The sequence below is a fragment of the Burkholderia sp. APQ4-4ca genome (assembly GCF_057837105.1).
In genome coordinates this window covers 48,791-103,261 of the sequence record NZ_JBYQCG010000224.1, presented here as the reverse complement: position 1 = coordinate 103,261, position 54,471 = coordinate 48,791, and the positions used below count along the sequence as shown (strand labels likewise).

General features: G+C 69.1%; 54 protein-coding genes and 1 pseudogene (1 of these 55 running past the window's edge). 24 read left to right on the top strand and 31 right to left on the bottom strand.

Features of this window, described 5'->3' with window-relative positions; genetic code table 11:
- The 4 genes in view from AC3IFE_RS25565 to AC3IFE_RS25550 are tightly spaced (at most 55 nt apart) and all read left to right on the top strand, a layout consistent with a single transcriptional unit that may run on beyond the window.
- Positions 1-847, top strand: partial view of a carbohydrate ABC transporter permease gene (locus tag AC3IFE_RS25565; protein ID WP_089468319.1) — the 3' portion only. 107 nt of this gene lie to the left of the window's left edge; only the last 847 of its 954 coding nucleotides appear in the window; the start codon falls outside the window, past its left edge; its stop codon occupies positions 845-847.
- The gene (locus AC3IFE_RS25560) at positions 844-1,695 is read left to right on the top strand and encodes a carbohydrate ABC transporter permease (protein WP_489192787.1); all 852 of its coding nucleotides are present in this window, start codon (positions 844-846) and stop codon (positions 1,693-1,695) included. Before AC3IFE_RS25565 ends, AC3IFE_RS25560 begins: the two co-directional genes overlap by 4 nt.
- Positions 1,692-2,420: an HAD family hydrolase gene (locus AC3IFE_RS25555; protein WP_301738746.1), complete on the top strand. Its 729-nt coding sequence runs from the start codon at positions 1,692-1,694 to the stop codon at positions 2,418-2,420. Before AC3IFE_RS25560 ends, AC3IFE_RS25555 begins: the two co-directional genes overlap by 4 nt.
- Positions 2,421-2,475: 55 nt before the next feature.
- Positions 2,476-3,585, top strand: a complete 1,110-nt coding sequence (locus tag AC3IFE_RS25550; RefSeq protein WP_089435544.1) for an ABC transporter ATP-binding protein — start codon at positions 2,476-2,478, stop codon at positions 3,583-3,585.
- An 84-nt stretch (positions 3,586-3,669) separates the two neighbouring features.
- Here AC3IFE_RS25550 and AC3IFE_RS25545 read toward each other — a convergent pair whose 3' ends face one another.
- The 7 genes and pseudogenes from AC3IFE_RS25545 to kynB form a co-directional block, all read right to left on the bottom strand.
- Complete coding sequence (locus tag AC3IFE_RS25545) at positions 3,670-4,626, bottom strand: sugar-binding transcriptional regulator (protein WP_034174431.1); 957 nt, start codon at positions 4,624-4,626, stop codon at positions 3,670-3,672.
- 121 nt (positions 4,627-4,747) lie between these two features.
- On the bottom strand, positions 4,748-6,229 hold the full coding sequence (xylB, locus tag AC3IFE_RS25540) for a xylulokinase (RefSeq protein WP_301738744.1): 1,482 nt from the start codon (positions 6,227-6,229) through the stop codon (positions 4,748-4,750).
- Between the two features lie 105 nt (positions 6,230-6,334).
- A complete protein-coding gene (dalD, locus tag AC3IFE_RS25535) occupies positions 6,335-7,729 on the bottom strand; it encodes a D-arabinitol 4-dehydrogenase (RefSeq protein WP_489192783.1) in 1,395 nt (464 codons plus the stop codon).
- Positions 7,730-7,909: 180 nt separating this feature from the next.
- Positions 7,910-8,005 (bottom strand): annotated as a pseudogene (locus AC3IFE_RS25530) (LysR family transcriptional regulator); the annotation flags it as partial.
- A gap of 165 nt (positions 8,006-8,170) precedes the next feature.
- Positions 8,171-9,106 (bottom strand): tryptophan 2,3-dioxygenase, encoded by a 936-nt coding sequence (gene kynA / locus AC3IFE_RS25525; RefSeq protein WP_089468313.1) that lies wholly within the window; start codon positions 9,104-9,106, stop codon positions 8,171-8,173.
- A gap of 97 nt (positions 9,107-9,203) precedes the next feature.
- Complete coding sequence (gene kynU, locus AC3IFE_RS25520; protein ID WP_489192781.1) at positions 9,204-10,457, bottom strand: kynureninase; 1,254 nt, start codon at positions 10,455-10,457, stop codon at positions 9,204-9,206.
- A 27-nt stretch (positions 10,458-10,484) separates the two neighbouring features.
- On the bottom strand, positions 10,485-11,126 hold the full coding sequence (kynB, locus tag AC3IFE_RS25515) for an arylformamidase (protein WP_089468312.1): 642 nt from the start codon (positions 11,124-11,126) through the stop codon (positions 10,485-10,487).
- A 130-nt stretch (positions 11,127-11,256) separates the two neighbouring features.
- On the opposite strand from kynB, the gene AC3IFE_RS25510 reads away from it, so the two are divergent.
- Positions 11,257-11,757, top strand: a complete 501-nt coding sequence (locus tag AC3IFE_RS25510; protein WP_006477992.1) for an Lrp/AsnC family transcriptional regulator — start codon at positions 11,257-11,259, stop codon at positions 11,755-11,757.
- On the opposite strand, the gene AC3IFE_RS25505 is transcribed toward AC3IFE_RS25510, so the two are convergent.
- The 3 genes from AC3IFE_RS25505 to AC3IFE_RS25495 all read right to left on the bottom strand — a co-directional run bounded on the left by AC3IFE_RS25505 (position 11,744) and on the right by AC3IFE_RS25495 (position 14,601).
- The gene (locus tag AC3IFE_RS25505) at positions 11,744-12,256 is read right to left on the bottom strand and encodes a flavin reductase family protein (RefSeq protein WP_489192778.1); all 513 of its coding nucleotides are present in this window, start codon (positions 12,254-12,256) and stop codon (positions 11,744-11,746) included. The genes AC3IFE_RS25510 and AC3IFE_RS25505 overlap by 14 nt on opposite strands.
- 276 nt (positions 12,257-12,532) lie before the next feature.
- Complete coding sequence (locus tag AC3IFE_RS25500; protein WP_089468310.1) at positions 12,533-13,198, bottom strand: hypothetical protein; 666 nt, start codon at positions 13,196-13,198, stop codon at positions 12,533-12,535.
- The gene (locus AC3IFE_RS25495; RefSeq protein WP_489192775.1) at positions 13,195-14,601 is read right to left on the bottom strand and encodes a selenium-binding protein SBP56-related protein; all 1,407 of its coding nucleotides are present in this window, start codon (positions 14,599-14,601) and stop codon (positions 13,195-13,197) included. The genes AC3IFE_RS25500 and AC3IFE_RS25495 overlap by 4 nt, the downstream gene beginning before the upstream one ends.
- 590 nt (positions 14,602-15,191) lie before the next feature.
- Here AC3IFE_RS25495 and msrA point away from each other — a divergent pair.
- Positions 15,192-15,752, top strand: coding sequence for a peptide-methionine (S)-S-oxide reductase MsrA (gene msrA, locus AC3IFE_RS25490; protein ID WP_489192773.1), 561 nt, complete (start codon positions 15,192-15,194; stop codon positions 15,750-15,752).
- A 22-nt stretch (positions 15,753-15,774) separates the two neighbouring features.
- Here msrA and AC3IFE_RS25485 read toward each other — a convergent pair whose 3' ends face one another.
- The 3 genes from AC3IFE_RS25485 to pdxH all read right to left on the bottom strand — a co-directional run bounded on the left by AC3IFE_RS25485 (position 15,775) and on the right by pdxH (position 19,077).
- Positions 15,775-17,067: a DUF72 domain-containing protein gene (locus AC3IFE_RS25485; RefSeq protein ID WP_489192771.1), complete on the bottom strand. Its 1,293-nt coding sequence runs from the start codon at positions 17,065-17,067 to the stop codon at positions 15,775-15,777.
- A 23-nt stretch (positions 17,068-17,090) separates the two neighbouring features.
- Positions 17,091-18,311 carry an SAM-dependent methyltransferase gene (locus AC3IFE_RS25480; protein WP_089468306.1) on the bottom strand — a complete coding sequence of 407 codons (1,221 nt, stop codon included), beginning with the start codon at positions 18,309-18,311 and terminating at the stop codon, positions 17,091-17,093.
- 121 nt (positions 18,312-18,432) lie between these two features.
- Complete coding sequence (pdxH, locus tag AC3IFE_RS25475; RefSeq protein ID WP_489192768.1) at positions 18,433-19,077, bottom strand: pyridoxamine 5'-phosphate oxidase; 645 nt, start codon at positions 19,075-19,077, stop codon at positions 18,433-18,435.
- Positions 19,078-19,206: 129 nt separating this feature from the next.
- Between pdxH and AC3IFE_RS25470 the strand changes: the two genes are divergently transcribed.
- The gene (locus AC3IFE_RS25470) at positions 19,207-20,064 is read left to right on the top strand and encodes a tRNA threonylcarbamoyladenosine dehydratase (RefSeq protein WP_050017033.1); all 858 of its coding nucleotides are present in this window, start codon (positions 19,207-19,209) and stop codon (positions 20,062-20,064) included.
- Positions 20,065-20,237: 173 nt separating this feature from the next.
- On the opposite strand, the gene trxA is transcribed toward AC3IFE_RS25470, so the two are convergent.
- Complete coding sequence (gene trxA / locus AC3IFE_RS25465; RefSeq protein WP_050017034.1) at positions 20,238-21,086, bottom strand: thioredoxin; 849 nt, start codon at positions 21,084-21,086, stop codon at positions 20,238-20,240.
- Between the two features lie 52 nt (positions 21,087-21,138).
- Complete coding sequence (locus tag AC3IFE_RS25460; protein ID WP_489192766.1) at positions 21,139-22,020, bottom strand: pirin family protein; 882 nt, start codon at positions 22,018-22,020, stop codon at positions 21,139-21,141.
- 265 nt (positions 22,021-22,285) lie between these two features.
- Between AC3IFE_RS25460 and AC3IFE_RS25455 the strand changes: the two genes are divergently transcribed.
- Positions 22,286-23,164: an EamA family transporter gene (locus AC3IFE_RS25455; protein WP_301738763.1), complete on the top strand. Its 879-nt coding sequence runs from the start codon at positions 22,286-22,288 to the stop codon at positions 23,162-23,164.
- 45 nt (positions 23,165-23,209) lie between these two features.
- On the opposite strand, the gene AC3IFE_RS25450 is transcribed toward AC3IFE_RS25455, so the two are convergent.
- Both AC3IFE_RS25450 and tsaE read right to left on the bottom strand, forming a co-directional pair.
- Positions 23,210-24,736: an N-acetylmuramoyl-L-alanine amidase gene (locus tag AC3IFE_RS25450; RefSeq protein WP_089468301.1), complete on the bottom strand. Its 1,527-nt coding sequence runs from the start codon at positions 24,734-24,736 to the stop codon at positions 23,210-23,212.
- Positions 24,718-25,269 carry a tRNA (adenosine(37)-N6)-threonylcarbamoyltransferase complex ATPase subunit type 1 TsaE gene (gene tsaE, locus AC3IFE_RS25445; RefSeq protein WP_489192763.1) on the bottom strand — a complete coding sequence of 184 codons (552 nt, stop codon included), beginning with the start codon at positions 25,267-25,269 and terminating at the stop codon, positions 24,718-24,720. Before tsaE ends, AC3IFE_RS25450 begins: the two co-directional genes overlap by 19 nt.
- Before the next feature lie 17 nt (positions 25,270-25,286).
- Here tsaE and queG point away from each other — a divergent pair, with 17 nt between their 5' ends.
- The 3 genes from queG to xerD all read left to right on the top strand — a co-directional run bounded on the left by queG (position 25,287) and on the right by xerD (position 28,011).
- Complete coding sequence (gene queG / locus AC3IFE_RS25440; RefSeq protein WP_489192761.1) at positions 25,287-26,522, top strand: tRNA epoxyqueuosine(34) reductase QueG; 1,236 nt, start codon at positions 25,287-25,289, stop codon at positions 26,520-26,522.
- 65 nt (positions 26,523-26,587) lie between these two features.
- Positions 26,588-27,058: a methylated-DNA--[protein]-cysteine S-methyltransferase gene (locus AC3IFE_RS25435; protein WP_089468298.1), complete on the top strand. Its 471-nt coding sequence runs from the start codon at positions 26,588-26,590 to the stop codon at positions 27,056-27,058.
- The gene (gene xerD / locus AC3IFE_RS25430; RefSeq protein WP_489192758.1) at positions 27,055-28,011 is read left to right on the top strand and encodes a site-specific tyrosine recombinase XerD; all 957 of its coding nucleotides are present in this window, start codon (positions 27,055-27,057) and stop codon (positions 28,009-28,011) included. The genes AC3IFE_RS25435 and xerD overlap by 4 nt, the downstream gene beginning before the upstream one ends.
- A 75-nt stretch (positions 28,012-28,086) precedes the next feature.
- Here the strand turns inward: xerD and AC3IFE_RS25425 are convergent, their stop codons facing one another.
- Positions 28,087-29,649, bottom strand: a complete 1,563-nt coding sequence (locus AC3IFE_RS25425; protein WP_489192756.1) for a class I adenylate-forming enzyme family protein — start codon at positions 29,647-29,649, stop codon at positions 28,087-28,089.
- Between the two features lie 235 nt (positions 29,650-29,884).
- Here AC3IFE_RS25425 and ybaK point away from each other — a divergent pair, with 235 nt between their 5' ends.
- Positions 29,885-30,376: a Cys-tRNA(Pro) deacylase gene (gene ybaK, locus AC3IFE_RS25420; protein WP_089468295.1), complete on the top strand. Its 492-nt coding sequence runs from the start codon at positions 29,885-29,887 to the stop codon at positions 30,374-30,376.
- 116 nt (positions 30,377-30,492) lie between these two features.
- Positions 30,493-31,134: a glycerol-3-phosphate 1-O-acyltransferase PlsY gene (gene plsY, locus AC3IFE_RS25415; protein WP_489192754.1), complete on the top strand. Its 642-nt coding sequence runs from the start codon at positions 30,493-30,495 to the stop codon at positions 31,132-31,134.
- A gap of 79 nt (positions 31,135-31,213) precedes the next feature.
- On the opposite strand, the gene AC3IFE_RS25410 is transcribed toward plsY, so the two are convergent.
- A complete protein-coding gene (locus AC3IFE_RS25410; protein WP_006482217.1) occupies positions 31,214-31,699 on the bottom strand; it encodes a YajQ family cyclic di-GMP-binding protein in 486 nt (161 codons plus the stop codon).
- A 144-nt stretch (positions 31,700-31,843) separates the two neighbouring features.
- On the opposite strand from AC3IFE_RS25410, the gene murB reads away from it, so the two are divergent.
- The gene (murB, locus tag AC3IFE_RS25405) at positions 31,844-32,887 is read left to right on the top strand and encodes a UDP-N-acetylmuramate dehydrogenase (protein ID WP_489192751.1); all 1,044 of its coding nucleotides are present in this window, start codon (positions 31,844-31,846) and stop codon (positions 32,885-32,887) included.
- A 96-nt stretch (positions 32,888-32,983) separates the two neighbouring features.
- Here murB and argF read toward each other — a convergent pair whose 3' ends face one another.
- On the bottom strand, positions 32,984-33,913 hold the full coding sequence (gene argF, locus AC3IFE_RS25400; RefSeq protein WP_006482207.1) for an ornithine carbamoyltransferase: 930 nt from the start codon (positions 33,911-33,913) through the stop codon (positions 32,984-32,986).
- 412 nt (positions 33,914-34,325) lie between these two features.
- Here argF and AC3IFE_RS25395 point away from each other — a divergent pair, with 412 nt between their 5' ends.
- Positions 34,326-34,646 carry a DUF3579 domain-containing protein gene (locus AC3IFE_RS25395; protein ID WP_011546046.1) on the top strand — a complete coding sequence of 107 codons (321 nt, stop codon included), beginning with the start codon at positions 34,326-34,328 and terminating at the stop codon, positions 34,644-34,646.
- Positions 34,647-34,815: 169 nt separating this feature from the next.
- Here the strand turns inward: AC3IFE_RS25395 and rpsT are convergent, their stop codons facing one another.
- Entirely contained in the window at positions 34,816-35,088 is a 273-nt protein-coding gene (gene rpsT, locus AC3IFE_RS25390) for a 30S ribosomal protein S20 (RefSeq protein ID WP_006482211.1), read from the bottom strand.
- Positions 35,089-35,393: 305 nt separating this feature from the next.
- On the opposite strand from rpsT, the gene murJ reads away from it, so the two are divergent.
- Together murJ and AC3IFE_RS25380 are read left to right on the top strand one after the other, a co-directional pair.
- Positions 35,394-36,944, top strand: coding sequence for a murein biosynthesis integral membrane protein MurJ (murJ, locus tag AC3IFE_RS25385; RefSeq protein WP_059578388.1), 1,551 nt, complete (start codon positions 35,394-35,396; stop codon positions 36,942-36,944).
- Positions 36,945-36,952: 8 nt separating this feature from the next.
- Positions 36,953-37,795: a SirB1 family protein gene (locus tag AC3IFE_RS25380; RefSeq protein ID WP_011546044.1), complete on the top strand. Its 843-nt coding sequence runs from the start codon at positions 36,953-36,955 to the stop codon at positions 37,793-37,795.
- Positions 37,796-37,936: 141 nt separating this feature from the next.
- On the opposite strand, the gene adk is transcribed toward AC3IFE_RS25380, so the two are convergent.
- The 4 genes from adk to lpxK form a co-directional block, all read right to left on the bottom strand.
- Entirely contained in the window at positions 37,937-38,599 is a 663-nt protein-coding gene (gene adk / locus AC3IFE_RS25375) for an adenylate kinase (protein WP_006482212.1), read from the bottom strand.
- Positions 38,600-38,807: 208 nt separating this feature from the next.
- Positions 38,808-39,599 carry a 3-deoxy-manno-octulosonate cytidylyltransferase gene (gene kdsB, locus AC3IFE_RS25370; protein ID WP_489192747.1) on the bottom strand — a complete coding sequence of 264 codons (792 nt, stop codon included), beginning with the start codon at positions 39,597-39,599 and terminating at the stop codon, positions 38,808-38,810.
- Positions 39,600-39,731: 132 nt separating this feature from the next.
- Complete coding sequence (locus AC3IFE_RS25365) at positions 39,732-39,926, bottom strand: Trm112 family protein (RefSeq protein WP_006482216.1); 195 nt, start codon at positions 39,924-39,926, stop codon at positions 39,732-39,734.
- Positions 39,907-40,935, bottom strand: a complete 1,029-nt coding sequence (lpxK, locus tag AC3IFE_RS25360; RefSeq protein ID WP_489192744.1) for a tetraacyldisaccharide 4'-kinase — start codon at positions 40,933-40,935, stop codon at positions 39,907-39,909. Before lpxK ends, AC3IFE_RS25365 begins: the two co-directional genes overlap by 20 nt.
- A gap of 449 nt (positions 40,936-41,384) precedes the next feature.
- On the opposite strand from lpxK, the gene xseA reads away from it, so the two are divergent.
- Both xseA and sodB read left to right on the top strand, forming a co-directional pair.
- Complete coding sequence (gene xseA / locus AC3IFE_RS25355; RefSeq protein ID WP_489192742.1) at positions 41,385-42,767, top strand: exodeoxyribonuclease VII large subunit; 1,383 nt, start codon at positions 41,385-41,387, stop codon at positions 42,765-42,767.
- A 227-nt stretch (positions 42,768-42,994) separates the two neighbouring features.
- Positions 42,995-43,573 carry a superoxide dismutase [Fe] gene (gene sodB, locus AC3IFE_RS25350; RefSeq protein ID WP_489192740.1) on the top strand — a complete coding sequence of 193 codons (579 nt, stop codon included), beginning with the start codon at positions 42,995-42,997 and terminating at the stop codon, positions 43,571-43,573.
- Positions 43,574-43,675: 102 nt separating this feature from the next.
- On the opposite strand, the gene chrA is transcribed toward sodB, so the two are convergent.
- Both chrA and AC3IFE_RS25340 read right to left on the bottom strand, forming a co-directional pair.
- The gene (gene chrA, locus AC3IFE_RS25345; protein ID WP_489192738.1) at positions 43,676-44,887 is read right to left on the bottom strand and encodes a chromate efflux transporter; all 1,212 of its coding nucleotides are present in this window, start codon (positions 44,885-44,887) and stop codon (positions 43,676-43,678) included.
- Positions 44,888-44,993: 106 nt separating this feature from the next.
- A complete protein-coding gene (locus AC3IFE_RS25340) occupies positions 44,994-45,701 on the bottom strand; it encodes a Crp/Fnr family transcriptional regulator (protein ID WP_489192736.1) in 708 nt (235 codons plus the stop codon).
- A gap of 81 nt (positions 45,702-45,782) precedes the next feature.
- On the opposite strand from AC3IFE_RS25340, the gene AC3IFE_RS25335 reads away from it, so the two are divergent.
- Together AC3IFE_RS25335 and AC3IFE_RS25330 are read left to right on the top strand one after the other, a co-directional pair.
- On the top strand, positions 45,783-46,307 hold the full coding sequence (locus AC3IFE_RS25335) for an Mpo1 family 2-hydroxy fatty acid dioxygenase (RefSeq protein ID WP_489192734.1): 525 nt from the start codon (positions 45,783-45,785) through the stop codon (positions 46,305-46,307).
- 95 nt (positions 46,308-46,402) lie between these two features.
- Positions 46,403-47,008: a class I SAM-dependent methyltransferase gene (locus AC3IFE_RS25330; protein ID WP_089468284.1), complete on the top strand. Its 606-nt coding sequence runs from the start codon at positions 46,403-46,405 to the stop codon at positions 47,006-47,008.
- Between the two features lie 17 nt (positions 47,009-47,025).
- On the opposite strand, the gene AC3IFE_RS25325 is transcribed toward AC3IFE_RS25330, so the two are convergent.
- Positions 47,026-48,300: an EAL domain-containing protein gene (locus AC3IFE_RS25325; RefSeq protein ID WP_089468283.1), complete on the bottom strand. Its 1,275-nt coding sequence runs from the start codon at positions 48,298-48,300 to the stop codon at positions 47,026-47,028.
- A gap of 169 nt (positions 48,301-48,469) precedes the next feature.
- Entirely contained in the window at positions 48,470-49,906 is a 1,437-nt protein-coding gene (gene mdtD / locus AC3IFE_RS25320) for a multidrug transporter subunit MdtD (protein ID WP_089468282.1), read from the bottom strand.
- Positions 49,907-50,148: 242 nt separating this feature from the next.
- Between mdtD and AC3IFE_RS25315 the strand changes: the two genes are divergently transcribed.
- On the top strand, positions 50,149-50,472 hold the full coding sequence (locus tag AC3IFE_RS25315; RefSeq protein WP_089468281.1) for a DUF2917 domain-containing protein: 324 nt from the start codon (positions 50,149-50,151) through the stop codon (positions 50,470-50,472).
- Here AC3IFE_RS25315 and AC3IFE_RS25310 read toward each other — a convergent pair.
- Positions 50,445-51,677 (bottom strand): citrate/2-methylcitrate synthase, encoded by a 1,233-nt coding sequence (locus tag AC3IFE_RS25310; RefSeq protein WP_489192731.1) that lies wholly within the window; start codon positions 51,675-51,677, stop codon positions 50,445-50,447. The genes AC3IFE_RS25315 and AC3IFE_RS25310 overlap by 28 nt on opposite strands.
- Before the next feature lie 140 nt (positions 51,678-51,817).
- On the opposite strand from AC3IFE_RS25310, the gene AC3IFE_RS25305 reads away from it, so the two are divergent.
- Entirely contained in the window at positions 51,818-53,209 is a 1,392-nt protein-coding gene (locus AC3IFE_RS25305) for a CoA transferase (protein WP_301738722.1), read from the top strand.
- Positions 53,210-53,230: 21 nt separating this feature from the next.
- Here AC3IFE_RS25305 and AC3IFE_RS25300 read toward each other — a convergent pair whose 3' ends face one another.
- The gene (locus AC3IFE_RS25300; protein WP_006489667.1) at positions 53,231-53,977 is read right to left on the bottom strand and encodes a GntR family transcriptional regulator; all 747 of its coding nucleotides are present in this window, start codon (positions 53,975-53,977) and stop codon (positions 53,231-53,233) included.
- Positions 53,978-54,144: 167 nt separating this feature from the next.
- On the opposite strand from AC3IFE_RS25300, the gene AC3IFE_RS25295 reads away from it, so the two are divergent.
- The coding region (locus AC3IFE_RS25295) for an aldo/keto reductase (protein WP_489192728.1) at positions 54,145-54,471 on the top strand (327 nt) is incomplete at its 3' end.

Sequence of the window (54,471 nt, the reverse complement as noted above, 5' to 3'; positions counted from 1 at the left end):
CGTGTCGCCGTCCGTCGCGGTGCTGCTGCTGTGGATGTCGATTCCGCTCGCGATGACGATCTGGTATTCGTTCTCGCGCTACAACCTGCTGAACCCGGACGTGAAGGGCTTCGCCGGGCTCGACAACTACCGCTTCCTCGCGACCGATCCGTCGTTCCTGCCCGCGATCTGGCACACGCTCGTGCTGATCGGCGCGGTGCTCGCGATCACCGTGATCGGCGGCGTGCTGATGGCCGTGCTGTTCGACCGCAAGTTCTACGGGCAGGGCGTCGCGCGCCTGCTCGCGATCGCGCCGTTCTTCGTGATGCCGACGGTCTCCGCGCTGATCTGGAAGAACATGATCCTGCATCCGGTGTACGGGCTCGTCGCGAACGCGATGCGCGCGCTCGGGATGACGCCGATCGACTGGTTCGCCGATTACCCGTTGACCGCGGTGATCATCATCGTCGCGTGGCAGTGGCTGCCGTTCGCGTTCCTGATCCTGTTCACCGCGATCCAGTCGCTCGACCAGGAACAGAAGGAAGCCGCGCGCATCGACGGCGCCGGCCCGATCGCGATGTTCTTCTACATCACGCTGCCGCACCTGAAGCGTGCGATCGCCGTGGTCGTGATGATGGAGACGATCTTCCTGCTGTCGATCTTCGCGGAAATCTACACGACGACCGGCGGCGGCCCGGGCGACGCGACGACCAACCTGTCGTACCTGATCTACGCGCTCGGCCTGCAGCAGTTCGACGTCGGCCTTGCGTCCGCGGGCGGGATCATCGCCGTCGTGGTCGCGAACGTCGTGTCGTTCTTCCTCGTGCGGATGCTCGCGCGCAACCTGAAGGGGGAGTACGAGAAATGAGCGACCTCACTTTGGAAAACCGGCGCATACCGGCCGTATTCGACCTCGTGCGGCGTGCGCTGCCCGGCACGCTCGCGTGGCTGATCGCGTTGTTGCTGTTCTTCCCGATCTTCTGGATGGCGATCACCGCGTTCAAGACCGAGCAGCAGGCGTACGCGTCGTCGCTGTTCTTCATGCCGACGCTCGACAGCTTCCGCGAGGTGTTCGCACGCAGCAACTACTTCGCGTTCGCGTGGAATTCGGTGCTGATCTCGGCCGGCGTCACCGTGATCTCGCTGCTGTTCGCGGTGCCGGCCGCGTACGCGATGGCGTTCTTCCCGAACCATCGCACGCAGAAGGTGCTGCTGTGGATGCTGTCGACGAAGATGATGCCGTCGGTCGGCGTGCTCGTGCCGATCTACCTGCTGTGGAAGAACGCGGGGCTGCTCGACACGGTGACGGGGCTCGTGATCGTGTACACGCTGATCAACCTGCCGATCGCGGTGTGGATGACCTTCACGTATTTCAACGAGATCCCGAAGGACATCCTCGAGGCCGGGCGGATCGACGGCGCGTCGACGTGGCAGGAGATCGTCTACCTGCTGATGCCGATGGCGCTGCCGGGGCTCGCGTCCACCGCGCTGCTGCTTGTGATCCTGTCGTGGAACGAGGCGTTCTGGAGCATCAACCTGTCGAGTTCGAACGCCGCGCCGCTGACCGTGTTCATCGCGTCGTACTCGAGCCCCGAAGGGCTGTTCTGGGCGAAGCTGTCCGCGGCGTCGCTGCTCGCGGTCGCGCCGATCCTGATCGTCGGCTGGCTGTCGCAGAAGCAGTTGGTGCGCGGGCTCACGTTCGGGGCGGTTAAATGAGCGGCGCAGGCAAAGGCGCGGCGAGCAAGGCTGTGGCCGGTCACGGCGTGAACGTGCTGATCTGCGATTGCGACGGCGTGCTGATCGACAGCGAGGCCGTCGCCGCCGACGTGATCGTGCGCGAACTCGACGCGCGCTGGCCGGGCGTCGATGCGCGGCCGGCCGTGATGCCGTTGCTCGGGCTGCGCATCGAGCGCGTGCTGGCCGGCGCGTCCGAGGCGGTGGGTCGGGCGCTGACGAACGACGACGTCGACGCGATCCGCCGCGCGGTCGAGGCGGCGGCCGTGAAGGCGCCGATGGTCGAAGGCATCGACGCGGCGCTGGCCGCGATCGACTTGACGACGGCCTGCGCGAGCAACAGCTATCGCGCATACGTCGAAGCGGCGCTCGCGCGCACCGGCCTCGCGCGCTTCTTCGGCGACCGGCTGTTCTGCGCGGATTCGGTCGCGCGGCCGAAGCCGGCGCCGGACGTGTATCTGGCAGCCGCCCGCGCGCTCGGCGCGGTGCCCGCGCAATGCCTCGTGGTCGAGGACAGCGTGACCGGCATCACCGCCGCGGCCGCGGCCGGCATGACCGTGCTCGGCTTCATCGGCGGCGGGCATGCGTCGGCCGCCCAGATCGACGCGCTGCGCGGCATCGGCGCGCGTCACGTATTCGACGACATGCACGAGCTGCCCGGCTACGTCGCGCGCTGGCAGGCGACGGGCGAGGTGCTGCCGAACTAGCAACGATCCAGCGCTGCCGGCTTGGCGGCGCATCACGAACGAACGGAGACAGATCATGGCAAGCGTGCTCCTGCGCAACATCGCGAAGCGCTACGACGACACCGAAGTGCTGCGCAACGTGAACCTCGACATCGCCGACGGCGAATTCGTCGTGTTCGTCGGCCCGAGCGGCTGCGGCAAATCCACGCTGATGCGGATGATCGCCGGCCTGGAAGATATTTCGAACGGCGACCTGCTGATCGACGGCGCGAAGGTCAACGACGTGCCGAGCGCGAAGCGCGGCATCGCGATGGTGTTCCAGTCGTATGCGCTGTACCCGCACATGACGCTGTACGACAACATGGCGTTCGGCCTGAAGCTCGCCGGCGCGAAGAAGCCCGAGATCGACCAGGCCGTGAAGCAGGCCGCGAAGATTCTGCACATCGATCACCTGCTCGACCGCAAGCCGAAGCAGCTGTCGGGCGGCCAGCGGCAGCGCGTCGCGATCGGCCGCGCGATCACGCGCAAGCCGAAGGTGTTTCTGTTCGACGAACCGCTGTCGAACCTCGACGCCGCGCTGCGCGTGAAGATGCGGCTGGAATTCGCGCGGCTGCACGACGAGCTGAAGACGACGATGATCTACGTGACGCACGACCAGGTCGAGGCGATGACGCTCGCCGACAAGATCGTCGTGCTGTCGGGCGGCGCGGTGCAGCAGGTCGGCACGCCGAACGCGCTGTACCACGCGCCGGCGAACCAGTTCGTCGCGGGCTTCATCGGCTCGCCGAAGATGAACTTCCTGAAGGGCACGGTCGAATCGGCCGATGCGGGCGGCGTGCTCGTGCGCTTCGACAGCGGCGAGACGCAGCGTGTCGCGGTCGATGCGGCCGGGCTGCAGCGCGGCGCGGCGGTGACCGTCGGCGTGCGGCCCGAGCATCTGCTGGTCGATGCGGCGGCGCCGGGCGTCGCCGCGCGCACGATGGCCGTCGAGTCGCTGGGTGACGCCGCATATCTGTATGCGGAGTCGGCCGTCGCGCCGGACGGGTTGATCGCGCGGATTCCGCCGCTCGACACGTACCGCACCGGCGACACGCTGCGCGTGCATGCGCAGGCCGAGCACTGTCACCTGTTCGACGAAAACGGGCAGGCGTTTCGGCGGCTGAGCGTGCACGCGAAGGCGGCGTGACGCACGGCACGTGCGCGTGCGCTTGCACTGTTCAGCGGCGCAGGTGTTCGGCCACGCAGTCGGCGAACGCGCGCAGCGTCGGCGTCAGGCCGCCTTCGCGGCCAGCGCGGCGCGCGCGCACGCTTCGTCGGTGACGAGCCCCGACAGCCAGCCGCCGCGCAGCGCGGCAATCACCGCGTCGTGTTTCTTCGGGCCGCCGGCGAACGCGATCGTCGGCAGCTTCGGCGGCGTGGCGAGCGCGACGCTGGTCACGCGCGCGCTCGTCGACACGGTGATCTGCGTACCTTGCGCATCGATCGGCACGCCGAGCAATTCGGCCACCGCGCCGAGCGCGGTCATCTCGTCGCGCTCCTGTTCGGTGATGAAGCCGTCTTCGTAGAGCGGGCAGTGCGGGCCGATGTTGCCGATCCCGACGAACGCGACGTCGGCCTCGCCCGACAGCGCCTCGACGATCCGGTACAGCCGATGATTGCACCACTGCGCGCGCTCGGCGTCGCTGTCGGCGAACAGCGGCGCGGGCAGCAGGAAGTGCTTGCTGCCGGTTTTCTCGGAAATGTACTGCGCGACGTCGTAGCGGTTCGACGAACCGTCGGCCGCGATCGCGCCGACCATCGACACGAGCCGGTGCTGCGGCCGGTCGATCTGCGCGATCTGCGCGACCGCGGCCTTCAGCGTCCGGCCGCTGCTGACCGCGATCACCATCGGCCGCGTTTCGTTCAGGTAGCGCTCCATCACCTGCGCGCCGGCGACCGCGAGCTTGCGGTCGATCGCGTCGGGCGCATCGGCGTCGACCGGCACCACTTCGCACATCGCGAGGCCGTAGCGTTTCGACAGTTGCGCGCCGAGGTCGAGACAGTCGGCGAGCCGATGGTCGACGCGCACGCGGATCAGGTTCTTCTCGACCGCGAACGCGACGAGGCGCTGCGCGACGGGGCGCGACACCTGCAGCTTTTCGGCGATTTCGTTCTGCGTGTCGCCCGCGACGTAATAGAGCCACGCGGCGCGCGTGGCGAGATCGAGTTTTTCTGAGGACTTGGACACGATAGCGATTCGGTTCGGATGGGGGGCCGCTTCGCGGGCCGGCCGGCGGGCCGCATGACGGCATCCACTGTACCGCATGTCGCGCGGCTGGCCGGCGGCCCGGCCGCGCGACGGGGCGTGCCTACGCGAGCCGTGCGCGCGACGGTTCGTACAGCGGCCGCACGTGACGATACAGCGTGCGGAACGCATCGAGGCGTTCGCGCAGCCGCGCATGGCGGGCGGCGTCCGGCGCGTATTCGGCGCGCACCGGCGGCTTGGTCAGCACCGTATGCGGATCGCCGCCGACGGCGAGCCAGCCGAGCCGTGCCGCGCCGAGCGCCGCGCCCGTTTCGCCGCCGCCGATCTGCTGCGTGCGCACGTTCAGCGCGTCCGCGATTAATTGCGCCCAGAACGCGCTGCGCGCACCGCCGCCGATCAGCGACAACTGGTCGGTTTCCACGCCGGCCGCGTGCAGCGCATCGAGGCCGTCGGCGAGGCCGAGCGTCACGCCTTCGAGCACTGCGTAGCCGAGGTGCGCGCGCTCGGTCGCGTGCGTCATCCCGAAGAACGCGCCCTGCGCGTACGGATCGTTGTGCGGCGTGCGTTCGCCGGACAGATAGGGCAGGAATAGCGGGGCCGCCGCGAGCGCGTCGGGGTCGAGCGCCTCGACTTCGGCGAGCAGCGCGGGCTCGTCGGTGCCGGTCAGCTTGCAGACCCAGCGCAGGCAGCTCGCGGCCGACAGCACGACGCTCATCAGTTGCCAGCGATCGGGAATCGCATGGCAGAACGCGTGCACGGCCGACGCGGGATTCGGCATGAAGCGGTCGCCGACCACGCTCAGCACGCCCGACGTGCCGAGCGACACGAAGCCGTCGCCCGCGTGGATCGCGCCGATGCCGAGCGCGCTCGTCGCGTTGTCGCCGCCGCCGCCTGCCACCGGCACGGCCTCCGACAGCCCCAGCTCGCGCGCGACGTCCGCGCGCAGCGTGCCGGACGGCGCGTTGCCTTCGACGATGCGCGGCATCTGCTCGCGCGTCATCCCGCACGCGGCGAGCAGCGCATCGGACCAGTCGCGGCGCGCGACGTCGAGCCACAGCGTGCCGGCCGCGTCCGACGGGTCGGACACTTTCGCGCCGGTCAGCCGGAACCGCAGGTAGTCCTTCGGCATCAGCACGCACGCGGTGGCCGCGAACACGTCGGGTTCGTGCTTCGCGACCCACAGCAGTTTCGGCGCGGTGAAGCCGGGCATCGCGAGGTTGCCGGCCAGCGCGTGGAGATCGGGCGCGCGTTCGGTCAGCAGCGCGCATTCGTCGGCGCTGCGCATGTCGTTCCACAGGATCGCGGGGCGCAGCACGCGGTCGTCGCGGCCGAGCAGCACCGCGCCGTGCATCTGGCCCGACAGGCCGATGCCGCGCACCTGTGCGAACGCGTGGGGATGCCGTTCGCGCAATGCCGCGAGCGCGGCGAGCGTGCCTCGCCACCAGTCGTCCGGATGCTGCTCCGCCCAGCGCGGGTGCGGGCGCGATACGGTAAACGGCGAGCCCGCGGTGCCGACCACCGTGCCGTCCGGGGCCAGCAGCAGCACCTTCACTTCCGAGGTGCCGAGGTCGATGCCGAGATACATGAGCAATCCGTTCGGTCGGTGAGGAGCCGCTACTTTAGCCGTGCCGCACGGCCTGTGCCAAGCGGGTTCGCCCGGCAGCGCGGCCGGGCGCCGGCGCGCGCGTCGTCAACGCGCGGCGAGCCACGCGTCGACGCGCGCGAGCCCGGCGCGCAGCGCCTCGAACAGCGCCGCGTTGCCGGCGAGCGAGCCCCACAGGGCGCGGCTCGCGCACAGCGCGACGGCCGGATCGTCGGCGTCGACGATCGCGCGTGCGCTGCTTTCATCCATCACGCCGTCCTGGTACGCATACGGCAGCGTGCCGCGCGCCCAGCGTTCGAGAAAGCGCAGGAACAGCGCGGGCAGCACGGCGGTGGCGCCCGGTGCGGCGCCGCGCGCGAACGATTCGACGAGCGTCGGCGCGATGAAGCCGGGAATCTTCGAGAAGCCGTCGGCCGCGACGCGCTGGTTCGTGTCGAGCACGTACGGATTGCCGAAGCGCTCCAGCACGACGTCGCGGTAGCGCGCGAGATCGAGCGGGCTGGGGCTCAGGCACGGGATTACGTCCTGCGTCACGTAGTCGTGCGCGAAGCGGCGGATCGCCGCGTCGTGCGTGCCTTCGTGGATGTAGGTGTAGCCCGCGAGCGTGCCGGCCCACGCGATGCAGCTGTGCGTCGCGTTGAGGATGCGGATCTTCGCTTCCTCGTACGGATGCACGTCGTCGACGAGTTCCGCGCCGGCCAATTCCCAGTGCGGCCGGCCGGCCGCGAAGCGGTCCTCGATCACCCACTGGATGAACGATTCGCCCATCACCGGGCATGCGTCGTCGACGCCGGTGGCCGCGAGCACGCGCTCGCGCACGTCGGCAGTCGGGCGCGGCGTGATGCGGTCGACCATCGCGCTGGGCGTCGCGACGTGCGCATCGAACCACGCGAGGAGATCCGCTTCGCCGCGCCGTTCGAGGAATTCGCGCATCCCCGCGCGAAAGCGCGCGCCGTTGTTGCGCAGGTTGTCGCAGCTTTGCAGCGTGAGCGGGCCCGCGCCGCGCTTCACGCGTTCGGCGAGCAGCGCCGCGAGCGCGCCGTACAGCGTCGTGCGCGCGCCCTGCAGATCGGCGGCGAGATCGGCGTTCGCGACGTCGAGCCGATTGTGTTCGTCGAGGTAGTAGCCGCCTTCGGTGACGGTGAACGACACGATCCGGCACGCCGGATCGGCGCCCGCGTCGATCAGCGCGGCGAGGTCGATCGACCACGGCAGCACGCGGGTGATCGCGCGGATCGTCTCGTACGCGCGCTCGCCTTGCGGCGTGACGGTTTCGAGCGTGTACGCGCCGCGCTGCGCGGCGAGCGCGTCCATCGTCGCGCGCATGTCGTCGCGGATGTTGCCGACGGTCAGCGACCAGCGTTCGTCGGCCGGCACGGCCGCGTTCACGCGATGCAGATACCACGCCTGGTGCGCGCGGTGAAACGAGCCCGCGCCGATGTGCAGCAGCACGGGCGCGCGGGCGGAGGACGATTCGCTCATCCGGTGTCTCCTGTTCGTGCCTGTCTATCCTGTGGAATACGATCATTTGCTCTTTGTGTGAGCGAATGATCGTATTCGGACGCGCGAAAGTCAAGGCGGGGAGACCGCATTTCGATGGTGCGCTGCGGCGGCGTGCGAGGCACGGCCGGCGAGGGAGACCTGATCGGAAAAGGGCGTCAGCGCGTCGCGCGTCAGTGCGACGCGTTGTTCGAGCAGCTTGCCGGCCGGCCTCGGCAGAATCCCGTGGCGGCGCCGGAACGCGGTGAGCGTGCGCAGCGGATGGTGCGGCGCCGCAACGGCAGGACGCGGCGAACCGTTCCGGCGGCACGCTGCAAACGCGGCGATCTCGTTGGTGTCGGATCCGTGTTCGAACGCGCAGTCCCGCGCCAAGGAGAGGCACGCGCCCGCCCGTCGTCGTGACGGCGGGCGCGTGACGGTGCGTTACAGCGTGGTGCGCACGTGCCAGAGCTCGGGGAACAGCACGACGTCGAGCATCTTGCGCAGGTACGGCGCGCCGCTCGTGCCACCGGTGCCCTGCTTGAAGCCGATGATGCGTTCGACCGTCGTCACGTGACGGAAGCGCCACTGGCGGAACGCATCCTCGAGATCGACGAGTTCCTCGGCCATCTCGTACAGTTCCCAGTGCTGCTGCGGATGACGATAGACCTCGAGCCACGCGGCTTCGACCGTCTCGTCGTGCCGCATCGGCTGGGTCCAGTCGCGCTCGAGCCGCTCGGGCGCGATCGGGAACCCGCGCCGCGCGAGCAGGCGCACGACCTCGTCGTAGAACGACGGCGCCTCGAGCGTCGCGCGCACCTGTTCGAGGATGTCGGCCCGGTGCGCATGCGGCTGCAGCATCTGCGCGTTCTTGTTGCCGAGCAGGAATTCGAGCTGGCGATACTGGTACGACTGGAAGCCCGACGACTGGCCGAGATACGGCCGCATCGCCGAATACTCGGACGGCGTCATCGTCGACAGGACGTTCCACGCCTGCACCAGTTGCTCGAGGATGCGCGACACGCGCGCGAGCATCTTGAACGCGGGCGGCAGCGCGTCGGTGCGCACCGCATCGAGCGCGCCGCGCAGCTCGAACAGCGCGAGCTTCATCCACAGCTCGCTCGTCTGATGCTGGATGATGAACAGCATCTCGTTGTGATCGGGCGACAGCGGATGCTGCGCATCGAGGATCGAATTCAGCGACAGGTAGTCGCCGTAGCTCATCGACTTCGAGAAATCGAGCTGCGCGTCGTGCCAGCCGGCTTGCGTGTCGGCCTCGCCCGGCACGTGCGGCGCGTCGTGCGCGGCTTGCGCCGGTTGGGCGGCACGTGCGCCCGAGAACGGGCAGCCTGCCGGCGCGTCGCCGCCGGGCGGCTGCATATGACCAGAATTCACGACTATCTCCAGATTTGAATGGCGAACGCGTGGCGCGCTTCGCAACTGCGGCATGCAGCCGAGGTGCGCCACGCAAAACCGGTCAGGTCACCGCGCCGCGTTCGGCGAACTCGGGCGCCGTCCACGCGTCGGTGGCGAGGATGTCGCGCAGCGTCTCGACCGCATCCCATACGTCGGCGAAGCGCGTATAGAGCGGCGTGAAGCCGAAGCGCAGCACGTACGGCTCGCGGTAGTCGCCGATCACGCCGCGCGCGATCAGCGCCTGCATCACTTCGTAGCCGTGCGGATGCTCGAAGCTCGCCTGCGAGCCGCGCTGGTGATGCGCGCGCGGCGTGACGAGCTTCAGCGACAGGCCCGCGCAGCGTTCCTCGACGAGCGCGATGAACGCGTCGGTCAGCGCGAGCGACTTGCGGCGGATCGTCTGCATGTCGGTCTGCAGGAACACGTCGAGCCCGCATTCGACCATCGACATCGACACGATCGGCTGCGTGCCGCATAGGAAGCGCGCGATGCCCGGGTCGGGCGCGAAGTCCGGCTGCATCGCGAACGGCGCGCGGTGGCCCCACCAGCCCGACAGCGGCTGCGAGAAATGCGCGAGATGGCGCTGCGGCACCCACACGAACGCGGGCGAGCCGGGGCCGCCGTTCAGGTACTTGTACGTGCAGCCGACCGCGCCGTCCGCGCGCGCGCCGTTCAGGTCGACCGGCACCGCGCCGGCCGAGTGCGCGAGATCCCACAGCATCAGCGCGCCCGCGTCGTGCACGAGCTGCGTGACGGCCGGCATGTCGTGCATGTAGCCGGTGCGGTAGTTCACGTGCGTGATCATCGCGACGGCCGTGTCCGCGCCGAGCGCGCCGGGCAGGTCGGCCGGATCGTCGATCAGGCGCAGTTCGTAGCCGCTGCCGAGCTGCTCGATCAGCCCCTGCGCGATGTACAGGTCGGTCGGGAAGTTCGAGCGTTCCGACACGATCACGCGGCGTTCGGGCGCGCGCTCGGCCTGGTGGCGCAGCATCGCGGACAGCAGCTTGAACAGGTTGATCGAGATGGTGTCGGTCACGACCGTTTCGCCGGGCGCGCCGCCGATCAGCGTCGCGAGCTTGTCGCCGAGCCGGCGCGGCAGCGCGAACCAGCCGGCCGTGTTCCAGCTGCGGATCAGGCCGTCGCCCCATTCGGCGCCGATCACCTGTTGCGCGCGGGCGGCCGACGCGCGCGGCTGCGCGCCGAGCGAGTTGCCGTCGAGGTAGATCACGCCGTCGGGCAGTGAGAACTGGTCGCGCAGCGCGGCCAGCGGGTCGTCGCGGTCGAGCGCGAGCGCGTCTTCACGGGTCTTGATCATCATTGTGTGAGGTAGTAGGTCGGGTAATCAGGCGGCGCGTGCGGGCAGTGCGCGGAGTACCGCGCGCACGGGGCTCGCGTCGAGCGTCGCGAATTTCAGCGGCAGCGCGATCAGTTCGTAGTCGCCGGGCGGCACGTCGTCGAGCACGATCCCTTCGAGGATCGCCATCCGGTGCGCCCGCACGCGGTGATGCGCATCCATCGTCTTCGATTCCTGCGGATCGAGCGACGGCGTATCGATGCCGATCAGCTTCACACCGTGCGCGGCGAGCAGGTCGACGGTGTCGGGCGCGACCGCGCAGAAATCGCTGTCCCATTGCTCGACCGCGGCACGCGCATACGTGCGCAGCAGCACGCGCGGCGGCGCGCCGTCGAGCGCGGCTTCCACGTCGGCCGGCCGCACGACCGGCGACGCGCCGATGCAGTGGATCACGCGGCACGGGCCGAGATAGGTGTCGAGCGGCACCGCGCCGATCGGCGCGCCGTCGGCGTCGTAGTGCAGCGGCGCATCGCAGTGCGCGCCCGTGTGCGGCGACAGCGTCAGGCGTGCGACGTTGACCGGCGAACCGGCTTCCATTCGCCACACGCGTTCGACCGAAACCGGCGTATCGCCCGGCCACACGGGGGTGGCGGGGCTGACCGGCGGCGAGATGTCCCAGAGTGTGTCCATGGCATGACGTTTCGATGAGTCGATCCTTCGAATGATAGGTGGACGCTCGCAGAAAGTGCTTGCGAAATAAACATGGACAATCCGCCGGATTGGCAGATAATTCGACTCAGAGGGAAAACGGGGACCAAAAATGCACGCGATCACGCTCGATGCCACCGACTGCCGGATTCTGGCGGTATTGCAGGAGGAGGGCAGAATCAGCAATCTCGACCTGGCCGAACGCATCTCGCTTTCGCCATCCGCCTGTCTGCGCCGCATGCGCCTGCTCGAGGAGCAGGGCGTGATAGAGCACTATCGCGCGTGCCTGAGCCGCGAGAAGCTCGGCTTCGAGCTCGAGGCGTTCGTGCAGGTGTCGATGCGCAACGAAGAGAATCAATGGCACGAGCGCTTCGCGGAAGCGCTGCGCGAATGGCCGGAGGTGGTCGGCGCGTTCGTCGTGACCGGCGAGAGCCACTATCTGCTGCGCGTGCTCGCGCACAACCTCAAGCACTACTCGGATTTCGTGCTGAACCGCCTGTACAAGGCGCCGGGCGTGATGGACATCCGTTCGAACATCGTGCTGCAGACGCTGAAGGATGAAGCGGGCGCGCCGGTCGGGCTGGCGCGCACGGGGGCGATCAAAGCGGTGTGAGGCCGTGGAAGCCGCCGCCGTGGAACACGAGCGGCGGCGCGGTGTCCGATACGGCGCGCAGGCCGCAGCGTTCCACTTCGCCGACGAAGATCACATGGTCGCCTTCGTCGTAGCGGCTGCGGTTGTGGCATTCGAACCATGCGAGCGCGCCGTCGAGCACGGGCATTCCCGAGTTGCCGGCCGCGTGCGCGATCCCTTCGAAGCGGTCGCCCTTGTAGGTCGAGAAACGCTTGCACAGGTCGAGCTGCGACGCCGCGAGCACGTTCACCACGTAATGGCTGTTGCCGCGGAACACCGGTGTGGACGCCGATTTGTGCGCGAGGCTCCACAGCACGAGCGGCGGATCGAGCGACACCGAATTGAACGAGCTGGCGGTGATGCCGATCAACTGGCCGGACGGCGCACGCGTCGTGATCACCGTCACGCCCGTCGCGAACTGGCCGAGCGCCTGCCGGAACGCGGCCGCGTCGAAATCGGGCGGATTGGCGCGGCTCGTCATCGGGCAGCCATCCGGAAGGGGGCGGGCGGGCGCGACACGACACGGGCGTGACGCGCGCGGCGGACGAAAGACTTCAAGGCGGTCGAGTGGGAAGGGGTGTGCATGGCCCGATTTTAGCGGAATCGCGGTCGCCGGGCCCGGTCGGGCGGCGCATCGCGACGGCAGGGTGACGTAGCGAACACTGCGGCGCGTGGCCGGCGTCGCCATTCCGTCGCCTTTTTGACGGTGCGGCTGTTCAGGCCGACACCGTGTTGCCCGGCCGGCAGCGCGACCGCACTATTGCGCCGCCGCCAGCCCGAGCGACAACGCCCCCGTCACGATCAGGCTCGACGCCCACACCGTATCGAGATTGAACCAGCTCCGTGACACGAACTTCAGCCCGAGATAGCGGTATACGAGCCACGCGAGGCCGCCGCCGGCGGCGATCATCGCGGCCGCATGCACGGCCGCGACGACGAGCGCCATCCCGAGATGCGCATCGACGAGCATTGCCGCCGCGCGGTGGCCGGCATCCCGGTCGAGTCCGCACAGGCCGAGGTAGATCGGCACCAGCATCAACCCCGCGCCGTGCGCGAGCGCGACCGCGAACGACCACAGGCCGAGCCGCGCCGGCGCAATCCGCGCGAGCGCCCGCGGATGCCGGCGCCGGATCAGCAGCACCGCGCCGAAGCCGATCACGAGTGCGCTCGCGCCGATCCGGATCGCCGTCTGCCACGCGAGCAGCGCCGCGAGCAGCCCGAACGGCAGCATCACCGCGAACACGGCCAGCGCATGACCGAGCGCGAGATAGCCGAGCGCCGCGACGAGTGCGCGGCCGCGGCGCGTCATCAGCGCGTTCGACACCGCGAGCGGCCAGCCCATCGCCGGGTTGAGCCCGTGATAGACGCCGCTCGCGAGCACGGCCGCCCACAGCGCGAACGGCGCGTGAAGGCCGGCGCTCAACGCTTGACCGACGGATAGCAGAACGAGTCGGTCGAGCAGTCGCCGCCTTCGAGCCGGATCTGATGCGCGCGATAGCCGTCGGGGAATTCGACCCAGTAATCGTCGGCGAGCGTCAGCCCGCCGTCCGGCCCCGCATGCGCGAGCACCTGCGCGGCCGGCACGCCGTCCGGATAGAACTGGTCGTCCCACGTCGAATAGAGCGAATTGGTCCAGTACACGCGCCGGCAGTCGCGACTGATCTCGACCATCTGCGGGCCGCCCGCGAACGCTCGGCCATTCGAGTGCGGCGCACGGCGCGCGATGCCGCCGATGCGCACCGACCCGGCGAGCACCGGGTGGTGCGGGTCCGATACGTCGTACTGGCGCATCTCGCCGGTGCCCCAGCACGACACGTACAGGAATCGGTCGTCGAGCGACAGGTCGATGTCGGTCACGAGCGGCGGCACCGCGCCGAATCCTTGCAGCAGCGGCGGCAACTCATCGGCCGTGGCCGGCTCGGCCGGGATCGTCGCGGTCTTCTTCACATGGAACTTGCCGCCTTCGCGCCACCAGGTCCAGATCGAGCCTTCGAGATTGGTCGTGTCGACCACGACGCCGACGAATCCGTATTCGCGCACCGGGTCGTGCGCGGGCCGCACCTCGAGCGCCATCTGGTGCTGCGCGCCGAGATCGATCGTCTGCACGTTGCGCCGCGCGCGCAGGTCCCAGAAATGCAGCCGGTGCCCGTACTTGTTCGCGAGCAGATCCTCGGGGACGATCCCGTTCTCGAATTGCGGCGGCAGCGCCCATTCGCTCGACACCATGTAGTCGCGCGGCAGGTTCCACCAGAAGTCGTAATGCTTGTCCTGCGGGCCGCGGTCGATCTCCCAGCGGCCGAGCACGTCGAAGGTCTCGCAATCCATGATGAAGATGCCGGGCGCGCCGTCGGTGCCGTCCTTGCCCGCGCCGCCGAGCGTGCTCACGTAGATGCCCTCGGGCCCGCAATGCACGGTGTGCGGCCGCGAATAGCCGGTCTTCGCGAAGATCTCGTCGGGCTCGACGATCTTGTGGATGCGCGCCTGCGTCGGATGCGGCTTCGTGTCGATCACGTAGATGCGCGACGAGCGCAGGCCCGGGATGATCAGGAAGCGGCGCTCGAGGAATGCATGCCCGGTGAGCGGCGACAGCGCCGACGAGCATGCATTCCAGCCGAAGTGGTGAAACTCGTCGCCGGTGTTCGGCATCGTCACCGTATGCACGATCTTGCCGTACGTCGAGGAACCGGGCTTCACGTTGATCACGGCAAGCGCGTCGGGTCTGGAAAAATCGGGGCTCAGCAACAACGTATAGGCAAACTCCTCCGCCGACGCCTGCATCGCAAGCTCGGGCGAAGCGTGAAACGTCGGGTCGGGCCGCATGCTCATGGTGATGCCTCCTCGATGGGTCTGGATCGTGAGCGCACGGCCGTTCGTTGCGGGCGTGCGGGTCGGGATGGCCGCGCGGCGTGCATCGTGCCGGCGGGGGCGTTCGACGCACGGACGCACGTGTCGGTGCGACGCGCGGCGCCGTGCATCAGATCGTGAAAGCGGGGAAAGCGGGTAACGGCGACCGGCCGGATCGCCGCGCCGCGGGCGGGGCGGACGGGCGGCGACGTGATGAAGCCGTCGAAGCGGCGCCCCGCGGCGCGGCAGCGGCCGGGCGGGTGACGCGGGTGAATGCTGTTAAGGCATGCATAGCGATGTTCCGGCAGATGATGTTGGCATCAGGGTCGGGCATGCATCGAACGCTGCGCGCGTGACCGCGGGTTTGCCGCCGCGCTGGCGCGTGCCTAAGTGTAGACGAGAATCGGTAGGCGAGTCGGGCGCGGCGCCTGCGTGATCTGCCAGGTTCGCGCGCGAGTGAGATACTTGCCGGAGTGCCGCGGTGACCGGTATCACGGGCGCGCAGCGGCGGGATGGAACGGTGGCAGCCGGCACGGGCGTGCCGCTGCCGTCATCAACGAGGGTCTGAATTCATGGGGAACGAGATGCTTGAAACCGCGACTTTGGGAGGCGGGTGTTTCTGGTGCACGGAGGCCGTGTTTCTCGACGTCGACGGCGTGACGGCCGTCCAGTCGGGTTATGCGGGCGGCCATACGCGCAACCCCGGCTACCGCGACATCTGCGAAGGCGACACCGGCCACGCGGAAGTCGTCAACGTGACGTTCGATCCGGCGCGCATCGGCTATCGCGAGATCCTCGAGATCTTCTTCGCGACGCACGATCCGACCACGCTGAACCGGCAGGGCAACGACGTCGGCACGCAGTACCGGTCGGTCGTGTTCACGCATTCGGATGCGCAGCGCGACACGGCGCTCGACGTGATCCGCGAGCTCGAGCGCGAGCAGGTATTCGGCCAGCCGATCGTCACGCAGGTCGTGCCGCTCGACGGCAACTACTGGCCGGCCGAGGACTACCATCAGAACTATTACGCGCGGAACCCGGGGCAGGGCTACTGCTCGGTCGTGATCGGGCCGAAGCTCGCGAAATTCCGGCGGAAGTTCTCGCACCGGCTGAAGTCGCTGCGCGGCGCGTAAGCGACGGCGGCGCAAGCCGCGCTCACGCCGCCTCGTTGCGCCACTGCGCGCACGCGGCGGCGATTTCGCGTGCGAGCGCGATGCACGACAGCGGCGCGGAGCCTTCCGCCTTGTTGTTGATCGTGATGATCACCGGCTGCCCGGCGAGCGCATAGCGCGCGGCCAGTTCGGCGAGCGCCGAGCGCGTGGCCGGATCCTCGTCGACGAGCTTGTCGAACGGCTCGTATTTCGCCTTCGCCTGCTCGTACTTGAAACCGCCGTGCAGGCTCCAGCGCACGATCAGCGGGCCCGGCGCGTCGCCGTCGAGCAGCGCGAGCGCGGCGGCCTGGCGCAGCGGGTCGGGCATCCGCGCATGCAGGCCGACGCAGTAGCGCACGCCGAGCGCGGCCAATGCGCGGATGAAGCGCGGCGTGAGCAGGCTCGCGTCGCGGATCTCGATCGCGTAGCGCGTGCCGTTGGCGTCCGGCGGCAGCGGCGGCAGCGCCGCGAAGAACGCGGCGAGCCGGTCGATCAGCGCGGCCGGCTCCGCGAGCAGCTGATCGGGCAGCGGCGAGAACTGGAACACGAGCACGCCGGCTTTCCGGCCGAGGCCATCGAGGCACGGCTGAACGAATTCGCGGGTCGCGAGCTGGGCATCGAGGAAGGTCGGGTTCGGCCCGGACGGCTCGCCGCGCCGGCCGCGGATCACCGCGTCGGTCACCGCGGCCGGCGCCTTCACGACGAAACGGAAATCGTCGGGCACCTGCTGCGCGTAGCGCAGGTAATCGGCCACCGACAGCGGCCCGTAGAACGACCGGTCGAGGCTCACGCTCTTCAGCAGCGGATGCGCGCCGTACGCTTCGAGCCCTTCGCGCGACAGCTTCGTCTGCGCGAAGTCGCCATCGTAGACGATGCCGTTCCAGCCGGGGAAATACCACGACGACGTGCCGAGCCGCACGTTCGGCGGCAAGCTTGCCGCGGCTTCAGCCACGTCTGCCGAGATCGGTGCCGGGAGCACGCCACGCTTGCGGCGGCCTTGCTTCGGCGCGGCGGCCGGTGGAGACGGTTCGTCCCACAGCAGGCCGGATGACGGGGCGGGCTCGTCGTGAGCGTCATCGGCGGTGGGGCGGGAGGCCGTCCGGGCGGGCCGCGCCGGTCGCGCGTCTTCCGGTGCGTGCGGCGTCACGTGCTCATCGGGGCTGACGGCGCGATCGTCGTCGGCCGGCGACGCGCGTGCGGCGTCCGTCGGCGCGCCGAACAGGTCGAACTGCCCGTCGGCGTCGTCGCGCGGCTGTCGTTGCGGCGGCGCCTTGCGCCGCGTCCTGCCGTCACCCATGCATGCCCTGCGTGATGCGCCGCCTAGCGCGGCAGCGCGTGTTCGTACATGTAGCGCCGCGACCACGGCAGCGTTTTCGCGCTGCGCCCGGCCTTGCGGCACACGATCTGGAAGATCGACACGTCGTCGTGCTCGAACGCATACGCGCAGCCGGCGAGATACACGCGCCAGATGCGGAATTTTTCGTCGTCGACGAGCTTTCTCGCTTCTTCCGCTTTCGCTTCGAAGTTTTCCGTCCAGATATCGAGCGTGCGCGCATAGTGCCGGCGCAGGCTTTCGACGTCAACCGCCTCGAGTCCGCCGCGCTGCGCCGCTTCGAGCGCGAGGCTGATGTGCGGCAGCTCGCCGTCCGGGAACACGTAGCGATCGATGAATTCGCCGCCGCCGAGCGCCGTTTCGCCGCTTTCCGCGTCGGTCGACGTGATCCCGTGGTTCATCGCGATGCCGTCGTCGGCGAGCAGTTCCCGCACGCGCGAGAAGTAGAGCGGCAGGTTCTTGCGGCCGACGTGCTCGAACATCCCGACGCTCGTGATCCGGTCGAACTGGCCTTCGATCTCGCGGTAATCCTGCAGACGAATCTCGATCTTGTCTTCGAGCCCCGCCGCCTTCACGCGCGCGGTCGCGAGGTCGAACTGGTTCTGCGACAGCGTCACGCCGAGACACGTCGCGCCGAACTTCTGCGCGGCGCGCAGCACGAGCGCGCCCCAGCCGCAGCCGATGTCGAGCAGGCGCTGGCCGGGCTGCAGCTGGATCTTCGTCAGGATGTGGTCGATCTTCTTGATCTGCGCGGTGGCGAGATCCTCGTCGCCGTTCTCGAAGTACGCGCACGAGTACACCATGTTCTCGTCGAGCCACAGCTGGTAGAACTCGTTCGACACGTCGTAGTGGTACTGGATCGCCTTCTTGTCGGTGCTCTTCGTGTGATTGAAGTAGCGCTTCACGCGTGCGAGCTTGCTCGCGCTCGTCACGGTGCTGCGCGCGAGCGAGTAGCCGATGTTGATGATGTCCGACAGCTTGCCTTCGATGTCGATCTTGCCCTTCACGTACGCCTCGCCGAGATTGTCGAGGCTCGGTTCGAGCAGCAGCGGCAACGCCGATGCGCTGTTCACCTTCAGCGTGACCTGCGGCGCGCTGAAGGTGCCGAAATCGAGTTGATCGCCGTTCCACAGCACGAGTCGCGCCGGTATGTTCGCTTTTGCCCGTACTTCATCCGCCCACTGTGCCAGCTTCTTTTCCCAGAACATTTGGATTCTCCGTTTGTTCGTTGAATCGAATACAGCCAAGTATCTTGACCGGCGCCCACCACTTGCGGCGCAGGCACCCGGATGCAACACGAGACACGACCGGCGTGCGCCGGCGCCGCGCTTACGGCGACAGGCGCGAGATCGTCCAGCCCGGCGCCGCCGCGGCGTCGCGCGTATAGAGCAGGCGGTCGTGCAGCCGCGACGGGCGCCCCTGCCAGAACTCGATCGTGTCGGGCACGAGGCGGTAGCCGCCCCAGTGCGGCGGGCGCGGCGGGTTGTCGCCGTAGCGTTCGCTGACGGCTTTCTCGCGCGCTTCGAGCGTCGCGCGGCCGTCGATCACGGTGCTCTGGTCCGACGCCCATGCGCCGATGCGCGAGCCGAGCGGGCGCGACGCGAAATAGCGGTCGCTTTCTTCCGCGCTGGTTTTCTCGATCCGGCCTTCGATGCGCACCTGGCGCTCGAGCTCGATCCAGTAGAACAGCAACGCGGCCTGCGGATGCACGGCGAGATCGTGGCCCTTGCGGCTTTCGTAATTGGTGAAGAAGACGAACCCGCGTTCGTCGACGCCCTTGATGAGCACGATCCGGGCCGACGGCCGGGCGGCGGCGCCGACGGTCGCGAGCGTCATCGTGTTCGGCTCGGGCAGCTTGGCGGCGAGCGCCTCCTTGAACCAGCGATCGAACTGGGCGAAGGGATCGGGGGCGGCATCGGCTTCGTCGAGCGAAGCACGCGAATAGTTGATGCGGAGATCGGCGAGAGTCGTCATGTTATGCAAACGCTTCAATCTGGGGGCCAGTATAGCGAACGCGCAAAAATCGTGCGTGCACAGTCGGGCGAGGGGGCGAGGAGTTCAGGCAAAATAGAGGGCTGCACGACTTACGTTTTCCTTGCTGCCATGTCCTCCGCCGACGCTGCCCCGCCCCGTTCTTCCGATCTTACCCCGACCCCGGAAATCCAGCTTGACGTGGATCGCGCGCGGCGTTTCGGCGGCGTCGCGCGTCTGTACGGCGCGCCGGCGGCGGCCGCGTTCGAGCGCGCGCACGTCGCGGTGATCGGGATCGGCGGCGTCGGGTCGTGGGTGGCCGAGGCGCTCGCGCGCAACGCGGTCGGCACGCTGACGCTGATCGATCTCGACAACGTCGCGGAAAGCAATACGAACCGGCAGGTTCATGCGCTCGACGGCAATTACGGCAAGCCGAAGGTCGACGCGATGGCCGAGCGGATCGCGCTGATCGATCCCGCGTGCCGCGTGAACCGCATCGAGGATTTCGTCGAGCCCGACAATTTCGACGCGCTGCTCGGCGGCGGCTTCGACTACGTGATCGACGCGATCGACAGCGTGCGCACGAAGGTCGCGCTGATCGCGTGGTGCGTCGCGAAACGGCAGCCGTTGATCGTCGTCGGCGGCGCGGGCGGGCAGCTCGACCCCACGCGCATCCGCATCGACGATCTCGCGCTGACGATCCAGGATCCGCTGCTGTCGAAGGTGCGTGCGCAGTTGCGCAAGCAGCACGGTTTTCCGCGCGGGCCGAAGGCGCGCTTCAAGGTCAGCGCCGTGTATTCGGACGAGCCGCTGATCTATCCGGAAGCGGCGGCCTGCGACATCGAGGACGGCGCGGAGCCGTCGGCGGCCGCGCATGTCGCGGGGCTCAACTGTGCGGGCTTCGGTTCGAGCGTGTGCGTGACCGCGAGTTTCGGTTTCGCGGCGGCCGCGCATGCGTTGCGGGCGATCGCGGCACAGGCGGCCGGCTGAGCGCGCGGCGCGCGGGTCGCGAATGAGCATGTCGCGGCGCGGCCGGCGTGCCGTGCACGAGTCGGCAGGTGACGGCGAGCCAGCCGGGCCGTCGCGGCCCGGCCTTTCGCGGCCCGGCCCTTCGCGGCCTGGCCCTTCGTGGCCTGGCCCTTCGTGGCCCGGCCGCTCGTGCGTCAGTTGAGCGCCATGCTCAGCTTGCGCCGCCATGCGGCGACGAGGTCGGGGCGATCGCCGGCCAGTTCGAACACCGAGATCATCGTGCGGCGGCCGAGGTCGTCGCCATATGCGCGATCGCGCGTCACGATTTCCAGCAACTGTTCCAGCGCCCCTTCGTATGCGCGTCGCGCGATCAGGCTCTGCGCGAGGTCGAAGCGCGCGTCGAGATCGGCCGGGTTCGCCGCGATGCGCGCTTCGAGCGCGTCGGTCGGCGGCAGGTCGGCCGTGGCGTCGAGCGCGTCGAAACGGGTCTTGATCGCCTGGTAGCGCGGGTCGCCGTTCTGCACGGTCTGCGGCGACAGGCGCTCGGTCTCCGCGCGCGCGGCGTCGACCTCGTTGCGCGCGAGCAGCAGCTCGATGAGGTCGAGGCGCGCGTCGTCGTAGCCGGGGTTCAGCGCGAGCGCCGCTTCGAGGTGCGTGAGCGCATCGTCGAAGCGCTGTTCGGCCATCGCGTACTGCGCGGCGCGGCGCTCGGCTTCCTCGGCGGCCGGCAGCAGCCGGTCGAGGAACGCGCGCAACTGCCCTTCGGGCAGCACGCCGACGAACTGGTCGACCGGGCGCCCGTCGGCGAACGCGATCACGTGCGGGATGCTGCGCGTCTGGAAGTGCGCGGCGAGTTCCTGGTTCTCGTCGACGTTGACCTTCACGAGCTTCCAGCGGCCGGCGTAATCGGCTTCGAGCTTTTCCAGCAGCGGGCCGAGCGTCTTGCAGGGGCCGCACCACGGCGCCCAGAAGTCGACCAGCACGGGCGTGTCCAGCGACGCCTCGATGACATCTTTCTCGAATGTGGCAAGCGTGGTGTCCATGTCGTTCTCTTCCGTTCGAATATCGTCAGGATGGGGGCGGCGCGCCGCTTTTTCAACGCGGCTTCGATTCGGGCAGCGGAATCCACTCGGTCTCGCCGGGCACCTTGCCCATTTCCTGGCGCGTCCACGCCGCTTTCGCGCGCTCGATCGCGTCGCGGCTGCTCGCGACGAAATTCCATTCGATGAAGCGTTCGCCGTCGATCCGGTCACCGCCGAGCAGCATCGCGCGCGCGCCGCTGCCGCTCGCGAGCGTGACGGTCGCGCCCGGCGCGAGCAGGGCCATCCGTTCGGCCGGCACCGGCGTGCCGTCGATCGCGAGCTCGCCGTCGACCACGTAGACCGCGCGCTCCTCGTGCGACGCATCGAGTTCGAGCCGGCCGCCGGCCGCGAATTCGGCCGCGACGTACAGCGTGCGCGAGAACGTCGTCACGGGCGAATGCAGCCCGAATGCGTCGCCGGCGATCACCGTCAGCGCGACGCCGTTTTCATCGCGCTTGGGCAGCGTGTCGGCCGCGTGGTGCTCGAACGACGGCTCGGTGGTCTCGTGCGTTTTCGGCAGCGCGACCCAGGTCTGGATGCCGTGCACGGTGTGGCCGCTCGCGCGCTGCGCGTCGGGCGTACGCTCGGAGTGCACGATCCCGCGGCCGGCCGTCATCCAGTTCGCGTCGCCGGGCACGATTTCCTGCAGCGAGCCGAGGCTGTCGCGGTGCAGGATCGCGCCGTCGAACAGGTAGGTGACCGTCGCAAGCCCGATGTGCGGATGCGGGCGCACGTCGAGCCCCGCGCCGGCCGGCAGCGCGGCGGGCCCCATGTGATCGAAGAAGATGAACGGGCCGACGAGGCGGGCGGCGAGCGCGGGCAGCGTGCGGCGCACCTGCAGGTTGCCGATGTCGCGTACGTGCGGCTTCAGCAGGGCTTTGATCGAGTCGGTCATGGCGGGCCTTCGTGGGGAACGGCTGGATTGACGGTCATTGTACTGGCGGCCCGGTGGCGCGAGTGACGGGGCGCGCGAAAGGCGCGAGGCGGCCGCGGCAGGCACGTGTCGTGCGGCCTTCATCGTGTCGCGCAAGTCGTTGCGTTGCACCAGCCGCCGCCCGTCGCCGATTCCATGCACGCCGCGCGGGTATCGGGCGCGGCGGCGAAACCCGGTAGACTGACCGGCTTCACCAGACCATTCGACAATCGAGGAGACGCCGATGATGGCCCCGAAGGACTTGCTGCTCGCGCTGGTGGTGATCCTCGCATGGGGCGTGAACTTCGTCGTGATCAAGGTCGGCCTGCACGGCATGCCGCCGATGCTGCTCGGCGCGCTGCGCTTCACGCTCGCGGCCGTGCCCGCGGTGTTCTTCGTGCGCCGGCCGCAGATTTCGTGGCGGCTGCTGGTGCTGTACGGCGCGACGATCCAGCTCGGCCAGTTCGTGTTCCTGTTCACCGGCATGTACGTCGGGATGCCGGCCGGCCTCGCGTCGCTCGTGCTGCAGTCGCAGGCGTTCTTCACGCTGGTGTTCGCGATGCTGTTCCTCGGCGAGCGGCTGCGCGTGCAGAACCTGGTCGGGCTCGCGATCGCCGCGGGCGGGCTCGTCGTGATCGCCGCGCAAGGCGGCCGCGCGATGACGCTCGCGGGCTTCCTGCTGACGATCTGCTCGGCCGCGATGTGGGCCATCGGCAATATCGTCACGAAGAAGGTGGGGAAGGCGAATCTCGTGTCGCTCGTCGTGTGGGCGAGCCTCGTGCCGCCCGTGCCGTTCTTCCTGCTGTCGCTGTGGTTCGAAGGGCCGAAACGGATCGCGACCGCGCTCGCGGGGCTCGACGGCGCGTCGATCTTCGCGGTCGTCTATCTCGCGTTCGTCGCGACGCTGCTCGGCTACGGGCTGTGGAGCCGCCTGCTGTCGCGCTATCCGGCCGCGCAGGTCGCGCAATTCTCGTTGCTGGTGCCGATCGTCGGGCTCGCGTCGTCGTCGCTGCTGCTGGACGAGCATCTGACGCAATCGCAGCTGATCGGCGCCGCGCTCGTGATGGGCGGGCTCGCGGTGAACGTGTTCGGCGGGAAACTGCTGAGCCGCTTCGCGGCGTCGTGACGCGCCGGCACGCGCTGCGTGCCGGCGGCATGGAACGGGCGGCGCTCAGGCCATCCGGCTCTTCGCGAGCGGCGGATTCGCGGCGAAATAGCGCTTGATGCCGCGGAAGATCGCGTCGGCCATCTCGTCGCGATAGCTGTCGTCGTTGAGGCGACGCTCTTCGTCCGGGTTGCTGATGAACGCGGTCTCGACGAGGATCGACGGAATGTCGGGCGCCTTCAGCACCGCGAACCCGGCTTGCTCGACCGAGCCCTTGTGCAGCTTGTTGATGCCGCCCACTTCCTTCAGCACGTAGTTGCCGTAGCGCAGCGAGTCGCGGATCTGCGCGGTCGTCGACATGTCGAACAGCGCGCGGTTCACCGCCGCGTCCGCCGTCTTGATGTTGATGCCGCCGATCAGGTCCGACGAATTTTCCTTGTTCGCCATCCAGCGCGCCGCGGCGCTCGTCGCGCCGTGGTCGGACAGCGCGAACACCGACGAGCCGCGCGCGGACGGCGTCGTGAACGCGTCCGCGTGGATCGACACGAAGAGATCCGCGCCGACGCGGCGCGCTTTCTGCACGCGCACGTTCAGCGGCACGAAGAAATCGGCGTCGCGCGTCATCATCGCGCGCATGTTCGGCGCGGCGTCGATCTTCGCGCGCAGCTTCTTCGCGATGTCGAGCGCGATGTGCTTCTCGTACGTGCCGCCGCCGCCGATCGCGCCCGGATCCTCGCCGCCGTGGCCCGGATCGATCGCGACCGTCAGCAGGCGCACGGTGCCGCCCTTGCCCGATTTCGGCGCGGTGAACTTGTAGGTGTCGTCGTCGTTGTCGTCGCGGCGCGCGATGACTGGCGGCGGCTTGACGGCCGGCTTCGCGGGCGTCGACGGCGTGCCGGCGGCCGGCGGCGTGTGCGGCGCGGCCGGCGTGTTCTGCGCGAAACGCTGGAAGAACGCGTCGCTGTTGTCGCCCGCGCCCGCGCCGGGCGGCGGGGTGCCCGGGCCGGCCAGCGTGGACGGCGGCTGCATCTGCTGCGCGCGCGCGGTGTCGTTGAGCGCCTGTTCCTTGCGTTCCGTCTGCGCGATCAGGTCGGACAGCGGATCGGGCGCGACGGCCGGATACAGGTCGAACACGAGCCGGTACTTGTAGGTGCCGACGGGCGGCAGCGTGAACACCTGCGGCTTCACCGAGCCCTTCAGGTCGAACACCATCCGCACGACGTGCGGCTGATACTGGCCGACGCGCACCGACTGGATCTGCGGATCGTTCGGCGCGATCTTCGATACGAGATCGCGCAGCGACTGGTCGAGGTCGAGGCCGTTCAGATCGACGACCAGACGGTCGGGACCCTGCAGCAGTTGTTGGCTATTCTGCAGCGGCTGGTCGGATTCGATCGTGACGCGCGTGTAATCGCGTGCGGGCCACACGCGCACGCCGAGCACCGACGACGCGTGCGCGAGCCGCGGCGCGACGAGACCGAGCACCAGCGTCGACGCCCCCGCGCGCAGGATCTGACGGCGGCGCCAGTTGTGCGTCGCGGTGGCCGCCGATTCGATCGAGCGGAACGGTTTGATCAACATCTTTCGAGACATGCCTTTCCTGAAGCGCTGTACGCCCGGACGGTGAGGGCACGGCCGTCGCCGTCCACGTCGAGCGAGAAAACCAGATCGGGCACGCCGAGCAGCGCGCCCGCCTGTTGCGGCCATTCGACGAGGCAGATCGCGCTGGAATTGAAATATTCGCGAAAGCCTGCATCGGACCATTCGGCCGGATCGTTGAATCGGTACAGATCGAAGTGATAGACCTCGAGTTCCCCATCGCTGCGTTCGAGCGCGTACGGCTCGACGAGCGTATAGGTCGGGCTGCGCACGCGGCCCGGGTGGCCGAGGCCGCGCAGGATCGCGCGCACGAGGGTCGTCTTGCCCGCGCCGAGATCGCCGACCAGCTGGATCTGCAGCCCGTCGAACGCATGGGCGCGGTCGAGCTCGAGGCGCGCCGCGTCGAGCGCGTGCGCGAAGCGGGTGCCGAAGGCCTCGGTTGCCGCTTCGTCGGCGAGCGCGATCACGCGCTCCGCGAGCGGGGCGGGCAACGTGGCTTGAGGCGGTTGGCTGGACGTGGCTGGCATTCTCGTAAAATAGTGCGATGAACCGACTACCGGAACACGCCGCATCCGACCGGCCTTCGACTCGTGCCGAAGGCGCGGCGCCGTGCGCGCTCGACGATGCGGCGTTGACTGCGCTCGCCGCTCGCATCAGGGCGTGGGGGCGCGAATTGGGTTTCGGGGCGATCGGCATCGGCGACACCGATCTCTCGGATGCCGAAGCGGGCCTCGCCGCCTGGCTGGAAGCCGGATACCACGGCGAAATGGATTATATGGCCAAACATGGGATGAAACGCGCGCGGCCGGCCGAACTTGTGGCCGGTACGCGACGCGTGATCTCCGTGCGGCTCGCCTATTTGCCGGCCCAAACGCTCGCGGCCGACGCGCTCGGCGGCGAGCCCGGCGCGCTCGCGCCGCACGACTGGCGCGCGCGCGAACGGGCGCGGCTCGACGATCCGCAGGCGGCCGTCGTGTCGATCTATGCGCGCGGCCGCGACTATCACAAGGTATTGCGCAACCGGCTGCAGACGCTCGCGGAGCGCATCGAGCACGAGATCGGCGGGTTCGGCTACCGCGTGTTCACCGATTCGGCGCCCGTGCTCGAGGTCGAGCTCGCGCAGAAGGCCGGGGTCGGCTGGCGCGGCAAGCACACGCTGCTGCTGCAGCGCGATGCCGGCTCGCTGTTCTTTCTCGGCGAGATCTACGTCGACCTGCCGCTGCCGACCGACGCGCATACGTCGCCCGACACCGCGCCCGAGACGCCCGGCGCGCACTGCGGCAGCTGCACGCGCTGCATCGACGCGTGCCCGACCGGCGCGATCGTCGAGCCGTACCGCGTCGATGCGCGCCGCTGCATCTCGTACCTGACGATCGAACTGAAAGGCAGCATCCCCGAGCCGCTGCGGCCGATGATCGGCAATCGCGTGTACGGCTGCGACGACTGCCAGCTCGTGTGCCCGTGGAACAAGTTCGCGCAGGCGGCGCCCGTCGCCGATTTCGACGTGCGGCACGGCCTCGACCGCGCGACGCTCCTTGAGCTGTTCGCGTGGGACGCGCAGGCGTTCGACACGCGGATGCAGGGCAGCGCGATCCGGCGCATCGGCTACGAAAGCTGGCTGCGCAATCTCGCGGTCGGGCTCGGCAATGCGCTGCGCGCCGGCGCGGACCGGCTCGCGCCGCCCGCGCGCGACGCGATCGTCGCCGCGCTGCGCGCCCGCGCCGACGATCCGTCGCCGGTCGTGCGCGAACATGTCGAATGGGCGCTGCGAGCCGCGTGAAGGCGGCGTAAAGTGTCGTCGGCGCGCGGGCAGCACCGCGCCCGTCCCCTGGTCAGGAGAAGGCAATGTTCAACGCAGTCATCGACGCGCCGTTCGGCAAGGTCGGCATTCGCACGGATGCCGCGGTGGTGCGCGAGATCGTCTATCTGCCCGAATCGATGAAGTCGGTCGATCCGGATTCACCGCTCGCGAAGCGCGCGGTCGAGCAGATCGAACGTTATTTCGAGCGCGCATCGGCGCGCTTCGACCTGCCGCTCGCCGACGTCGGCAGTGCATTCCAGCACCGCGTGTGGGACGTGATCAGTGACATCCCGCCCGGTACGGTGCTGACCTACGGCCAGGTCGCGAAGCGGATCGGCAGCGCGCCGCGCGCGGTCGGCCAGGCGTGCGGCGGGAACTACTTCCCGCTCGTGATCCCGTGCCATCGCGTCGTCGCGGCGGGCGGCCTCGGCGGGTTCGCGAACCACGACGACAACGGCTATTACCAGAAAGTGAAGCGCTGGCTGCTGGCGCACGAAGGCGTGCCGTACCCATGAGCGAACCGATGATGTCCCCCGACGCCGACAACGACACCGACACCGTCGCGGCATCCCCCGCGCTGCTCGCGAGCCGCGCATCGATCGACGTGTTCTGCGATGCGCTGTGGCTCGAGCACGGGCTCGCGCGCAACACGCTCGATGCGTACCGGCGCGACCTGGCGCTGTTTTCCCACTGGCTGGCCGCGACGCACGACGCGCCGCTCGACTCGGCCGACGAGGCGATGGTGACCGGCTACATCGCCGCGCGCAGCGACGGCAAGGCGACCTCGTCGAACCGGCGGCTGTCGGTGTTCCGTCGCTATTACGGCTGGGCCATGCGCGAGCATCGCGCGAGCGCCGACCCGACGCTGCGGATCACGTCCGCGAAACAGGCGGCCCGGTTCCCGTCGACGCTGTCCGAGGCGCAGGTCGAGGCGCTGCTCGGCGCGCCCGACATCGGCACGCCGCTCGGCCTGCGCGATCGCACGATGCTCGAGCTGATGTACGCGAGCGGGCTGCGCGTGAGCGAGCTCGTGACGCTGAAAACGGTGGAGGTCGGCCTCAACGAAGGCGTCGTGCGCGTGATGGGCAAGGGGTCGAAGGAGCGGCTCGTGCCGTTCGGCGAAGTCGCGCACGGCTGGATCGAACGCTACCTGCGCGACGCGCGGCCGGCGCTGCTCGGCGCACGCGCGGCCGATGCGCTGTTCGTGACCGCGCGCGGCGACGGGATGACGCGCCAGCAGTTCTGGAACATCATCAAGCGTCACGCGCAGCAGGCCGACGTGCGCGCGCACCTGTCGCCGCACACGCTGCGGCACGCGTTCGCGACGCACCTGCTGAACCACGGCGCCGACCTGCGCGTCGTGCAGTTGCTGCTCGGCCACAGCGACATCTCGACCACGCAGATCTATACGCACGTCGCGCGCGAGCGGCTCAGGACGCTGCACGCGCAGCATCACCCGCGCGGCTGACGCGCGACGCGGGCATGCGGTGCGGTGCGGCGTGGTGGGGCGCCGGTGCAGGTTCCCCCGCGTAGGGCGGCCGCGTCAGACCAGCTCGCGCAGCCGGTGCTTGAGCACCTTGCCGGTCGACGCGGCCGGCAGCGCATCGAGCACGCGGATGTGCGCAGGGCGTTTGTAAGCGGTGAGCCGATCCGCGCACCACGCGTGCAATGCCGCCTCGTCCGCCGTCGCACCGGGCACCAGCTCGACGAACGCGAGCACTTCCTCGTTGCCTTCGATCGCGCGGCCGATCACGGCCGCCTGCACGACGTCCGGATGCGCGTTCAGCACCTGTTCGACTTCGACCGGATATACGTTGAAGCCCGAGCGGATGATCAGCTCCTTGCTTCGGCCCGCGATCGTCACCGCGCCGTCCGCGTCCTGCCGCGCGAGATCGCCGGTGCTCAGCCAGCCGTCCGGCGACACGGCCGCGCGCGTCGCGTCCGCGTCGCGGTAGTAGCCGAGCATCACGTTCGGCCCGCGCACGCGAATCTCGCCGACTTCGCCCGGCCGCACGTCGGTGCCCCCCGGCTCGACGATCCGGACCTCGATGCCGGGAATCGGCACGCCGACCGAACTGTCCGCGCGCGGCGCGTCGAGCGGCGTCTGGGTGATCGTCGGGCTGCTTTCGGTCATCCCGTAGCCGTTGTGCAGCGGCACGCCGTACAGGCGCTCGACGCGGGCCTTCAGGTTCGCATCGAGCGGCGAGCCGCCCGAATACGCGAAGCGCAGCCGCGGCGCGCGCCATGCGTGGCCATGCGTGTGCAGGTGTTCGAGCAGCTTCGCGTGCATCGCGGGCACGCCCTGGAAGATCGTCACGCCTTCGTCGGCGAGGGCGACACGCACGGCTTCCGGCGAGAAGCGCGGCGCGAGCCGCAGCGTCGCGCCCGCGTACAGGCTGCCGACGCACACGGACGCGAGCCCGTATACGTGCGACACGGGCAGCACCGTGTAGACGACGTCGTCCGGCGACACGCGGCGCAGCATGCTCGATATCGCCGCGATGAACAGCAGGTTGCGGTGCGACAGCATCACGCCTTTCGGCATGCCGGTCGTGCCCGTCGTGTAGATCAGCGCCGCGCACTGCCCGGCGCCGTCGGCGGCCACCGGTTCGGCGGGCGCGCCCGCATCGACGCGATACGACCACGCGCCGACGTCGACCGGCAGCGCGCCGGCGGGCGTCGCGCCGAGCCGCTCGGCGTGGGCGCGCGCATCGGCCGATGCGTCGATCGTGAACGCGATCAGCTTCGGACGCGCGTGCGCGGCGATCGCGTCGAGTTCGGCGGCCGACAGCCGCGCGTTCGACACGAGCGCCCATGCGTCGATGCGGGCGGCCGCGAACAGCAGCACGATCTGCGCGATGCAGTTTTCCGCGACGATCATCACGCGGTCGCCGCCTTGCACGCCGAGGCTCGCGAGCCGCGCGGCCGCCGCGTCGACAGCCTGCGCCAGCTCGCCGTACGACAGCCGGCGCGCATCCTCGATCAGCGCCGGATGCGCGGGCGACTGCGCGGCCCGGTGCGCGGGCACGTCGGCGATGCGGCGCGGCAGCGCGGCGAGCAGCGCATCGACGTCGAGCGATTCGGATGAACGGATGGGCGAGGACATGGCGTCTCCAGATGAGGGACCGGCGGCGGCCGACGATATTTGCGAACGATCGTGCCATGGCGATGCACGCACCACAATCAGCCAATCGGACAATAGCGCTTCACGATGTTCGCAACGATGATGGCCACACGCGCGACGGCGATGCGGCGGGCCGGCGGAAAACGGGCCGCGAGTATACCGTCGGCGCGGGCACGCCATTGCGCGCGCGCCGATCGTTCGCCATTAAAATGCCGCCATGAGCAAATCCAGACACGTGTCCGAAACCCCCGCGACCCAGTTGCTGCGCCGTCATGGCGTCGCATTCGGCGAGCATCCATACGAATACGTCGAGCACGGCGGCACCGGCGAATCGGCGCGTCAGCTCGGCGTCGACGAGCACAGCGTCGTGAAGACGCTCGTGATGGAAGACGAGCACGCGAAGCCGCTGATCGTGCTGATGCACGGCGATCGCACCGTGTCGACGAAGAATCTCGCGCGTCAGATCGGCGCGAAGCGCGTCGAGCCGTGCAAGCCCGAGGTCGCGAACCGCCATTCGGGCTATCTGGTCGGCGGCACGTCGCCGTTCGGCACGCGCAAGACGATGCCTGTCTACGTCGAGGCGACGATCCTCGCATTGCCGACGATCTACCTGAACGGCGGCCGGCGCGGCTACCTCGTCAGCCTCGCGCCGGCAGTGCTCACGTCGCTGCTCGACGCGCAGCCCGTGCAGTGCGCGAGCGTCGACTGAGGGTTTCACCTTCGTGGCACCCGGCGCCCGTTCGGTAGAATGGGCGCCGTTTCGGCCTGCCGGCTTGCCGCGCCCGGCCGTCCCTTTCCCGATACGTTGAAAGAAGAGTCCTCCGCATGCAGATCCTGCTCGCCGCCTTCGTTGCCTACCTGATCGGTTCGGTGTCGTTCGCCGTCGTCGTCAGTTCCGTGATGGGCCTGGCCGACCCGCGTTCGTACGGGTCGAAGAACCCCGGCGCGACCAACGTGCTGCGCAGCGGCAACAAGAAGGCCGCGATCCTGACGCTCGTCGGCGACGCGTTCAAGGGCTGGATCGCCGTCTGGCTCGCCCGGCACTTCGGCCTGCCCGACGTCGCGGTCGCGTGGGTCGCGATCGCCGTGTTCCTCGGCCACCTGTACCCGGTGTTCTTCCGCTTCCAGGGCGGCAAGGGCGTCGCGACCGCGGCCGGCGTGCTGCTCGCCGTGCATCCGGTGCTCGGGCTCGCGACCGCGCTCACCTGGCTGATCGTCGCGTTCTTCTTCCGCTATTCGTCGCTCGCGGCGCTGGTGGCGGCCGTATTCGCGCCGGTGTTCGACGTGTTCCTGTTCGGCATGCCGGGCCACAACCCGATCGCATGGGCCGTGCTCGCGATGAGTGTGCTGCTCGTGTGGCGTCACCGCGGCAACATTTCGAAGCTGCTCGCAGGGCAGGAGAGCCGGATCGGCGACAAGAAGAAGGCGGCCGCCAACGGCGGCGCGCAGGACGGCGGGAAAGCCTGAGAACGCGCGGCGCTGGCCACGCGCCGGGCGCGCCGCGTGTGCGGGGCCCGGCCGGATGACGCGACGCGGCGGTTGCCGGTCAGTCGCGGAAGTTGTTGAAGTCGAGCGGCGTGTCGGTCACGTCCTTACGCAGCATCGCGATCGTGCTCTGCAGGTCGTCGCGCTTCGTGCCCGAAATGCGCACCGCGTCGCCCTGGATGCTCGCCTGCACCTTGATCTTGCTGTCCTTCACGAGGCGCACGATCTTCTTTGCCAGGTCGCCCGTCACGCCCTTCTTCACGGTGACGATCTGTTTGACCTTGTCGCCGCCGATCTTCTCGACCTTGCCGTAGTCGAGAAAGCGCACGTCGACGTTGCGCTTGGCCAGCTTGCCGATCAGCACGTCCTTGACCTGGCCGAGCTTGAAATCGTCGTCGGCGAACAGCGTCAGCTCGCGTTCCTTCTGCTCGACGCGCGCGTCGGAGCCCTTGAAGTCGAAGCGCGTCGAAATTTCCTTGTTCGACTGCTCGATGGCGTTCTTCACTTCGATCATGTTCGCTTCGGAAACGACGTCGAACGATGGCATGGCATTCTCCCTTGAGATGCGGGCACCCGGCTCGCGCGCGGGCACTCGCTATAATTGCGGACTGTTTGCCATTTTACCGATGCCCCTCCGTTTGCCCAAGGCCGGCCAGCACCGCCCGGGCCGACGTGACCGCGAATGCCGCCGATGCCTCCTGATGATTCCGCCCTGTCGCTGCTTCCCGACCATCCGCTCGCCGCGCACAACACGTTCGGCATCGCCGCGCGCGCGCGCTTCGCCGCGCGCATCACGCAGGCGGCGCAGTTCGAGGCGCTGCATCGCGACCCGCGGGTCGCGGCCCTGCCGCAGCTCGTGCTCGGCGGCGGCAGCAATATCGTGTTCACGCGCGATTTCGACGGCGTCGTGCTGCTCGACGAGATCGCGGGCCGCCGCGTCGTGCGCGAGGACGAAGACGCGTGGTACGTCGAGGCCGGCGGCGGCGAGAACTGGCACGCGTTCGTCGCGTGGACGCTCGAGCACGGGATGCCGGGCCTCGAGAATCTCGCGCTGATCCCGGGCACCGTCGGCGCCGCGCCGATCCAGAACATCGGCGCGTACGGCCTCGAGATGAAGGCGTATTTCGATTCGCTGGTCGCGGTCGAGCTGGCGACGGGGCGCAGCGAGCGCTTCGACGCCGCGCGCTGCGCGTTCGGCTATCGAGACAGTTTCTTCAAGCGGGAAGGGCGCGGCCGGTTCGCGATCGTCTCGGTGACGTTCCGGCTGCCGAAGCAATGGACGCCGCGGCTTGGCTACGCGGACGTCACGCGCGAGTTCGACGCGCGCGGCATCGCGCCCGATGCGGCGACGCCGCGCGACGTGTTCGACGCGGTCGTCGCGATCCGCCGCGCGAAGCTACCCGATCCGCTGGTGCTCGGCAATGCGGGCAGTTTCTTCAAGAATCCCGTGATCGACGCCGCGCAGTTCGAGGCGCTGCGCGCCCGCGTGCCGGAGGTCGTGTCGTATCCACAGCCGGACGGGCAGGTGAAGCTCGCGGCCGGCTGGCTGATCGACCGCTGCGGCTGGAAGGGGCGCGCACTCGGGGCGGCGGCCGTGCACGACCGCCAGGCGCTCGTGCTCGTCAATCGCGGCGGCGCGACCGGCGCCGACGTGCTGGCGCTGGCGCGGGCGATCCAGGCCGACGTGCGCGCGCGGTTCGGCGTCGAGCTGGAGGCGGAGCCGGTCTGCCTGTAACGGCGGCGCGCGTGCCGGTTTCGGCGCGCCCAAACGAAAAGCGCCGATCGTCGACCGGCGCTTTTTTACGCGTGTGCGTTGCCGCGCGTCAGTGCGTCAGTGCTTGAGGCGGCCGAGCAGCAGGAACTCCATCAGCGCCTTCTGCACGTGCAGGCGGTTTTCCGCTTCGTCCCACACGACGCTCTGCGGGCCGTCGATCACGCCGGCCGTCACTTCCTCGCCGCGGTGCGCGGGCAGGCAGTGCATGAAGAGGGCATCCGGATTCGCATGGCCCATCATTTCCTCGTCGACGCACCAGTCGGCGAACGCCTGCTTGCGCGCCTCGTTCTCGGCCTCGAAACCCATGCTCGTCCATACGTCGGTCGTCACGAGATCGGCGCCCTTGCACGCTTCGTTCGGATCGTCGAACACCTCGTAGAACGGCGCGCTGTCGGGCGACACGAGCTTCATGTCGAGCGCATAGCCGGGCGGGGTGGACAGGCGCAGCTTGAAGCCGAGGATCTGCGCGGCTTCGATCCACGTGTACAGCATGTTGTTCGCGTCGCCGACCCACGCGACGGTCTTGCCGGCGATCGGGCCGCGGTGCTCGTAGTACGTGAAAATATCGGCGAGCACCTGGCACGGGTGGTATTCGTTCGTCAGGCCGTTGATCACCGGCACGCGGGAATTCTGCGCGAAGCGCGTGATCACGTCCTGCTCGAACGTGCGGATCATGATGATGTCGACCATCCGCGAGATGACCTGTGCGGAATCCTCGACGGGTTCGCCGCGGCCGAGCTGCGTGTCGCGCGTGCTCATGAAGACGGCGTGGCCGCCGAGCTGGAAGATCCCTGCCTCGAACGACAGGCGCGTGCGCGTCGAGCTTTTCTCGAAGATCATCGCGAGCGTGCGGTCGTGCAGCGGGTGATAGGTCTCGTAGTTCTTGAACTTGCGCTTCAGGATACCCGTGCGTTCGAGCACGTACTCGTAGTCTTCCAGCGAGAAATCCTTGAACTGCAGGTAGTGACGAATGGTTTTGGCGGTCATGAAACGAAATACGGCGGGTCTCACCCGGCCGCGAGGCCGGACGGCGCCGCCGTCGGGTGTGGATAACTCAAAGCAGCATAAAGGATTTTCTGTGCTTTGACGAGCCGTGGAGCGACGCGGGGCAGGATCGCCGCGCGCGACCGGCCATTCGGGGAGGCGGGCGTCGGGACGCCGCGCAATGGCGCGCTGCGGTATAATTCAAAAGTTTTCTCCAGCCCGGCAGGCAAGGCTTTTCGCGCTCTGCCGGACACAAGCCGTGCGCTGCACAAATCCTGTGCAGTCCATCGGCGGCGCGCATCGACGCTCCGTTTTCGGGATATCGATCGGCGCGTGCGGCCGACCCTCCAGCTTTGTGTTCGCGTATCCAGGCGCCGTTGCCTGGACATCGCCGGGCCGTCACTTGGGTAACCACATGGCTGAAACCCCTCCGACCGAATTTTTCATCCAGGGCATCACGAAAGACGGGAAAAAGTTTCGCCCGAGCGACTGGTCGGAACGTCTGGCCGGTGTGATGGCCTGCTTCGGGCCGGGGGCGAGCGGGCCGAATGCGCGTCTCAAGTATTCGCTGTACGTGCGCCCGACGATGCTCGGTGACCTCAAATGCGTGATCCTCGATTCGCGGTTGCGCGACATCGAGCCGATGGCTTTCGATTTCGTGCTGAATTTCGCGAAGGACAACAACCTCGTCGTGACCGAGGCGTGCGAACTGCCGGACTACAACACAAAAAAGTGAGCGATGCCGGCGGGCGAGGGTGCGCGAGGGTGCATTTCGCGCGCGCCCTCCCGGCAAATGCCGCCCCCGCGCACGATGTGCCGGCGACAGCCAACAAAAAAGCCCGCCAAGGCGGGCTTTTTCGTGATCGCAGGAAACAGGAACGCCCGCCTGAGCGGGCGCACCGGAGTTACGCTGCTGCCTGCAGGCCCTTGACGGCTGCGGCCAGGCGGCTCTTGCTGCGAGCGGCCTTGTTCTTGTGAACGATCTTCTTGTCGGCGATCGTGTCGATCGTCTTCACGGCAGCCTTGAACAGCTCGGCAGCCTTTGCCTGGTCGCCGGCTTCAACAGCCTTGCGAACCGACTTGATCGCGGTACGGAATTTCGAGCGCAGCGCCGAGTTGTGCGAGTTTGCCTTCGCGGCCTGGCGGGCGCGCTTGCGTGCTTGTGCGGAGTTAGCCATGACGGTTCCTTATCCTGTCCTGTTTCCAGAGCTTGGAGCCTGACGGCCAAGCGCTGCTTTTCGATCCGTCCCCTGAGAACGATTGCCCAGGGGCGCATAAAAAAACGGTGATTTTAACCGAGGCCGGGACATGAAAACGGCAGTTGCCGTGCATGTACGAGCCCAGAAACCGGCGATTATAGCAACAAAATCAAGCGAGTGGCAAGTTCAACGTGATGCCGGCCGAATGGGGCCGTCGGCGGCCGGTGCGCTTTTCGGCATCGGCCGGTGGCCGGGTCGCACAACGTCCGTATAATGAGCGCCCCATGAATCTATTCCGAGCCCTGCTGACGGTCAGCGGCTTCACGCTGCTGTCGCGCGTGACCGGACTGGCCCGCGAGACGCTGATCGCCCGTGCGTTCGGCGCCAGTCAATACACCGACGCGTTCTACGTCGCCTTCCGTATCCCGAACCTGCTGCGCCGCCTGTCCGCCGAAGGCGCGTTCTCGCAGGCGTTCGTGCCGATCCTCGCCGAGTTCAAGAACCAGCAGGGGCACGATGCGACGAAGGCGCTCGTCGACGCGATGTCCACCGTGCTCGCCTGGGCGCTGGCCGTGCTGTCGGTCGTCGGCATCGCCGGTGCGTCGTGGGTCGTGTTCGCGGTCGCGTCCGGCCTGCACGGCGACGGCCAGGCGTTCCCGCTCGCGGTCACGATGACGCGGATCATGTTCCCGTACATCGTGTTCATTTCGTTGACCACGCTCGCGTCGGGCGTGCTGAACACGTACAAGAGCTTCTCGCTGCCCGCGTTCGCGCCGGTGCTGCTCAACGTCGCGTTCATCGCCGCGGCCGTATTCGTCGCGCCGCACCTGAAGGTGCCCGTCTACGCGCTCGCGTGGGCCGTCATCGTCGGCGGCGTGCTGCAGTTTCTCGTGCAGTTGCCGGGCCTGAAGAAGATCGACATGGTGCCGCTGATCGGCGTCAACCCGCTGCGCGCGCTGCGTCATCCGGGCGTGAAGCGCGTGCTCGCGAAAATGGTGCCGGCGACGTTCGCGGTGTCCGTCGCGCAATTGTCGCTGATCATCAACACCAACATCGCGTCGCGGCTCGGGCAGGGCGCCGTGTCGTGGATCAATTACGCCGACCGCCTGATGGAATTCCCCACCGCGCTGCTCGGCGTCGCGCTCGGCACGATCCTGCTGCCGAGCCTGTCGAAGGCGCACGTCGATGCCGATTCGCACGAATATTCGGCGCTGCTCGACTGGGGGCTGCGCGTCACGTTCCTGCTCGCGGCGCCGAGCGCGCTCGCGCTGTTCTTCTTCGCGACGCCGCTCACCGCGACCCTCTTCAACTACGGCAAGTTCGACGCGCATACCGTCACGATGGTCGCGCGCGCGCTGGCCACCTACGGGATCGGCCTCGTCGGCATCATCCTGATCAAGATCCTCGCGCCGGGCTTCTATGCGAAGCAGGACATCAAGACGCCCGTGAAGATCGCGGTCGGCGTGCTGATCGTCACGCAGCTGTCGAACTACGTGTTCGTGCCGCTGATCGGCCACGCGGGCCTCACGCTGAGCATCGGCGTCGGCGCGTGCCTGAATTCGCTGCTGCTGTTCCTCGGGCTGCGCAAGCGCGGCATCTACCAGCCGTCGCCGGGCTGGCTGCGCTTCTTCGTGCAGCTCGTCGGCGCGGCGCTCGTGCTCGCCGGCCTGATGCACTGGTGCGCGATCAGTTTCGACTGGACCGGCATGCGCGCGCAGCCGCTCGATCGCATTGCGCTGATGGCGGCGTGCCTCGTGCTGTTTGCTGCACTATATTTCGGTATGTTGTGGGTGATGGGCTTCAAATACGCTTATTTCAGAAGGCGCGCCAAGTGACGACCGCAATGACCCGCGTCCTCGACTACTTCAGCACGCTCGTGGCGGACGACGACAGTCTGCCCGTCACGGAAGCCGCGCTGTCGCTGGCGCAGGACGCGTATCCCGACCTCGACCTGCAGGGCACGCTGGCCGAACTCGACATGCTGGCGGCGCGGCTGCGCCGGCGGCTCGCCGACGACACGGACCTGAAAGGCCGCGTCGCCGCGCTGAACGACTTCTTCTTTCGCGAGCTCGGCTTCGCGTGCAATCACAACGATTACTACGACCCCGATAACAGCCACCTGAACGCCGTGCTGAAACGGCGGCGCGGGATTCCGATCTCGCTGTCGGTGCTGTACCTGGAGCTCGCCGAGCAGATCGGCGTGCCGGCGCGCGGCGTATCGTTTCCCGGCCATTTCCTGCTGCGCGTGACGCTGCCGGACGGCGACCTGATCATCGATCCGACCAACGGCCATTCGCTGTCCGAAGCCGAGATGGTCGAGATGCTCGAGCCGTACGTCGCGCGGGCGGCCGGCGCCGTCGACAGCGCGTTGCGCGCGCTGCTGCAGCCCGCGACGAGCCGCGAGATCATCGCGCGGATGCTGCGCAACCTGAAGACGATCTATCTGCAGACGGAGCGCTGGCAGCGGCTGCTCGCGGTGCAGCAGCGGCTCGTGATCCTGTTGCCCGAGCAGCTCGACGAGGTGCGCGACCGCGGCTTCGCGTATGCGCGGCTCGACTACCTGCGTCCCGCGCTCGAGGATCTCGAGCAGTATCTCGGCGAGCGGCCCGAGGCGGAAGACGCGACCGTCGTCGAGTCGCAGGTCAGCGAATTGCGGCAGCGGATGCAGCGCGACGGCGAGGATTGAGCCGCCGGCACGCCATTGCTCGCACACGGAAAGCACGCCCGCATCGCGGGCGTTTTTCTTGCGCGCGTGCCTGTCGTGCCAATCGCGCAGGCGAAAAAAAACCGCCCGGAACGGGCGGCTTGCGGGTGCGCGACGCGCTGCTTACTTCAGTGCGTCGAACGCGCGCTCGCGGATTTCGTCGACGGTGCCGAGGCCCGAGATCTTGCGATACTGCGGCGCTTTCAAACCGTTTTCCTCGCCGCGCTGCGCCCAGTCGCCGTAGTACGTGATCAGCGGCTTGGTCTGCGCTTCGTACACTTCGAGACGCTTTTTGACAGTTTCTTCCTTGTCGTCGTCGCGCTGGATCAGCGGTTCGCCCGTCACGTCGTCGTGCCCTTCGACCTTCGGTGGGTTGAACTTGACGTGGTACGTGCGGCCCGATGCCGGGTGCGTGCGGCGGCCGCTCATGCGCTCGATGATTTCCGAAAACGGGACGTCGATCTCGAGCACGTAGTCGATCGCGACGCCGGCTTCCTTCATCGCGTCGGCTTGCGCGATCGTGCGCGGGAAGCCGTCGAACAGATAGCCGTTCGCGCAGTCGGATTCCTTCAGGCGCTCCTTGACGAGGCCGATGATCAGCGCGTCCGGGACGAGCTTGCCGGCATCCATGTAGCCCTTCGCCTCGACGCCGAGCGGCGTGCCGGCCTTGACGGCCGCACGCAGCATGTCGCCCGTCGAGATTTGCGGAATCCCGAATTTTTCCTTGATGAAGTTTGCCTGGGTGCCCTTTCCCGCGCCGGGCGCGCCCAACAGGATCAAACGCATGGTGATATCTCCAAGTATGTAGATTCGTGTGGCGAGCCTCAAAGGCGTCGGCGACGGCGGGCGCGGGGCTTGCCTGGCGCGTGGCGGACCGGTCTGATGCGGCGCGTCGGTTCGAGCGACGCGCGGCTGCCGGCGGAGCCACGGGCGGGGTCAAGCGAGGACGCGCTGGTCGCGGACGGCTCGCACAATCGCCTGATTATGCCATGGGTTATTTTGAACCCGGCCGAAAAAGGGCCTGCACGCGTGCGAGATCGGCCGGCGTATCGATGCCGGCTTCGGGCGCGGATTCGGTGATCAGCACCGCGATGCGCTCGCCGTGCCAGAGCGCGCGCAGCTGTTCGAGCTGCTCGGCCTGTTCGATCGGCGCCTGCGCGAGCGACGGATAGGTGCGCAGGAAACGCGCGCGATACGCATAGAGGCCGATGTGCCGGTAGACCGGGAAAGCCGGTGCCGGCATGGCCGCGACGTCGGGCCAGTGCGGCTGGTATGCGTCGCGGCTCCACGGAATCGGCGCGCGCGAGAAGTACAGTGCGACGCCCTGCGCGTCGAGCGCGACCTTCACGACGTTCGGGTTGAACACGTCGGCCGCGTCGTGGATCGGATGGGCCGCGGTCGCGATCGCGCACGCCGGATGCGCGGCCAGGTGCGACGCTACGTCGCGGACGAGCGCGGCGTCGATCAGCGGCTCGTCGCCCTGCACGTTGACGACCACGGTGTTGTCGCGCCAGCCGAAGGCCGCCGCGACTTCCGCGAGCCGGTCGGTGCCGGACGGATGATCGGCGCGGGTGAGCACCGCTTCGAAGCCGTGATCGCGCGCCGCGTCGAGCACGCTCTGCGCATCGGAGGCGACGAGCACTTGCTGTGCGCCCGCTTCGCGCGCGCGCTCGGCGACGCGCACGACCATCGGCTTGCCGCCGAGATCGGCGAGCGGCTTGTTCGGGAGCCGCGTCGACGCGAGCCGGGCGGGAATGACGGCGATGAAGGGTTGCGGGTGAGTCATCGGAGCGCGCTGGGAAGAACGGGGCGGGCGACGCCGGAAGCCGGTCGCCCGGCGGAGTGCGGCGACCCGGCCGGAGCCGGGCGGTCGGTGTCGAATCGGTGCGCCGGGCGAGCGGCGCCGTGGTTCAGCGGTTCAGCGGCCAGCCGGATCGACCGGCGTGCCTTCGACGGTCTGGCGCGCTTCGTCGACGAGCATCACCGGGATGCCGTCGCGGATCGGGTACGCGAGCTTGTCCGCGTTGCAGATCAGCTCCTGCGCGGCACGGTCGTAGTGGAGCGGGCCTTTGCAGATAGGGCACACAATGATTTCAAGCAGGCGAGCGTCCACGGAGTTTCTCCACAACGAGGGCAATGAGGCGAGGGTCGAGCGCGGCTTCGACGGGGACCACCCACAGTCGGGCGTCGCGCCAGGAAGTGCCCAATTTTACTGCATCCTTCTCGGTGATCAGGATCGCATCGACGGCATCGTCGACGAACGGATTGTCGGCGAACGCGTAATGGTCGGGCAGCGCGCGGGTCGCCGGCGCGAGACCGGCCGCGCGCAGCGTCGCGAAGAAGCGTTCCGGCGCGCCGATGCCGGCCGCGGCGAGCACGCGCTCGTTCGTGAATTGCGACAGCGGGCGGCGCAGCGCGGGCTGGTCGAGGTGCCATGCGGCGCCCGGGGTCAGCGCGAGCGCGTAGGTGTCGGGCCACGGCGGCAGCGCGCCGCTGTACGGATCGTTGACGAGCGTGGCGTCGCGATGCCGCGACAGCGGCTCGCGCAGCGGCCCGGCGGGCAGCAGGAAGCCGTTGCCGCCGAGCCGGTGGTCGAATACGACCAATTCGACGGTGCGCGCGAGGCGGTAGTGCTGAAGGCCGTCGTCGCTGACGATCACGTCGACGTCGGGATGGGCGGCGCGCAGCGCCTGCGCGGCGGCGACGCGGTCGGGGCACACCCACACGGGCGCGCCGGTGCGGCGCGCGATCAGCAGCGGTTCGTCGCCGGCCGTGCCCGCGCGCGACGCCGGCGTGACGGCCGTCGGCGCCTTCACGTTCGCGCCGTAGCCGCGCGACACGACGCCGGGCGTGAAGCCGGCCGCGCGCAGCGCGTCGACGAGCGCGATTACGGTCGGCGTCTTGCCGGTGCCGCCGACGGTCACGTTGCCGACCACGACGACGGGCACGCCGACGTCGACCGGCTGCTTCCAGCCTTGCGCGTAAGCGGCGCGCCGCAGCGCCGCGCACAGGCCGAATACGCAGGCGAACGGCGTGAGCGCCCACGCGAGCGCGCCGCGCCGCTGCCATTCGCGTGTCAGGCGCGCTTCGAGCCGCGCGAGCGGGCCGCCGGGCGCGCTCATCGGGTCGGGCGCGGCGCGTCGGGCGCCGCGGCGAGGGACGGATTCGTCAAGGCGGATTCTCCGTTGGGCGGCGCGTGCCGCAAGGTCCGTGGAAGGCGGCACTCTAGCGCGCCGCACGCCGGCGCGGCAAGCGCGACCGGCCGCCGCGGCCCACGGGGCCGGATCGAGTCGGCCTGTGGATAACTCTGTGAAAAACTCCCTGCTCGATCGCCTCAAACGCCCGCCCGGCGGGCATCGAATCGGCTGAGAATCATTTCGAAAGGTTTAAAAGATTATAAAAATCAACGTGTTGCGAAGAATCGTCTGGTTTTTTTGGCGGTTTCCGAGCGTTTTACGCGGACGAATGCCAGAGTGTGGACACCTTCCGCGCACGGCGGCGAATGCGGCGGCGCTGGACGCCGCGCGCGTGTCGGACTATCGTGACGCCGCCAGCATTCATCCGACCGCCCATGCTTTCCGATTCTCCTTTTTCCGCACCCGGCGCCACGCGCGGCGGCGACGAAGTGATTCCCGTTTCGGCGCTCAATCGTGCGATTTCGACGATGCTCGAGCGTTCGTTTCCGCTGCTGTGGATTTCCGGCGAAGTGTCGAATTTCACGCGCGCCGCGAGCGGCCACTGGTATTTCTCGATCAAGGACCAGCAGGCGCAGATGCGCTGCGTGATGTTCCGCGGCCGCGCGCAGTACGCGGAATTCACGCCGCGCGAAGGCGACCGCATCGAGGTGCGCGCGGTCGTCACGATGTACGAGCCGCGCGGCGAGGTGCAGCTCAACGTCGAAGCCGTGCGGCGCACCGGGCAGGGGCGCCTGTACGAGGCGTTCCTGCGGCTGAAGGCGCAACTCGAAGGCGAGGGTCTGTTCGCCCCCGAGCGCAAGCGTCCGTTGCCGGCTCATCCGCGCGCGATCGGCATCGTCACGTCGCTGCAGGCCGCCGCGCTGCGCGACGTGGTGACCACGCTCGCCCGCCGGGCGCCGCACATTCCGGTGATCGTCTATCCGGCCCCCGTGCAGGGCGCCGGTTCCGCCGAAAAGCTCGTCGCGGCGGTGGCGACCGCGAACGCGCGGCGCGAGGTCGACGTGCTGCTGGTGTGTCGCGGCGGCGGTTCGATCGAGGATCTGTGGTCGTTCAACGACGAAGCGCTGGCGCGTGCGATCGCGGCGAGCGAGCTGCCGGTCGTGAGCGGCGTCGGGCACGAAACCGATTTCACGATCGCGGACTTCGCGGCCGACCTGCGCGCGCCGACGCCCACCGGCGCGGCCGAGCTCGCGAGCCCGCAGCGGGCGCTGCTGCTGCGCGAGGTCGACGAGCGCCAGCGCGCGCTCGCGCGCGGCATGGCGCGCCGGCTCGAACAGCGTGCGCAGCAGCTCGACTGGCTCGCGCGCCGGCTCGTGAGCCCGGCCGCGCGGCTGCAGCGCCAGCGCACGCACGTCGAGCAGCTCGCGGTGCGGCTCGCGTCGGCGGCGTCGCGGCCGGTGCGCGATGCGCGTGCGCGTTTCGCGCTCGCGCAACTGCGCTGGCAGCGCGCGCGGCCCGATCCGTCCCAGGCGCGCCACGCGCTCGCGGGGCTGTCGCAACGTCTCGCGAGCGCGTTGCAGCGCCGTCACGAACGCGACACGGCGCGTGTGTCGGCCTGTGCGGCACGGCTCGAGGTGCTGAGCCCGCAGCGCACGCTCGAGCGCGGTTATGCGGCGCTGATCGATGCGCAGACGGGCCGTGCGGTGCGCGCGCCGAACGCGCTGAAGCCGCAGCGGCGCCTGACCGTGCATCTCGCCGAAGGCTCGGCGGACGTGTCGCTCGCCGACGTGCAGCCGCGCCTGACCGATACGATCTGACTTAACGGGTGCCGAGCGAAACGCGCGTCGTCGCAACACGCGCCTCGCGGCAGGAACGGATGCTGCGCATCGTCGGGTTCGTCCTGCCGGACGTCGCGCCAGCATCGCTTTTCCGCATACCGCGGATAAATGGCCCGTGAGTTTGCGGGGTTATTCGTCCTCGCCTACAATCGGACGCTCGGCAGCATCCAACACAGCCTCCCTACATACTCAACGAAGGAATCGCCATGGCTCATACGCTCCCGCCGCTCCCGTACGCTGAAGACGCACTCGCGCCGACCATCTCGAAAGAGACGATCGAGTACCACTACGGCAAGCACCATCAGGCTTATGTGACGAACCTGAACAATCTGATCCCGGGCACGGAATTCGAAAACCTGCCGCTGGAAGAGATCATCAAGAAGTCGTCGGGCGGCATCTTCAACAACGCCGCGCAAATCTGGAACCACACGTTCTTCTGGAACAGCCTGTCGCCGAACGGCGGCGGCGCACCGACGGGCGCGCTGGGCGACGCAATCAACGCGAAGTGGGGTTCGTACGACGCATTCAAGGAAGCGTTCACGAAGGCCGCGGTCGGCACGTTCGGTTCGGGCTGGGCATGGCTCGTGAAGAAGGCCGACGGTTCGCTCGACATCGTGTCGACGAGCAACGCCGCCACGCCGCTGACGACCGCCGACAAGGCGCTGCTGACGATCGACGTGTGGGAACACGCGTACTACATCGACTACCGCAATGCGCGTCCGAAGTTCGTCGAAGCGTTCTGGAACATCGTGAACTGGGACTTCGCCGCGAAGAATTTCGCGTAAGTCCGGCGCCTGCGCGCCGTCACGGCGCGCGGCATCGAAGAAAAGCCCTCGTTTCGAGGGCTTTTTGTTTTTTGCGTGGCCGAACGTGCGGAGATGGCCGGATCAGCCGGCCATGCCGAGCAGCCAGCCGAGCGCCGCGCTCGCGATCACCACGGCCCATGGCGGCATGCGCCAGAACACCAGCGCGACGAACGCGACCAGCGCGGCGGCCAGGTCGCGCGGCGCGACGATCGTGTCGGTCCAGACCGGATGATAGAGCGCGGCGAGCAGCAGCCCGACGACGGCCGCGTTCACGCCGGCGAGCGCGGCCTGCATGTGCGCGCTGCGGCGCAGGCGCTCCCAGAACGGCGCGGTGCCGGCAACGAGCAGGAACGACGGCGCGAAGATCGACACGAGTGCGAGCGTGCCGCCGAGCCAGCCGGTCGGCGCATCGCGCAGCGACGCACCGAGGAACGCCGCGAACGTGAACAGCGGTCCCGGCACCGCCTGCGCGACGCCATACCCGGCGAGAAACGCCGAATCGCCGACCCAGCCGGGTGCGACCACGGCCGCCTGCAGCAGCGGGAGCACCACGTGGCCGCCGCCGAACACCAGCGCGCCCGTGCGGAAGAACGCATCGACGACGGCGAGCGTATCCGAGCGTAGCGCGCGGGCCGCGAACGGCAGCGCGACGAGCAGCGCGGCGAACAGCGCGAGCCACAGCACGCCCGCGCGGCGCGACACGTGCAGCGGCAACGGTTCATGCGCATCGCCCGCCGGTTGCGGCAGCAGCACGAGACCGGCCGCGCCGGCCACGACGATCACCGCGACCTGCGTCCACGCGGCCGGCGCGAGCAGCGCGACGCACGCTGCCGCGGCCATCAGCGTGACGCGCCGCGCATCCGGACACAGCGTGCGCGCCATGCCCCACACGGCTTGCGCGATCACCGCGACCGACACGATGCGCAGCCCGTGCAGCGCGCCGGCTTCTATCGGCGCGCCCGTTGCATGGACGCCGAGCGCGAACAGCATCATCAGCAGCGCCGACGGCAGCGTGAACCCGAGCCACGCGGCGAACATGCCGGCATAGCCGGCGCGCGCGAGACCGATCGCCATCCCGACCTGGCTGCTCGCCGGGCCCGGCAGGAACTGGCACAGCCCGACGAGATCGGCATAGGTGCGCTCGCTGAGCCAGCCGCGCCGCGTGACGAATTCCGCGCGAAAGTAGCCGAGATGCGCGACCGGGCCGCCGAACGACGTGAGGCCGAGCCGCAGGAACGCGATGAAGACGGGCCACGGATGGCGGGCGGGGGCGGGGACGGTCGACGTGTTCAAGGCGGTGCGCGCGGTGGACGGAAGGAGCCGCCACGATAGCGCAACTCGGTGGCCGCGGGCAGCGCATGGCGGCCAGTACCGGCCGATGGACGTCGTTGCGCGGCGTTCAGTACGCGCCGTCGCCGAGCCCGCTCGCGCGGCGCAACGCGTCGATGTCCACGAGTTCGATCTCGCCGACGTGCAGCCGCACGACGCCGTCCGCCTGCAGCGCCTTCAGCAACTGGTTGGTGGTCTGCCGCGTCAGCGACAGCATCGACGCGAGCGTTTCCTGCGACAGCCGGATGTGCGTGCGCCCGGCGCTGATGCCGCCGTAGCCTTCGGCGATCATCAGCAGCCGCGCGGCGAGCCGCTGCGCGGCCGGCATCACGCTCATCGATTCGACCGTCAGGAAGCTCAGGCGCAGCTTTTGCGCCATCAGCAGCGCGAACTGCCGCCAGTATTGCGGCGTCGTCTCGAGGATCGCGAGCAGCGCGGCCTGCGGCACGTGCAGCAGCAGCGCGTCGTCGAGCGCGATGGCGTCGTGCGTGCGCGGCTGGCCGTCGAACAACGCGATCTCGCCGAACCACGTGACGGGCTCGGCCACCGTCAGCAGCGCTTCCTTGCCCTGCGGATCGACCGCACCTATCGTGAGTGAACCGGCCAGGACCGCGTACAGCCCGCACGGCGGGTCGCCGCGCCGGAACAGCGCGTGGCCGGACGGCAGACGGCGCAGCGTCGCGCGGGCGATCAACGCCGCGCGCAGCGCAGGCGGCAGCGCGGCGAACCACGGGTTCGCTTCGATCTGCGGCAGGTACGGGGCGAGCGAGGCAGGCATGGGCGCGCGATGTCGGGTAGCTGACAGAGGTTCTCGGGCGTGACGCGCATCATAGCGCTCAATAACCGATCGGGAGACGCCATGAAAACCCTCGAAGACCATCTTTCCCAGTATGCGGCCTACCACCGCGATGCGCGCAACATCGCGACGCATCTGGTCGGCATTCCGATGATCGTGTTCGCGGTCGAGGTGCTGCTGTCGAGGCCGGCGCTCGGGGCGCTGGCCGGCGTCGCGCTGTCGCCGGCGCTGCTGCTCGCCGTGGCGTCCGCGGTGTTCTACCTGCGTCTGGACCTGCGGTTCGGGATCGTGATGACCGTGCTGCTCGCGCTCGGCCTGTGGGCCGCGCAGTCGCTGGCGCTGCGGCCGACCGCGCAATGGCTCGCGATCGGCGTCGGCGCGTTCGTCGTCGGCTGGATCGTGCAGTTCGTCGGACACTGGTTCGAAGGCCGCAAGCCGGCATTCGTCGACGATCTGGTCGGCCTGATCGTCGGGCCGTTGTTCGTCGTCGCCGAGGTCGCGTTCTTCGCGGGGCTGCGCGGCGACGTGCGCCGCGAAGTCGAGCGGCGCGCGGGTCCCGTGCATGGCGGCGCGCATTCGCATGTCTGAGGGGCTGGCCGCGCCGGTCCGCGTGTTCGGCGCGGGCCGCGCGCAGCGGCTAAGATGCGGAGTGCGTCATCCGACGTCTTCGCGGAGCACTCGCCATGGCGGATCGCCCGACTCTCGATGCCTACGACACCCACGCCGCGCAATACGCGCAGGACTGGCTCGACCAGGCCGCGCCCGACGACATGTACGCGCTGCTCGAACAGCATTTCTCGCCGGGCCTGACCGCCGACGTCGGCTGCGGCGCGGGGCGCGACACCGCGTGGCTCGCGTCGCGCGGCTTCGACGTGCGCGGCTACGACGCGAGCGCCGCGCTGCTCGACGAGGCGCGGCGGCGCCACCGCGGGCTGACTTTCGAGCTGGCCGCGCTGCCGGCGCTGGCCGGCGTACCGTCGGGCGCGTTCCGCAACGTCTTGTGCGAAACGGTCGTCATGCATCTCGAACAGGCGGACGCAGCGGCCGCCGCCGCGCGGCTGGCCGATCTGCTGATGCCGGGCGGCACGTTGTACCTGAGCTGGCGGGTGGCCGGAAACGGCGTGTTGCGCGACGAGCGCGGCCGCCTCTATACGCCGCTCGACTCGGCGCGGATGCATGCGGCGCTGGGCGCCGGCGTGCAGGTGATCGACGAACACGAGGTCGTCAGCGCGTCGTCCGGCAAGCGCGTGCACCGGCTGATCGTGCGCAAGGCGGGCGGCGACGCCTGAACGCGGCGCGCCGGCGCTTATTCGCGGCTGAGCGCCGCTTCCCAGTTGATGTCGACGCAGAGTACCTGCATGCCGGTCGCGGCCGGCGCGGCGATCGACGCGGTCACGCACAGGTGCGCCTCGTTGATCGACAGGTAGGGCGGCGTCAGATGCACGCGGCCCGGCGCGCGCATCGCGTCGATGAAGTACGGGCGGCGCTCCCAGCTCGCGCCTTCGGAATGCAGCAGCGGCCGGAAGCGCTTCGCGCGTTGCGACACGCTGCCGCGCGCGAGCACGTTGTCCCCGATCTGGCGGCCCGACGCGTCGAGCAGGAAGCAGCGTGCGGTTTCGGGCAGCCCCAGCACGGCGGTGGCCGCATCGGTGAGCGATTCGCCCGCGCCGAGCCGTCGGCTCGCTTCCTCGAGCGCGGCGACGTACGGCGCGAGCCGTTCCGCCTGCGTGCGCTCGCGCTGTGCGACGCGCAGCCGCAGCGCGGCCGACAGCGTATCCATGCAGCCCGCGGCGGCCTGCGGCTGCACGGGATCGACGCTCGGCCCCGCGAAGTACTGGCCCTGCACGAAATCGACGTCGCATTCGAGCGCGATCAGCGCGTCGCGTTCGGTCGAGAGGCCGCCCATCAGCACGAGCTGGCCGGATTCGTGCAGCAGCGACACGAGCCCCGGCAGCACGCGTTCGAGATGCGAGTGCTCGCTCGCCTGCGCGAGGATGCCGCGGTCGAGCGTGACGATGTCGGGATGCAGATGCCACACCCGATCGATGTTCGAATGCTTCGCGCCGAACCCGACGAGCGCGATCAGGAAGCCGGCCTTGCGCAGCCCGTCGATGATCGCCGCATAGCGCGGCGTCTCGCCGCCGGCCTGTTCGGGCACCTCGAGCACCACGCGGTGCGGCGGCAGCCCGAGCGCCTTCAGGTTCGCGAGCAGTGCGTCGCCGTAGATGGTGTCCATCAGCGCGGCCGGATGCAGGCTCAGGAAGAGCCATTCGTCGTGGCTGTCGAACGCGTGGAAGTTACCGAGATGCAACGATTCGGCGAGCCGGCCGAGCTCGAGCAGGTCGCCGCGCCGCGCCGCCTGCGTGAACACCTCGTGCGACGCCACCTGGCGGCTTTCCTCGTCGTGCGCGCGCAGCGACGCGTGATAGCCGATCGCGCGCCGGTGCGACACCGAGAACACGGGCTGGAACACGCTGAACACGGTGTAGCCGCCGTACAGCACGGTGCGCCGGTTGCCGTCGTCGCCGGCGACCGGGCGGGGCGGCTGAAAGCCGGGGGGATCGATTTCGATCATGCTCATGATGTCGGCCGAAGGAAGACTGCCCAGTTTACCTACAGAATAGGCGAGCAAGAAGCATGCACGGCAGGGCGCCGCGTGCGGCCGCCCGTCGCGGCCGATACGCGCACGCGTGCCGGGCCGCGTTGCACCGCGATGGTGCGTTCCGGCCCGATTCGGCGCACCCTGCGCGTCACGCGCGTTCGGACGGGTCGGTCTTGCGCGCGGTGCTGCGGATCTCGGGCGCGAGCTGCGCGAAGATCCACGCGGACGCGGCGGTGATGATGCCCACGCAGATGAACGTCGCGTGGAATGCAGGCAGCGTGTTGCTCGGCGTCACGGTGCGCAGCATGCCGGTGAACGTCGCGAGCAGCGCGCCGGCGACCGTGACGCCGAGGCTCATCGACAGCATCTGCACGAGCGAGAACAGGCTGTTGCCGCTGCTCGCGCCGCCGGTGCCGAGATCCTTCAGCGTCAGCGTGTTCATCGCGGTGAACTGCATCGAGTTGAAGCCGCCGAACAGCGCGAGATGCACGACCTTCACCCACACCGGCACCGTGTCGCGCATCAGCGCGAAGCTCGCCATCATCACGCCGACCATGATCGTATTCGCGAGCAGCACCTTGCGGTAGCCGTGCTGCGTGATCAGGTGCGTGATGATCCGCTTCGAGAACATGCCGGCCGCCGCGACCGGCAGCATCATCAGCCCGGCCTCGAACGCCGAGTAGCCGAGGCTCACCTGCAGCAGCAGCGGGATCAGGTACGGCATCGCGCCGCTGCCGATCCGCGCGAACAGGTTGCCGAGCAGCCCGACGCTGAACGTGTGGATCTTGAACAGCTCGAGCGAGAAGATCGGCTGCGGCGCGCGCACCGCGTACAGCCCGTATGCGACGAAGCACGCGAGGCTCAGGATCAGCAGCACCAGCACGGCCGCGTGCTGCATGCCGAGATCGGCGAGCCCGTCGAGCGACAGCGAGATCGCGACCATGCCGATCGTCAGCAGCAGATAGCCTTTCAGGTCGAAGCGGCCGGCGGCCGGGTTGCGCGAATCGGGCATCGAATAGAAGGTCGCGACGCAGCCCGCCACGCCGACCGGCACGTTGATCAGGAAGATCCAGTGCCACGACGCGATCTTCACGAGCCAGCCGCCGAGCGTCGGCCCGATCAGCGGGCCGATCAGGCCGGGAATCGCGACGAACGACAGCGCGGCCAGGTAGCGCTCGGCCGGGAACGTGCGCAGCACCGCGAGCCGTCCGACCGGCAGCAGCATCGCGCCGCCGACGCCCTGCACGACGCGGAACGCGACGAGCTGCGTCAGCGTATGCGCGTTCGCGCACAGCAGCGAGCCGAGCGAGAACACCAGGATCGCGCTGAAGAACACGCGCCGCGTGCCGAACGTATCGGCGAGCCAGCCCGACACGGGGATCATCACCGCCATCGTCAGCGAGTACGCGATCACGACCGATTGCATCCGCAGCGGCGATTCGCCGAGGCTCGCGGCCATCGACGGCAGCGCCGTGTTGACGATCGTCGCGTCGAGCGTCTGCATGAAGAAGCCCGTCGCAACGAGCCAGAGCATCACGGTGAGGTTCTTTTCGCCGGGAGCGGCGGCGGGCGGGCGTTGGAACATGAGGGCAGGGGCGGTGGCGCGGGACAGCCGACATTGTAGGGAAAGCCGCCGCGCCGTGCAGGTTCGGGGCGGTATGTCGTGCGGCCCGGCGGGATCCGGCCCGGCGCGAACCGCGGCCGGGTGCCCGTCCCCGTCGGACGGCCAGTACAGTTCAGCCGGAACTGTTCGCGGCCGTATCTGTCCGGGTGCCGCCGCTCTCCGAAATACTGGTGTCATCGAACCGGTGCGACCAGGAGGCTGCGATGCGCGAACTGCGACTTTACGTCATGGACGGCGACGAGCCGGCCGGACGGTGGCGGATCGTCGATCACACGTTGCTCGAAGTGGCGCAAGGCGACGTGTGGGTGACCGTCGAGGGCCGGCCCGACGATCACTGGCTGGGTGCCGGTGCGTCGCTGACCTTGCTGCCCGGCATGCGCGCGTGGGTCAGCGCCGGGCCGCGCGGCGCGACGTTCGCGTTCGGGCCGCTGGCGGTGTCGGCCGTGCGCACCGCGCCCGCGTGGTGGCGCCTAATCGCCGCGCGGCGCGACGGCCGGCGTCACGCGGCCGCGTCGCTGCCGACGTAGCGTGCCCGCGGCCGGATCAGCTTCCCGTCCGCGTACTGTTCGAGCGCATGCGCGATCCAGCCGGCCGTGCGGCCGGCCGCGAACAGCGTGAACGCCGCGCCGTCGGGCAGCGCGAGCGTGCGCTCCAGCGCGGCGAGCGCGAAGTCGATCGCGGGCCGCAGGCTCGTCGCCGCTTCGACGCGTGCGGCGAGCGCGCGCGCCGTGCGCAGCGCCGGCCGGTCGGGCGCCGTCGCATGCAGCGCATCGAGCAGCGCCCGTGCGCGCGGGTCGCCGTCGGGGTACAGCGGATGCGCGAAGCCGGACAGGGTCGTGCGGCCGCCGTCCGCGCGTTCGTCGTGCGCCAGCCGCAGCGCGAGGTAGCGATCGAGATCGGCGGCGCGGGCCGCTTCGTCGAGCAGCGTGCCCGCGCGGAACGTTTCGCCGCCGTGGCGCGGCCCCGACAGCGCCGCGAGCCCGCCCGAGATCGCGCCGAACAGATGGGTGCCGGTCGATGCGATGCAGCGCACCGCGAACGTCGACGGATTCAGTTCGTGATCGGCGCACAACACGAGCGCACGCCGCAACAGGTCGGCTTCGTCGCGCCGTCGCACGCGCCACGCGGCCGCGAGCTGGCGGTGCACGGGCGCGTCGCCCGGCGCGATGCCGGCGAGCGCGGCCGCCGCGACGCGCAGCAGCAGCGCCGCCGAATCGAGCTGCGCATCGCGCCCTTGCGCCCACAGGCGCGGCAGGGATGCGGCCGCGGCCGGCAGCAGCACCAGCGTGCGTTCGAGCGGCGCGAGATGCGCCCAGCGACGCGCCCAGTCGTCCCACTGCGCCGCGTCGAAACCGCTCGCAGCGAGCGACGCGGCGGCCAGCCGCGCGGGCGGACAGTCCCACAGCCGCGCGGCCGTTTCTTCGAGCGTCGCTGCGTCGGCCAGTGCGAGCGCATCGACGCCGCGGTAGCGCAGGCAGCCGTCGGCGATCTGCGTGATCCGCGATTCCAGGACCGGCACGCCCCAGTCGAGCGAACGCTCGGCGACGCCGCCCGCGCGCTTCGCATCGGCACGGCGGCGCGCGAGCAGGCGCACCTCGTTGGCGTCGTAGCGGCGGCGCTTGGTCGCGCCGTCGGGCAGCGAGCGCAGCAGGCCGCGGCTCACGTACGCGTAGAGGGTGCTCACGCTGACGCCGAGCATGCCGGCGGCTTCCTGCGCACTGACGGATGTCATGCCGATGGCTCCTGTCGCCGCGCATGAAGCGCGGGCTCGCTACAACTATTCGTTATGTATTGATTCGCGCAATCAAGATTGATCGTGCCTGTCGCGAATTCTAGACTCGATTCCGTCTCCTCCACGGCATCTTCCTCACCATGACACCCGAATCCGCATTGACCCACCTTTGGCAGCTCGCGCACGGCGAGCGCGACGCGCTGGCCCGCACGACCCTGACCGGGCAGGACCCGACGCTGCCATCGACGTTCCATGTCGGCACGCTCGCCGCCGCGACGATCGCCGCGGCCGGGCTCGCGGCTGCCGAATGCCATCGGCTGCGAACGGGCGTCGCGCAATCGGTCGACGTGTCGGTGCGCGACGCGCTCGTGGCGTTCCGCAGCGAACGCTACCTGCGCGTGGACGACGGCCCGCCGCCGGAGTTGCGCCATCCGGTGACCGGCTTCTTCGAGACGCGCGACGGTCGCTGGATTCAACTGCACGCGAATTTCCCGCATCACCTGCATGGCATTCTCGATGTGCTCGGCTGCGGCCCGCAGCCCGCCGACGTCGCCGCGGCAATCCGCACCTGGGACGGCGCGGCGCTCGATACCGCGCTGGCCGACGCCGGCCTGTGCGCGGCATTGATCAGAACCCCTGACGAATGGGCGGCGCACGAGCAGGCGCGCGCGATCGCGTCGCTGCCGCTGTTCGAGATCGAGCGGATCGGCGACGCGCCGGCCGAGCCGATCGGCCGCGGCGAAGCCGGCCAGCCGCTGGCCGGCGTGCGCGTGCTCGATCTGACGCGCATCATCGCGGGGCCGGTCGCGGGCCGCACGCTGGCGTCGCACGGCGCGCAGACGCTGCTCGTCAACGGCCCGCACCTGCCGAACATCGCGCCGCTCGTGATCGACAACGGGCGCGGCAAGCGCTCGACGTGGATCGACCTGCGCGACGCGGCAGGCGTCGATACGCTGCACGCACTGGCGCGCGAGGCGGACGTGTTTCTGCAGTCGTACCGGCCGGGCGCGCTCGCGGCGCGCGGTTTCGCGCCGCAGGCATTGGCCGAACGGCGGCCCGGCATCGTCTGCGTGTCGGTGTCGGCGTACGGGCACGCCGGGCCGTGGGCGAAGCGGCGCGGGTTCGACAGCCTCGTGCAGTCGGCGAGCGGGATCGCATGGCAGGAGCAGCAGGCCGCGCAGGCGAGCGGGCCGCGCCATCTGCCGTGCCAGGCGCTCGATCATGCAACGGGGTATCTCGCGGCGTTCGGCGCGATGATCGCGCTCGCCCGGCGGGCACGCGAAGGGGGAAGCTGGCACGTGCGGATGTCGCTCGCGCAGACGGGGCGCTGGCTGCAGTCGTTCGGCGCCGTGCCGGACGGGTTGCATGCGCCCGATCTCGCGTTGGCCGACGTGCGCGACCGGATCGACCGCGTCGAATCGCCGTTCGGCGTGCTCGACACCGTGCGGCCGGCCGAGCGGTTGTCGGCGACGCCGCCGTCGTTCGCGCGGCCGCCCGTGCCGCTCGGCAGCGACGACGCGCGCTGGCTTTGAGCGCCGGCGACGCGCGTCGCGTTACTTGCGCAGTTCGACGACGAAATCGTAGTAGTCGTTGCGGCAGTAGGTATCGGTCAGTTCGATCGCGCGCTGGTCGGACGTATAGCCGATCCGCGTGATCAGCAGCAGCGCGTCGTGCGGGGCGATGCCCATCTGCTCGGCGATCTCGTCGGTCGCGTTGACCGCGCGGAAATGCTGCAGCGCCCGCACGATAGGCGTGCCGCGCGCTTCGAGATAGCTGTACAGCGAGCCGACGATGGCCTGCGGATCGGGAATCAGCGTCGCGGGGAACGTCGAGTTCTCGACGGCCATCACGATGCCGTCGGCGAGGCGCAGGCGTTTCAGGCGTGTAACCGAGGCGGCCGGCGACAGCCCGAGCTGGATCACTTCGTCGCGGTTGGCCGGCTGAATTTCGCGCGCGAGCCACTGCGAGCTCGGCTTGAAGCCGCGGCGCTCGAGCATTTCACTGAAGCTCGACAGCCGCGACAGCGGATCTTCGTAGCGCGGCTGGATGAAGTTGCCGGCGCCCTGCGTGCGGCGGATCAGGCCTTGCTCGACGAGCAGCGCGATCGCCTTGCGCGCGGTGATGCGCGACACGCCGAGCGCTTCGGACAACACACGCTCGGACGGCAGCGCTTCGCCGGCCGTCCAGCGGTTGTCGTGGATCGCATCGCCGAGCTTGCGGGCGAGCTGCAGGTAGAGCGGCGTATCGTTGTCGGGGTCGGGGCGCAGGTCCTGCCAGCGGTCGTCCGTGGGTGCCTTCATACAATGGGTATCGATCAGGTTGCGGCCATTCTAAGTCATCATGCCGCGCCGTTATAGCCGGTTTTTGCCGCGTCATAGGCCGGGGGCGCACCGATTGACTACACTGATGCGTCGTATCCGATGCTTCGGCCGCGGCGTGCGGCCACGAATCCGCAACGAGGAAACGCATGACAGACACGATCGCCACGGTCGTTTTGCCGAACGGCGAGACGATTCCGAAGCTGGGCCTGGGCACCTGGGAAATGGGCGAGCGGCCGGCGCGGCGCGCGGACGAGATCGCCGCGCTGCGCGAGGGCATCGAACTCGGGATGACGCTGGTCGATACCGCCGAGATGTACGGCGACGGCGCGACCGAGGAACTGGTCGGCGATGCGCTTGCGGGCCTGCGCGACGACGTGTTCCTCGTCAGCAAGGTCTATCCGCACCATGCGAGCCGGCGCGGTGTCGTCGCAGCGTGCGACGCGAGCCTCAAGCGCCTGCGTACCGATCGCCTC

Bases quoted from the DNA above. Each gene is read 5' to 3' on its own strand.
- AC3IFE_RS25550 (WP_089435544.1), top strand. From the start codon at position 2,476: ATGGCAAGCGTGCTCCTGCGCAACATCGCGAAGCGCTACGACGACACC.
- AC3IFE_RS25325 (WP_089468283.1), bottom strand. From the start codon at position 48,300: ATGAGCATGATCGAAATCGATCCCCCCGGCTTTCAGCCGCCCCGCCCG.
- tsaE (WP_489192763.1), bottom strand. From the start codon at position 25,269: ATGCCAGCCACGTCCAGCCAACCGCCTCAAGCCACGTTGCCCGCCCCG.
- AC3IFE_RS25425 (WP_489192756.1), bottom strand. From the start codon at position 29,649: ATGTCCTCGCCCATCCGTTCATCCGAATCGCTCGACGTCGATGCGCTG.
- AC3IFE_RS25505 (WP_489192778.1), bottom strand. From the start codon at position 12,256: ATGACGAGCCGCGCCAATCCGCCCGATTTCGACGCGGCCGCGTTCCGG.
- xseA (WP_489192742.1), top strand. From the start codon at position 41,385: ATGCTTTCCGATTCTCCTTTTTCCGCACCCGGCGCCACGCGCGGCGGC.
- adk (WP_006482212.1), bottom strand. From the start codon at position 38,599: ATGCGTTTGATCCTGTTGGGCGCGCCCGGCGCGGGAAAGGGCACCCAG.
- AC3IFE_RS25340 (WP_489192736.1), bottom strand. From the start codon at position 45,701: ATGCCTGCCTCGCTCGCCCCGTACCTGCCGCAGATCGAAGCGAACCCG.
- AC3IFE_RS25510 (WP_006477992.1), top strand. From the start codon at position 11,257: ATGCACGCGATCACGCTCGATGCCACCGACTGCCGGATTCTGGCGGTA.
- AC3IFE_RS25470 (WP_050017033.1), top strand. From the start codon at position 19,207: ATGTCCTCCGCCGACGCTGCCCCGCCCCGTTCTTCCGATCTTACCCCG.
- AC3IFE_RS25455 (WP_301738763.1), top strand. From the start codon at position 22,286: ATGGCCCCGAAGGACTTGCTGCTCGCGCTGGTGGTGATCCTCGCATGG.
- queG (WP_489192761.1), top strand. From the start codon at position 25,287: ATGAACCGACTACCGGAACACGCCGCATCCGACCGGCCTTCGACTCGT.
- AC3IFE_RS25560 (WP_489192787.1), top strand. From the start codon at position 844: ATGAGCGACCTCACTTTGGAAAACCGGCGCATACCGGCCGTATTCGAC.
- AC3IFE_RS25460 (WP_489192766.1), bottom strand. From the start codon at position 22,020: ATGACCGACTCGATCAAAGCCCTGCTGAAGCCGCACGTACGCGACATC.
- lpxK (WP_489192744.1), bottom strand. From the start codon at position 40,935: ATGAGCGCGCCCGGCGGCCCGCTCGCGCGGCTCGAAGCGCGCCTGACA.
- rpsT (WP_006482211.1), bottom strand. From the start codon at position 35,088: ATGGCTAACTCCGCACAAGCACGCAAGCGCGCCCGCCAGGCCGCGAAG.
- AC3IFE_RS25300 (WP_006489667.1), bottom strand. From the start codon at position 53,977: ATGAAGGCACCCACGGACGACCGCTGGCAGGACCTGCGCCCCGACCCC.
- AC3IFE_RS25480 (WP_089468306.1), bottom strand. From the start codon at position 18,311: ATGTTCTGGGAAAAGAAGCTGGCACAGTGGGCGGATGAAGTACGGGCA.
- xerD (WP_489192758.1), top strand. From the start codon at position 27,055: ATGAGCGAACCGATGATGTCCCCCGACGCCGACAACGACACCGACACC.
- mdtD (WP_089468282.1), bottom strand. From the start codon at position 49,906: ATGTTCCAACGCCCGCCCGCCGCCGCTCCCGGCGAAAAGAACCTCACC.
- kynU (WP_489192781.1), bottom strand. From the start codon at position 10,457: ATGATCAAGACCCGTGAAGACGCGCTCGCGCTCGACCGCGACGACCCG.
- plsY (WP_489192754.1), top strand. From the start codon at position 30,493: ATGCAGATCCTGCTCGCCGCCTTCGTTGCCTACCTGATCGGTTCGGTG.
- AC3IFE_RS25555 (WP_301738746.1), top strand. From the start codon at position 1,692: ATGAGCGGCGCAGGCAAAGGCGCGGCGAGCAAGGCTGTGGCCGGTCAC.
- kdsB (WP_489192747.1), bottom strand. From the start codon at position 39,599: ATGACTCACCCGCAACCCTTCATCGCCGTCATTCCCGCCCGGCTCGCG.
- msrA (WP_489192773.1), top strand. From the start codon at position 15,192: ATGGGGAACGAGATGCTTGAAACCGCGACTTTGGGAGGCGGGTGTTTC.
- pdxH (WP_489192768.1), bottom strand. From the start codon at position 19,077: ATGACGACTCTCGCCGATCTCCGCATCAACTATTCGCGTGCTTCGCTC.
- AC3IFE_RS25380 (WP_011546044.1), top strand. From the start codon at position 36,953: ATGACCCGCGTCCTCGACTACTTCAGCACGCTCGTGGCGGACGACGAC.
- trxA (WP_050017034.1), bottom strand. From the start codon at position 21,086: ATGGACACCACGCTTGCCACATTCGAGAAAGATGTCATCGAGGCGTCG.
- dalD (WP_489192783.1), bottom strand. From the start codon at position 7,729: ATGAGCGAATCGTCCTCCGCCCGCGCGCCCGTGCTGCTGCACATCGGC.
- AC3IFE_RS25450 (WP_089468301.1), bottom strand. From the start codon at position 24,736: ATGTCTCGAAAGATGTTGATCAAACCGTTCCGCTCGATCGAATCGGCG.
- AC3IFE_RS25435 (WP_089468298.1), top strand. From the start codon at position 26,588: ATGTTCAACGCAGTCATCGACGCGCCGTTCGGCAAGGTCGGCATTCGC.
- AC3IFE_RS25495 (WP_489192775.1), bottom strand. From the start codon at position 14,601: ATGAGCATGCGGCCCGACCCGACGTTTCACGCTTCGCCCGAGCTTGCG.
- murB (WP_489192751.1), top strand. From the start codon at position 31,844: ATGCCTCCTGATGATTCCGCCCTGTCGCTGCTTCCCGACCATCCGCTC.
- AC3IFE_RS25485 (WP_489192771.1), bottom strand. From the start codon at position 17,067: ATGGGTGACGGCAGGACGCGGCGCAAGGCGCCGCCGCAACGACAGCCG.
- AC3IFE_RS25315 (WP_089468281.1), top strand. From the start codon at position 50,149: ATGCGCGAACTGCGACTTTACGTCATGGACGGCGACGAGCCGGCCGGA.
- murJ (WP_059578388.1), top strand. From the start codon at position 35,394: ATGAATCTATTCCGAGCCCTGCTGACGGTCAGCGGCTTCACGCTGCTG.
- AC3IFE_RS25410 (WP_006482217.1), bottom strand. From the start codon at position 31,699: ATGCCATCGTTCGACGTCGTTTCCGAAGCGAACATGATCGAAGTGAAG.
- AC3IFE_RS25310 (WP_489192731.1), bottom strand. From the start codon at position 51,677: ATGACATCCGTCAGTGCGCAGGAAGCCGCCGGCATGCTCGGCGTCAGC.
- xylB (WP_301738744.1), bottom strand. From the start codon at position 6,229: ATGTATCTCGGCATCGACCTCGGCACCTCGGAAGTGAAGGTGCTGCTG.
- sodB (WP_489192740.1), top strand. From the start codon at position 42,995: ATGGCTCATACGCTCCCGCCGCTCCCGTACGCTGAAGACGCACTCGCG.
- AC3IFE_RS25330 (WP_089468284.1), top strand. From the start codon at position 46,403: ATGGCGGATCGCCCGACTCTCGATGCCTACGACACCCACGCCGCGCAA.
- AC3IFE_RS25305 (WP_301738722.1), top strand. From the start codon at position 51,818: ATGACACCCGAATCCGCATTGACCCACCTTTGGCAGCTCGCGCACGGC.
- kynA (WP_089468313.1), bottom strand. From the start codon at position 9,106: ATGCAGCCGCCCGGCGGCGACGCGCCGGCAGGCTGCCCGTTCTCGGGC.
- kynB (WP_089468312.1), bottom strand. From the start codon at position 11,126: ATGGACACACTCTGGGACATCTCGCCGCCGGTCAGCCCCGCCACCCCC.
- argF (WP_006482207.1), bottom strand. From the start codon at position 33,913: ATGACCGCCAAAACCATTCGTCACTACCTGCAGTTCAAGGATTTCTCG.
- ybaK (WP_089468295.1), top strand. From the start codon at position 29,885: ATGAGCAAATCCAGACACGTGTCCGAAACCCCCGCGACCCAGTTGCTG.
- AC3IFE_RS25395 (WP_011546046.1), top strand. From the start codon at position 34,326: ATGGCTGAAACCCCTCCGACCGAATTTTTCATCCAGGGCATCACGAAA.
- AC3IFE_RS25335 (WP_489192734.1), top strand. From the start codon at position 45,783: ATGAAAACCCTCGAAGACCATCTTTCCCAGTATGCGGCCTACCACCGC.